The sequence below is a fragment of the Actinoplanes subglobosus genome (genome assembly GCF_042650585.1).
GTDB classification, from domain to species: Bacteria; Actinomycetota; Actinomycetes; order Mycobacteriales; family Micromonosporaceae; genus Actinoplanes; species Actinoplanes subglobosus.
Genome location: NZ_JBHSBL010000013.1, coordinates 137,019 through 177,516, shown reverse-complemented (window position 1 = coordinate 177,516; position 40,498 = coordinate 137,019). Strand labels below are relative to the sequence as shown.

Below are 40,498 nucleotides of genomic sequence, written 5' to 3'. Positions count from 1 at the left end.
GCCAGCGCGGCGGACAGATGCCGGGCCAGGCGGACACCGTCGCCGCCGCCGGCCGTCTCGTACCAGTGCAGGGCGTCCCGGACCCGGTCCGCCGCCTCAGCGAGGGCCCGCTCGGCGAGAGCACCGCCGGCGAGAGTCCCCTCGGCCCGCAGCACCCGGGCCAGCCGCACCTGCGACAGCGCCACGATCCGCAGGTCACCGGCCGCAAGGGCGTCGTCGGCGGCGCGGGCCAGCGTCACCGTGGCCGCCGCCGTGTCCCCGAGTTGATGCTGTGTCCGCCCGAGGTTGGACCGGTGCAGGGCACCCGCCGCCGCGAACCCGAGGACCCGCGCTGCCTCGGCCGCCCGTGACAGGTGCGCCACCGCGTCGGTGAACCGGTGCTCGGCCTGCGCGAGACCACCGAGCAGGGCCTCGGCGTGGCTGAGCGCCCACGCGTCCCCGGCCGGTTCCAGCAGCCGGACCGCCTCGTCGCAGGCCCGCCGCCCACCCGCAACGTCACCGAGCGCAACCGACGCCCAGGCCGTGAGCAGCCACGACGCCCCACGTTCCCAAGAATCGGCCGCGACCGGCCCGGAGGCCGCGACCGGCCCGGAGGAGACCGGGGTGGCTGCGGCCGCGCCGGAGGAGACCGGGGTGGCCGTGATCGGGCGGGAGGAGACCGGGGTAGCTGCGGCCGGGCCGGAGGAGACCGCGCCGGGCGGGTCGCGGTAGGCGGCGAGCGCGGCCAGCGCATCCGAAGCCCGCCCCTGCTGGCTGTGCACGAACGCCAGGAACAGCTGGGCCCGAGCGCGCAGCCCCGGAGAATCGGCCAGGGCCAGAGCGGCACGGATCCCGGCCTCGGCCCGCACCAGATCCCCGCCGGACGCCTCGAACCACGCCGTGAACAGCATTCCGTCGACCCGGTCCGCCACCGGCGCACCGGGGGCGGCGTCGAGGGCGGCCCGATGCCGTACGGCCGCGTCCCGCCCACCGCCGAGGAACACCCACGCCCACCCGAACCCGTTCGCGATCCGCAACCCGAGTGGCGGATCGTGCTCGGCCGCCCACCCGAGCGCGGCCTCGATGTTGGCCCGCTCGGCCCGCCCGAACGCGACGTGAACCCCCTGGTCACGACCACGCAACCCGGTGGCGGCGCGATCAGCGGCGGCCCCGAACCACGACGCATGGGCTCGCCCGACCACCTCGGGCGACGGCACCTGCCCCAGGCCGAACGCCCGCACACTGTCCAGCAGCCGGTACCGCACCCCGCCGTCCGGCACGTCGTCGACGATCACCAGCGACCGGTCCACCAGCCGGGTGATCACGTCCACCGCCACCGTGCCGGGTACGTCCAACGCCGCCAGCACGTGCTCGGCCGCCTCCAGGCTCGCCCCGCCGGCGAACCAGGCGAGCGCCCACAGTCCGCGCCGATCGTCCGGGAACAGCAGGTCGTAGCTCCAGGCCAGCGCCGCGTGCAGGGTCCGCTGCCGGGCCGGCCGCCTGCTGGTCGGGTCGTTGAGCAGCGCGAACCGGTCGTCCAGCCGGCGGGCGATCTCCGGTGCCGACAGCGCCTTGGCCCGGGCGGCGGCCAGTTCGATGGCCAGCGGCAGCCCGTCCAGCGCCCGGCACAGCGCCTCGACGACGGCGTCGTCGGCCTGGAACGTCCGCCGCTGCCGGACGGCCCGCTCCCGGAACAGGGTCATCGAGTCGGGCAGCGGCAACGGCCGCAGCACGTGCACGGTCTCGCCGGCCGTACCGAGCGGAACCTGGCTGGTGGCGAGGATCCGCAGGCCGGGCACCGACTCCAGGATCCGGTCGGTCACCGGCGGCAGGTCGTCGGCCAGGTGCTCGCCGTTGTCCAGCACCAGCAGCGACCCGAGACCGCGCAGCCGGCCCAGCACCATCTCGGCGGTCGCCTCACTGAGCCCCAGCGCCTCGCCCGTGGTCTGCCAGATCGTGCCGGGCAGCGCGTTCTCCAGGCGGACCAGCCAGCCGCCGCCCGCCTGCCGGGCCACTTCGACGGCGAGCCGGGTCTTGCCGACACCGGCCGGCCCGGCCACCGTGACCAGCCGTTCCGTCGCCAGCAGCTCGGACACCGCGAGGAGATCGTCGTGCCGGCCGATGAGCTCGCCGCCGGTGACCGGCAGGTTCCCGGCGGGCGGCCGCAGCGTGGTGTCGTGCCGCAGGATCCGGCTCTCCAGGTCGCGCAGCGCCGGCCCGGGGTCGAGCCCCAGTTCGTCGGCGAGCAGCGCCCGTACCCGGGCGTGGGCGGCCAGCGCGTCGGCCTGCCGGCCGGCCCGGTACAGCGCCGTGACGAGCAGTTCCCACAACCGTTCCCGGTACGGATGACCGGCCACCAGCTCCTGCAGCTCCGCCACCACGCCCGGCACGTCCAGCCGCCCCGCCAGGTGTTCCTCGGTCAGCCGCAGCCGTGCCTCCGACAGGCGCACCCGCCACGGCTCGGCCCACTGGCCCGCCGCGGGCAGCGGCTCACCGCGGAACAGCGCCAGCGCGGCCGCCGGATCCGTCACCTCGCCGAGCACGGCCAGCGCGTCCACCCGTGCCGGATCGACGTGCAGCGTGTAGGCCCGCCCGTCCGACCCGACCAGCCCCGGATCGCCGAGCACCCGGCGCAGCTTCGAAACCTTCGCCTGCAGCGAGTTGGGGGAGACCCCGACCTCGCCCGGCCACAGTTCGTCGATGAGGGTGCCGGCCCGCACCGGCTGCCCGGCCTCCAGCGCCAGCCGGACGAGCACCTCGGTCGTCCGGCCCGCCGGCACGGCCAGCAGTTCGCCGTCGCGGCGCACCTCGACCGGCCCGAGGATCGCCACGGTCAGCACGCCCGCGAGCATAAGGCCGTCGCAGCCGCGCGTCAGCGTCGCGTCAGCCTCCTTCGCCACGCTGATCGCATGACCGACGACAGCGGGGACACGATCCGGCGGCTCATCGCGGGCGACCCCTCCGCGGTGCTGGCCGGCGCCACCGGCTCTGGCGACCCGGCCGTGCTGGCGGCGGCCGCGGTGGTGCTCCTCGGCCGGGCCCGTGCCCGGGCGGCGACGACCCGTGACCGGCAGCTCGTCGCGATCACCGCCGCCCATCTGGGCGGACAGGACGACCTGGTCGACGCGCTCGCCCGTGAGCATCTCGCCGACCACCCGGACAGCCTCTTCGTGGCGTGGCTGGCCGGCTTCACCCGTACCCCCGGAAAGGTCTTGGAATGAACCGCAAGCTCACCGCGGCCCTGTTGATCGCGGCCGCCGTCCTCACCAATGTGGCCTTCACCGTACTCGGCACGGTCTTCGACTATCCGGACGTGCTCAAGAAGCCGACCGATGAGATCCTCACCGCGTTCCGGGCCGGACAGGGGCCGATCGCCGGCTGGTTCACCGTCCTGGCGCTGTCCGCGGCGCTGTTCGCACCGATCGCCGTCGGGGTCGGCCGGTTGTCGCGGTCGGCCGCGATGCGCGCCGCCGTGCCGGTCGGGATCGCCGCCGCGGTCGTGCAGGTCGCCGGCCTGTCCCGCTGGCCGCTGCTGGTGCCCGGCTTCGCCGCTGACGCGGCGGACACCGACCCGTCCGTGGCGTCCGCCGGGCGCGAGCATTTCGAGACGGCTCACCAGGTCCTCGGCACGCTGATCGGAGAGACCTTGGGGTACGCCCTGACGGCCGCCTGGACCATCCTGGTGATCGTCGCCCTCGGCCGTACGCTGGCCGGGCGCTGGTTCACGGTCCTCGGCGGGGTGTCCGCCGCCCTGATCGCGGCCGGTGTGGTGTCGCCGCTGCACGTGCCGGGCGTCGATTTCGCCAACTTCATCGGCTACGTGCTGTGGAGCGGCTGGCTGCTGGCGTTCGCCGTGGTCCTGCTGCGTTCCCCGGCCGACCGGCCGGTCCTCGCCGGGTCGCCCCGATGAGGACCGCCGGTCTCAGGAGCCCAGGCGGACGTTGAACATCGGGTCGGCGGCCACCGCACGGAACGCCGCCAGCCCGTCAGTGGTCGTGTCGACGGCGATGTTGCGGTCGCCCTGGTCGTCCTTGGCGGTGTCGAAGTAGACGACAGCCTTGATCTGGGGGCGTTTGCGCAGCTCCGGTAGCACGGTTCGGAAGGCGGCGGCCTTGCTGGTCACCTTGGCGACCCGGTGGTACATGCCCCACTCGGCGACCATGATCGGCTTGGTGGGGTGGTTCTTCACCGACCAGTCGTAGAAGCCGGTCCCGCCGCCGGTCGGCTTGCGGTCCAGCAGGTCGCCGAACCCGCCGAAGTGGTAGTAGCCGGGTTCCACGCTCACATAGGAGTCCAGGCCGATCCAGTCGACGACGTCGTCGCCCGGGTAGAGGTCCTTCCACCAGGACTGGGCCAGCCACTTCTCGTTGCCCATGTAGGCGAGCACGTTGACCACATTGGTGACACCCTTGGCGCGCAGCCGCTGGATGACGTGCCGGTACATGGCGGCGTAGTCCTTGGCGGTCATCCCCGACGAGGCCGCGGCCTGCACGTCGTTCTCCGGCTCGTGATGCAGGGCCAGGAAGAACTTCTGGGTGCCGTACTCGGCCTTCACGTGGTCGGCCCAGGCGTCGATGCGGGCGTTCTTCTCCCCGGCGGCGACCTTGGCCCAGGTGGAACCGTACGCGACCTTCCAGTTGAGCAGCAGCACCCGCGGCCGCTGCGGATCGCGGGTCATCGCGATCTCCGACTTCGTCGGAAACTTCTCGTCACCCTTGTGGTACGCGTGGAAGATGGTCGCCGTACGCCCGGTCAGTGTCTCCCACTGCTTGAGCGCGGTGTCCCGCGGCGTGCTGGTGAAGCCGCCGGCCGCCGCGCCCCACAGCACCCCGCACGACGGGATCAGCAGCGCCCCGGTGGTGCATCCGCCGCTGGTGCCGGCCGTCGGCGGCAGATAGGTGACGACCAGGCGCGGGCCCGCGGTCTTCTGGTCACCGGACTCCGCCGAGTGGATCCGGGTCACGGCGGTGGCCGACGCCGACCGTAGCTCGAACGAGTAGGTGCCGGCCCCGGTGACCGTCTTGGTCAGGTCGATCGTGGCGGTCGTGTCGGTCACCTGGGGAACGGTGGACCCGACGGCGGTGGAACCGGCGGCGGGCCGGTTGCCGCCGGTGATCGTCGCCTCGCTCCAGGCTCCGCTGACCGGGTGGGCGGTGAGCGCGGCGGCGACCGGCCGGCCGTCGAACGGCACGATCAGGCGAGCCCCGGTGATGGTGGCGCCGGCCGGGAAGGTCCCGGTGCGGAACGTCAGGTACGACGTACGGGTCTCGCCGGCGGCTGTGCCCACGACGAGCTTCTCGGCCGTCCCGAAGTTGGTGCCGGTGCGGGTGCTGGACACATAGGCGTCGTCGGCCGCGAACACCGTCCGGATCGCCGGCACGGCGGTCGCCGCGTGTGCCGCGCCGGGGACGGCGGTGCCGCCGCTCACCACCGCCGCGATCGCCGTTGCCCCGATGACTGCACGCCTCGCCCGCACGTCGATGCCTCCCTGGATCGTTGATCAAAGAATTCCCATCAACGATCCGAACCGGCGGGTGCGGACCCGGTCACCGCCGGGGTGCGGGCGGGGAGCCGGGCGTGGCCTCCGGAGATCCTCCGGCGACCGGGTCCGCCTGATCGTCCGGCCCTGATTCAGCCGGCCGGGTTCCAGCCGTCGGTTCCGGCCAGGTATTTCTGCGGCGTGTAGTCGGCGGCCTGAGCGTCGGTCAGCTGTGCCCGGTTACTGTTGACGGTCGCACCGGCGCCGGTGTTCTTGTATTCGTAGAAGCGGGCGTTCTTCCACGAGTTGCCGGACATGTCGGTCCAGGGCTGGGCGACCCGGATCGTCGCGCTCAGGTTGGACTCACGGACGGTGACCTGCCCGGCGGCGCCCCACGGCCGGCCGAGGTAGGTGACGTTGTTCGTCGCTCCGGTGATCGTCGACTTGTAGATCAGGAAGCCGTACTTCTGGGTCGCCGGCGTGTTGGCCGCGGTGAGGTAGCCGCCGGTGCTGCGCTTCTCGTAGATCTGGCAGGCGTAGAACACCGCGCTGCCGTTGCCGTAGATGAAGTCGACGGTGCCCTCGATGTAGGAGCTCCAGATGTACGCCCGTGCGCTGTTGTAGATCAGCAGGGTGTCCTGGTCGGCGATCACCCGGACGTTGCCCAGCCGGGCTCGGTCTCCGTAGAGCGCCAGGGCCAGCGCCTGCGACGATCCGTTGGCGGCCTCGTCGTAGTCGTTGCTGAACGTCAGGTTCTTGCCGTAGAACTCCTTGGCCTGCACGTAGACCGTGGCCGACCCGGTGGTGCCGGCGGTCGAGGCGGGCTTGTTGTTGACGATCACCGTGGCTGAGGCGCTCGATCCGAGGCCCTCCAGGGTGACGTAGGGCTTGTTGGACGGGATGACCACGCTCTCCCGGTAGGTGCCCGCTTTGATGGTGATCGTGACGCGGCTCGTGTTGCCGGCCGGGACCGCGTTGACGGCGGCCTGCACGGTCCGGTAGGTCGCCGACCCGTCCGCCGCGACGGTCAGCGTGGTGGCCGCCTCCGACGCGGTGGGGGAGACGCCGGCCAGCACGGCCGGCGTCATGATCAGGACGGCGAGTCCCTGCGAGATTCTTCGCAACATGCTCGACACCACTCCTTAGTTGCCGAAACGAGGACGAGCAACCCAAGTTAATAGATGTCAATCGATATAGCTGCGTACCGGGAGTCTCTTTCGCACTGCGGAAATCTCCCGCAGAATCGGTGATCCCGCCGTGGTACGGGCATCGTGCCCCGTCAGCCGGTCAGGGTGACTCCGTGGTAGCCGTCGGCGGTGGCCACCACCGCGTAGCCGTTCACGACGGCGCCGATCGCCTGGGACGCGCCCGGTGACGGGCGGCCCGAGTCAGCCGGACCGCCGTCGGCGGTGCAGACGGTGGCCAGGTTGTCGCCGGTGCGGTCGAAACGTTCGGGGCCGTCTCCGGCGGTGTAGCCCTCGTGGAAGTCGAACCGGGCCCGGGACAGGCACCAGTATCTCGCGTCGGCGGCCGGCTCGGTGACCGTACCGTCGCGCAGGTCGATCTCGCGGTCTCCGGCGGGTAGCCCGGCGACGATCGTGTGCTCACCGGCGACCGCGGCCGGCTGGGAGAAACTGACGAGTGCCTCGGCGGCCCCGGCCGGGAGAGTCCAGCGGGTCGCCCCGGTGCGCGGGTCGAAGCCCTCCAGCACCACGTCCAGATCGGTGAACGACTCGCTCGGCGGCGACACCACGAAATGCGCGGTGCCGCGCACCCGGCAGCGGACCGCCTCGTCGCGCAGCGCGATGCTGTACGCGCAACTGGTCATGCTGCCGGCGTCGCGCCAGAGGACGGCCCCGGTCTGCTCGTCGAGTCCCGCGCTGGCGGTCTGCGTGTGCAGTTCGAGGTCGACGGTGTTCGCCGTCCGGCGGGCGGGACCGAAGACCGAGCCCGCGTAGACGCCGGCCTGTTCGGCGTACCACCAGGTCCAGCCGTTGTCGGTGCTGAATCCGGTGGGGAACGCGTCGGCGACCGGGCGCTGCCATCGGACCGCGCCGTCGCGGATCAGGGCGATCCGCTCGTTCGGGCGGTCACCGAGGTCGGTCAGCCCGGCCTCGCCGATGGACCGGGCGCGAGGCACCTCGGCCCCGTGCGGGGTGAAGGCGCCGGTCGCCAGGTCGAGCCGGTACTCGCGGCGCGTCCCGCCCTGGTGTGGCACCGACATGGCGCACGCGGAACTGTCGTCGTGACAGCCGTACGCCGTGGTCCGGAAGATCGCCGGCGGGCTGCTGCGCACCACCCGCCCGGTGGCGGCCTCGACGACGGTCAGGCTCGCCCAGTTCGGGCCGCTGTCCGGGCGCGGCTCCAGGAGGGCGACGCCGTCGCCGACACGGGCGGGCACGATCGCCATGCCGGCCGTCTGCCGGCTGGGGGTGATCTCGCGTTCCCAGATCGTCGTGCCGTCCGCGGGCCGCATGGCGCGGGCGTACAGACGCCGGTCTCGGGTCAGGTAGCCGACCGCGACCCCGCCGACGGCGATCGGCTGCCCGATCGGCCGTACCCCGGTGACGTGCCAGTCCGGTGGGGACGCGGTGGCCGGGGCACCGGACGCGCCGACGGTGAGGGCAACGGTGAGCAGGGCGGTCGCCGGGACGCGCATGGGGATTCCTTCGGATCAGGCGTGCAGTTCCTGATCACTAACGGCCGTCCGCGGCATCCGGATGTCGTCGGCGGTGATCGTGCCGCCGAGCCGGGTGACGATCCGTTCGCGGATCACCGCCCGGCTCGGCGGATCGCCGGACCTACTGACCGAACAGCGCGCTTCCCCAGAAGTCGTCGGTGCCGGTGATGCCGGGTGGACAGGCGAAGATGCCGGTGGAGACGTGTCGGACGTATTCGTTCATCTCGTCGTTGGCGGCGAGGCTGCGCTGGACGGGGATGAACGCCTTGCGCGGATCGCGTTGGTAGGCGATGAAGAACAGTCCGGCGTTCAGCCGGCCGAGTCCGTCGGAGCCGTCGACGTAGTTGTAGCCGCGTCGCAGCATGCGGGCGTTGTTGTTGGTGTGGGGGTGCGCGAGGCGGACGTGGGAGGTGGTGGCGAGCAGCGGCTGGCCGTCGGCGCCGACGGAGTCGAAATCGACCTCGTCGAACTCGCCGGTCATGCCCATGGGGGCGCCGGTGCCTTTGGTCCGCCCGATGATCATTTCCTGCTCGGCCAGTGGTGACCGGTCCCAGGTTTCGATGAGCATCCGGATCTTGCGGGTGACCAGGTAGGAGCCGCCGGTCAGCCAGTCGGGGCCGTCGCCGGCCTGGACCCACAGGTGCTCGCGCAGCAGGTCGGTCTCTTCGGCTTTGAGGTTGCGGGTGCCGTCCTTGAATCCGAACAGGTTCCGCGGTGTCGCCTGCCCGGTGGTCGTCGAGGAGGTGCGGCCGAATCCGAGCTGGGACCAGCGGACGCTGACGGCGCCCATCCCGATGCGCGCCAGGTTGCGGATCGCGTGTACCGCCACCTGCGGGTCGTTGGCGCAGGCCTGGATGGCGATGTCCCCACCGGAGATGGTGTCGTCGATGGTGTCGCCGGTGAACTTCGGCAACGGCTCCAACGCCTGCGGCAGGTGTGCGGCCAGCCCGAACCGGTCTTTGCCGGCCGCGTCGCGGAACAGGGTCGGCCCGAACCCGACGGTGATGGTCAACCCTGACGGTGGTAGCCCGATGGCCTCGCCGGTGTCGTCGGGTGGTGCTTCGGGGATGCCGTTGACGGCGCCGATCGTGCCGGCGTCCCTACCGGCGGTCATCCGGGCGGCGGCCGCCGTCCAGTCCCTGAGGAGTTTGATCAGCCGCTCGCGGTCCTTGGTGATGACGTCGAACGCGACGAAGTGCAGCCGGTCCTGGGCGGGCGTGACGATCCCGGCCTGGTTGGCGCCGGTGAACGCGACAGCGTCGGTGGCCGCGGCGGCCGCGGTGAGTTCCGGTTCGTTGTCGACCTGGGTGAGTGCGGCGGCGCCGGCCAGGCCGGCGGCCCCCACCCCGGCGAGGGTGAGGGCACGCCGCCGCGAGACCCGGCTCATGCCTTCTTGGCGACCACGGCCGCCACCTGGCTGATCGGTTCGGCGAGGGCGTTGATCGCGTCGGAGAGTTCCTTGAGGTCGGCCTGGCTGAGGTCGGTGTGCAGTTTCCAGCCGTCACCCGAGCGGTGCTTGGCCAGAGCGGCGTCGACGTTGGCGAACTCGGTGTCCAGCGTCTTCACCAGAGCGGCGTCGCGCTCCTCCAGGACCGGCCGCAGCGACGCGATGGCGGCTTTGGAGCCGTCGACGTTGGCGTTGAAGTCCCAGAGATCGGTGTGCGAGTAGCGGTCCTCCTCGCCGGTGATCTTCCCGGCGGCGACCTCGTCCAGCAGCGCCTTCGCACCGTTGGCCAGTTGCAGCGGGGACAGTTTCTCGGCGTTGGCCTTGGTGACGATCTCCTTGACGTCGGTCAGGAGCTGGTCGGCGACCGGCCCGGACTGGGAGATGTCGTTCTTCTGCCACAGATCCTGCTCGATCTTGTGGAAGCCGCCGAACTTCAGGCCTTCTTCGGTGACCTCTTCGCGGCCGTCGATGCGCGGGTCGAGGTCGCCGAAGATCTCCGCGACGGGTTCGATGCGTTCCCAGTAGGTGCGGGCGATCGGGAACATCGCCTTCGCCCCGGCGACGTCGCCGTTCTTGACCAGGGTGACGAACTCGGTCGTCTTCTCCAGCAGCGCCGCGGTCTGGCTCTTGACGTAGCGGGAGTAGCTGTCGGTCGCGGCCAGCAGCGCGGCGTCGTCGGTCAGCGGCGCCGCCGACCCCGACACCGTCAACTGGCCGCGGATGCCCTTGCCGATCATGCCCGGCTTGCAGGCCGTCTCATATGTGCCGGCGGGCAGTTCGACGTGCAAGTTCCGCGACAGGCCGGGGGCGATGTTCTCGACCTCGGCCATCACCCGGTCGCCGGGGGCGTACACGTAGAACTCGGTGACCTTCTGCCCGCCGTTGGTGATGGCGAAGACACTCGTCCCGGCGGCGACCTCGGTCCTGGTGACCTCGCAGGCGGTGTCGCTGGCCTTGACCGCGATCGGCCCACCAGCGGCAGCGGTGGTGTCCGTAGCGGCGTCGCTGCCGCCACACGCGGTGAGGGTGAGGCCGAGTGACCCGGCGGTCAGGGCGGCGAGGATATGCGAAGGGCGCACGGTTTCTCCTACTTATTGCGGTGCGGGAACGACAGCCGGCTCGCGGCGGGTGGGGCGCAGGAAGAGGACCAGCACGGGTACGGCGTAGGCGATCCAGACGATCGACTCGACGACGGTGGCGGTGGGCGTGATGTTGAACATGCCGGTCAGCAGGGCCGTGTACCAGGCGGACGGGTCCAGGGTGGTGCTCATGTCGTAGGCGAGGGTGTTCAGTCCCGGCAGGACGCCGGACTCCTGCAGGTCGTGGACGCCGTACTTGCCGATCCCGGCGGCGACCAGGATCAGCAGCACCCCGGTGACGGTGAAGAACACCGTGAGATTGATCCGGACGGCCGTCGCATACATCAGCACGCCGATCACGACGGCCGTGGCGATGCCGCCGAGCAGCGCGAACAACGGCCCGCCGTTGACGTCGGCGCCCTGCACCGCCGAGTAGAAGATCAACGACGTCTCCAGGCCCTCGCGGACCACGGACAGGAAGGCCATCACGGCGACGGCGATCGAGCCGAGTTGCAGGGCGTCGGCGAGTCTGCCGCGCAGGTCACCGGCGATGGTGCGGGCGGCGCGGCGCATCCAGAAGATCATCCAGGTGACGAACACGACGGCGAGGATCGAGGTGATCGCCTCGAACAGTTCCCGCTGGTCGTAGTCGCGTAGCAGGGTGGTGGAGGTGTAGGACAGCAGTGCTCCGAAGCCGACGGACAGGGCGACGGCCAGTGCGACGCCGGCCCAGACCTGGGGGAGGCGGTCCTTGCGGCCGGCTTTGACGAGGAAGGCGATCAGGATGCTGACCACCAGGGTGGCCTCGAGTCCTTCGCGTAGGCCGATGAGGTACGTGGCGAGCATGGTTCCCTCTCAGCGCAGGCTTGCCTAACCTTTGTCCTACAGACTGTAGATTAGGGTTGCCTAGCCTCACTGTCCAGGGTCATCGGCCCTGCGCGAGGGTGCTGTCAGTCCTCGTCGAGCAGCCGGCGCAGCAACTGCTCGTCACCGGGCTGCAACCCGGCGACGAACCGCCGCAGCACACTGGCCCGGTCCTTGCCGGCACCGAGAGCCGCGGTCATCCGCTGCGCCGCCACCGACGCCTCATCGGTCAACGGCGCATACCGGAACGAGCGTCCGTCCCGATACCGGGCGGCCATGCCCTTGTCGTGCATCCGGGTCAGGATCGTCACGACCGTGCTGTACGACAACGGCAGCCGCAACCGATCGAGGACATCACGAGGCGTGAGCGGCTCGGACGCCCCCACGAGCACCCGCAACACATCACTCTCGAGCGCACCGGCCGGCCGGCGCGCCGGATTCTCCTCGTCCTGCGGCACACCGCGGAGCATAACCGCCCCCTCGACAGCGCCCGCGCGCTCAGGCCCCGCTCGTGACGCGGGCGGCCAGGAACCTCGGCGCCATCTCGCAGTAGCTGTCGGTGATCAGCTCGTCGATCTCGTCCCAGTCGGTGTGGGCGCCGAGGACCACGGCGGCGACGTTGGTGCCCCACGGTGCCCGGAAGAACGGGAAACCTGCGGAGACGAGACCGAGAAGATCCTCCAGCGGTACGCGGAACGTCATCACCGTCGGCGCCTCACCCTCGACGAGGTGCTGTGCGTAGACCGGGAAGCGCTCCGGGTCCGGCGTGTAGACGTGCGCGACGGTCCGGGCCCGGATCCGCCAGCGGACGCCGATCCAGGCCGGCTCCTCGTGGATCTCGGGCAGTCGCCGGCAGATCGGCCGCAGCCGGTCCAGGATCTCGGGTGGCACGTCGCCGGGACCGGACATAAGGCAGAACCCTACCGTTCACCGGGAAGAAGTGCTGACCCTCCGTCGGAGGATCCGGTCCGACCGGCCGGGCCCCGGAGCGGGTAGGTTGTGACGCTGTCCGAGGGGAGCAACTTGGTGAGTACCTCAGAGAAAGCGCCGGACCCGACCGTCGCGCCCGAGGCGGAGTCGTGGCGGATCGGGTCGCTGGAGCTGCTGGCCGTGGTGCTGGTGCTGCTGCTCGTGGTGCGCAACCGGCTCGCCGGGTGGCTGTCCGGGCCGGGGCTGCAGACCTGGACGACGGTGTTCGTGTCGGTGATGGTGCAGGCCGTGCCGTTCCTGGTGTTCGGTGTGCTGCTGTCGGCCGTGATCGCGGTGTTCGTGCCCCGCAGCTTCTGGGCCCGCGCCCTGCCCAGCCATCCGGCCCTGGCCGTCCCGGCCGCGGGTATGGCCGGTGTCATCCTTCCGGGTTGTGAGTGCGGCAGCGTCCCGATCGCCGGCTCCCTGATCCGGCGCGGTGTGACCCCGGCCGCCGCCCTGGCGTTCCTGCTGGCCGCTCCGGCGATCAACCCGATCGTGCTGACCGCCACCGTGATCGCGTTTCCCGGGCAGCCGGAGATGGCGGTCGCCCGTGGCCTGGCCAGCCTGGTCGTCGCGGTGGCGATGGGCTGGTTGTGGCTGCGGCTGGGCAAGACCGAGTGGATCCGGCTGCCGCACCGGCCCGACCTCGACGACACCTCCAAGGCCCGCGCGTTCTGGGCCGCCTGCCGTCACGACGTCATGCATGCCGGCGGCTTCCTGGTCATCGGCGCGGCCGCGGCGGCCACCATCAACGTCGTGGTCCCGGGCGCCTGGCTGCAGAAACTCGCGGACGACCCGATCGTCTCCATCCTGGTGCTGGCGACTCTGGCCGTACTCCTGTCGATCTGCTCGGAGGCCGACGCCTTCGTCGCCGCCTCGCTGACCCAGTTCTCGCTGACGTCGCGCCTGGTCTTCCTGGTCGTCGGGCCGATGGTCGACCTGAAGCTGATCTCCATGCAGGCCGGCGTCTTCGGCCGCCGGTTCATGGTGCGGTTCGCCCCGGCGACGTTCGTCGCGGCGATCGCGGTCGGCAGCGCATTCGGGGCGGTGATGTTGTGAGCCGCATCACCCAAGCCGTGATCATGCTGCTGTTCGGCGGCGCGATCATCAAGTCCACGCTCACCGACACGTTCCTGCGCTACGTCAAAGAAGGCCTCCGGCCCTTCCTGCTCGGCGCCGGCATCGTTCTGGTCGCCGCCGCGATCATGACCATCTGGTACGACCTGCGCGCCTCGAAGAAGCAGCAGGCCGAGCACGACCACGACCACGGCGACGGTCACGACGACGGGCACGGGCACGGCAGTCACGAGCCGCGGGTCGGCTGGCTGATCCTGCTGCCGGTGCTGGCCCTGCTGCTGATCTCCCCGCCGGCGCTCGGCTCGTTCGCGGCGGGCCAGTCGGGCAGTGTCGGCCCGGCCGCCGCCTCCGACTACGCGCCGCTTCCGGCCGGCGACCCGGTCGAGGTGGGCCTGCTCGACTACGCCGGCCGGGCGGTCTTCGACGGCGGCAAGAGCCTGACCGGCCGTACCGTGAAGCTCACCGGTTTCATCACTCCCGGTGCGGACGGCAGGCCGATGCTGGCGCGGATGGTGCTCGCCTGCTGCGCCGCCGACGGCCGCCCCATCAAGATCGGTCTGTCCGGCGCCCCGATCGACGCGCCACCGGACGCGTGGGTCGAGGTGGTCGGCGTCTACAGCCCGGAGATCGGCACCGACCCGGTCAACAAGGCGCAGCTCGCGTTCGTCGAGGTGCGCACCTGGCAGGAGATCGAGCAGCCGAAACAGCCCTACGCCTGATCAGACCGTCCGCAGATCGAGCGAGTTGCGGACGTAGGAGTTGCGGTCACCGGTCGACCACCACAGGACGCCGCCCCGGTACGAGATGTCGGCGGCGTCCGGGCTGACCAGAACCGTGCTGCGGTCGGTCAGGTCGTAGACGAGCAGCTCCTGGTTGCCGCTGAGCTCCGACTGCGGCCCGGTTCGCCCGAACACCGCGAACCGGTCGAGCACCACGACGTCACCGATCACCGTCCCCACCGGGCCCTCGGCGGCCACCCGCCGGGCCGACCCGTCCGGGTGGGACAACTCGATGCGGGTGTCGCCCTCCTCGTTCAGGGAGACCAGCTCGCACCAGGCGGGACTGCACGCGGTGACCGCCCGCCGCGCCGTCGGCACCGCGACGTCCTGCCCGGTGGACAGGTTGCGCAGGGTGCTCGTACCGGTGGCCGAGGTCTGCCCGTCGACCGCCCACGGCCACGCCGACAGCCCCCAGTTACCGGCGACCCGCTGCACGGTGACCGGCCCACCGGTGACCGCGACCGACCGGAACTCGGTGCCGTCACCCTCGGCCGCCGCCCAGCGCACGATGCCGCCGGCGACGGTCACGTCGAACTGCGAGTCGTAGAGCCGCAGCCCGCCGACGTCCGCGGTCAGCATCCGCGCCGACCCGTCCGAGCGCAGATCGGCCGTCCACAGTTGCGGTTTCGACTTCACCGTCTCCACCCAGACCAGGGTGTCGCCGGAACTGGTCAGGGCGCTGAACGGGCCCCGGTCGGTGGACGGCACCCGCCGCAGCTGCCGCTCGCTGCCCTCGGGGCCGATGACGAGCAGCCGCAGGGTCTTGTTGTCGGCCGATCGGGCCGTCCCGATCGAGGTCCGCGCGTCGAGGAACAGCCCTGGGGCGTAGGTGCTGCCGTCGGCCAGGTGCGACGGGACACTGCCCCGCTCGGCGCCGGGCCAGGCCGCCCCGACCGACAGCGGCTGCGGCGGGCCGGACCGGGCGGGCGCCCCGAACAGCAGCGCGGCCCCGGCGGCCAGCGTCACGGCGAGGGCGACCAGGGTGCGCATCAGCGGGGGACGCTCGGGCATCCGGCGATGGTACTCGGCCACCGCGGTGGCCCGGTGACGTTCGCCGACGGCCGCGAAACATCGGCGTGTACGTCCCGGTCTTCGCCACCGCCGGCCCCGGCGGCACCGCCGTCGCCCTCGGCCTGCTGATCCTCACCGGCTGACCGGCTGCCACTACGATGCTCCGGGTGTTCTTCGACGCGAAGCCCCACCCGGCCTGGACCATCGTGCCTCTGGACGACGTCCGGGACCGCTACGACCTCGGCGAGATCAGCCAGGACAGCGTCTACCTCGAGGACCTCTACGGCGAGGAGCCCGAGCACTTCTTCGTCCACCACGGTGACGTCGCCGTCGACGGCCCGCTCGTCGCCGAGGACGATTCCGGCGACGAGATCAGCACCCTCTACGTCATCGACGGTGATCTGACCGTCGACGGGCCGGCCGTCTTCCGTAACGGCGACAGCAACACCGCCCTGTACGTCACCGGTTCGGTCACCGTGCGGAGTCTGGTCTGCCTGAACCACGGCCAGTTCTTCGTCGGCGGTTCCCTGATCGTCGAGGACCTGCTGTTCACCGGCCTCGACGACGCCGGGCACCTCGTCGTGCATGGACCTGTCACCGCCGGAGCCTGGATCGAGGCGGCCGGCCGGGGCGCGATCTACTTCCCGGCACCGCCGGCGGCACGCCTGGTCGGCGACCCCGGCAACCCCTACTTCGACGGGGGTACGGAGCGCGAGCGCTTCGAGGACGCGATGCACCCCGACCTCGTCGACGCCGACGGACGGCCCCGCCGGCGCACGGTCGTGCAGGCTGTCCTCGGCGGCCGTCCGGTCCTGCGCTGACCGGCCGCGAAATCGGGTTGTCCGGTTCCGGCGTGTGCGGCAGCCTTCCGGCATGATCACGACATTCGTACTGGACCCGGAAGACTGGCAGATCTGGCGCGAGTTGCGGCTCGCCGCACTGACCGAGGCGCCCTACGCCTTCGGCTCCCAGCTGGCCGACTGGCAGGGCGAGGGGGACCGGCCGGACCGGTGGCGGGCACGGCTCGCCATCCCCGGCTCGCGCAACCTGGTGGCGACCCTTGACGGGCGACCGGTCGGGATGGCGAGCGGGGTCCCGGCCGATCAGGACCGGGTCGCCGAGCTGATCTCGATGTACGTGGCCCCGGCCGGCCGCCGTCGCGGTGTCGGTGAGCTGCTGGTCCGGACGGTCGAGGAGTGGGCCCGCCAGTCCGGCGCGCACACGCTGCGCCTGGCCGTGGCCGAGGGCAACGAGGGCGCGCTGGCCCTCTACCGCCGGACCGGTTTCCAGGAGACCGGCGAACAGGGCGACCTCATGCCCGACGGGATCCGCCGCGAACTGGTCCTGGCCAAGAGTCTCTGACCAGCCCCTCGACGGTGTCGGCCAGCTCGGCCACCGGGCGCCGGCCGTCGAGTTCGACGGTGGCGCCGCGCCGTAGCAGGGGCTCGACGGTCCGCACGTAGCCCGCGATCTCGGCGCGCTGCTCGGGCGTCCGCCCGTAGGGGTTGGCCCGGCGGCCGACCCGCTCCAGCAGCACCTCCAGCGGAGCGCTGAGCAGCACGACATGATGGAAACGGTGGTAGAAGCGGCCCTGGTTGTCGACCGTCCCGGACACCACCAGGTCGTCACAGGAGGCCAGCAGCGCGTCCATCCGCGGTTCGTCCCAGGTGCCGCCCGGCTGCGCCCAGCCGTCGTAGTCGGTGTCGACGGTACGCAGCCCTCGGCGGCGCAGCTCGTCGAGGACGGTGGTCTTGCCGGTGCCCGACATCCCCGTCACCAGGACCCGTGCCATGCGATCAGGGCGCCGGCGGGTTGTACGGCGGAGGCGGCGGCGGATTCCCACCACCGTACGGCGGAGGGGGCGGCGGGTTCCCGCCACCGTAAGGCGGCGGGGGCGTCTCCCCGTAGGGCGGCGGATAGGACCCGGGCGGCGGCTGCTGCCCGTACGGCGGCGGGTACTGATCCTGCTGCCCGTGGGGCGGCGGATATTGACCCTGCTGCCCGTAGGGCGGCGGGTACTGGCCCTGCTGCCCGTAGGGCGGCGGGTACTGGCCCTGCTGCCCGTAGGGCGGCGGCGGATAGCCGGGCTGCGGATACTGCGGATAGTTCTTGGCCGCCGAGCGGGCGCGCACCGACCGCACGGCCGCCACGATCGCCCACACGATGCCGCCGATGATGAGGAAGCAGCAGAGCAGCCTGCCCACCAAATAGCCGATGCCGTACGACACGTCACTGCTGGACGCCGCCACGACGGCGGACTGCCATTTCACCGCGATGCCTCCCCGTTCTCACCGTCAGGCCGCTCAGCCTACCCAGCCCGGATCGACGGACGTCAGCCGATCCGGCCGATCACGGTGGCGCCGAAGTTGCGGCCGGTGCCGAAGACCGGCTGGCTGCTGAGCAAGCTTCCGACCCCGCTGAGGACCCCGCCGAGCAGTCCGGTGCAGCCGGTCACGACGAACGGTGCGAAACCGACGATCCGGTACTGCGCGGTCGCCCACGGGCTGGTGTCACCGGCGGGCTGAGGGCCGGGAACCATGTCGGCTCCCGGCCCTCGCCGGCTGCTACAGGTCGGCCGCGCCCGCGGCGGCCGCCTCCTCGACGGCGTCCGAGCGACGCTCACCGGCCCGATCCCCGGCCGAGTCGTCGCGGACCGCACCCGCGGCCGCGGCCCGCCGCTGGGCGAGACCGGCCGTGGCCTGCTCACCGATCACCCCGCCGCGGATGCGGTTGTTCGCAGCGATCCGGGCGGCGGGACTGTTGCTGTTCACGGTGAGCGCGCCGTCGATGATGGTGTCGTCGACGTTCACCCCGCCGGTGGTGTTGGTGATGCTGACGTCGCGCCCGAAGTAGCCGCCGGAGGCGCAACCGTCGAGCCCGCCGTTCGGGCCGAGCTGCACACCGCCGAGGTTGCCGGCGAACGTCGACCGGCCCCGGACCGCGCTGCCGCACACCACGCTGCCGGTCGAGCTGTTGAGTACCGACAGGACACCGTCGACGAACGAGTCGTGCAGGTCGGTGTAGTGGGTGCCGTTGGTGCTGAGCCCGCCGCTCACCTCACTGCCCTTGTCCAGCCGCACCTCACCGGCCTGGGCGTTCACCGATCCGGTCACCGTGGTGTTCTCGGCGAACAGGAAACCGTCGATGGTCGCGGAACCCTTCGGGCGTACCGTGATGGATCCGGTCGAAGCGTCCTTGAGGTAGAGGCCGTAGCCGCCGGCGGCGAGGATCACCGCACCGCCGACCGTGCTGGCGGAGGCGTCCAGATAGCCGTCGGCGGCGACCCGGATCTCGCCGTCGACGCGGCCGCCGTCGATGACCAGGTTGGCGCCGGCGGCGACGCTGACGTTTCCGGTGATCACCGTTCCGGTCAGGTCGCAGGATTCCCCGGCCGGGACGAGCAGGTCATTGGGTACGGTCACCGCGCCGCCCGTGCCGATGCAGTGGGTGACCAGCGCCGCCCCGGCCGGAACGCCGGTGAGCGCGGTGGTCAGGACGATGGCGCTGAACGTGGCGGCGATGTGCCTCATGCTGGTTCTCCCTTGTCCGATGCCGCCGCGGCGCGGACGATCGTCCCCGCCTGCCGCTGGGTGAGCTTCCCGGCCGTGACCAGCCCGGTGGTGACGGTCTCCACGTGCCGGACGAAGGCGGCGTGGGTGGGGTAGACCGCTCGTTCGGCGATCAGGTCGTTGATGGTGCAGCCGTTGCCGGTGTCGATGTTGCGGATCCGGGTGTCGAAGCCGTCGATGACGACGGTGTCGCGGGTGTCGGAGTCCGGGCAGGCGTCCGAGCCCCGTTCGACGACGGTGAAGGCGACCTGCTTCTCCGCGGCCGTGTTGCCGGCGTTGTCCGTGGCCCGGTGACGCAGCACGTGTGCGCCCACGGTGTTGATCACGACCGGTGTGCTGTAGCCGGTCCAGGCGCCGTCGTCGAGCCGGTACTCGACCGTCTTCACCCCGGACCCGCCGGTGTCGGTGGCCGTGACGGTCGCGGTCGCCGTGCCGAGATAGTTGCCGCCGGCGTCCCGGTCGCCGGTGATCGTGGCCGTGACCTGCGGCGGTGTGGTGTCCACGACCGGCGGCGCGACGATCGTGAAGCTCGCCATCTGCTCGGCCGCGGTGTTGCCGGCGTTGTCGGTGGCCCGGTAGTGCAGCATGTGCGCGCCGAGCGAGCTGACCACGACCGGTGTGCTGTAGGCGGTCCAGGCGCCGCCGTCGAGCTGGTACTCGATCGTCTTCACCCCGGATCCGCCGGTGTCGGTGGCGGTCAGGGTCGTGGTGGCCGTGCCGACGTAGTTCCCGGTGCTGTCGCGGGTGCCGCTGACCTGCCCGGACACCACCGGGGGAGTGGTGTCCTGCGGCTGGCCGGCGACCACCCGGAACGCCACCGAGCCGGGCTGCGAGGTGTTGCCGGCGTTGTCGGTGGCCCGGAACTGGACGGAGTGGTCGCCGATCGTGGTGATCGGGACCGGTGCGGCGTACGGCTGCCAGCTCGTGTCGTTGATCTGGTATTCGACGCCGCGGACCCCGGAGCCCGCATCGTTCGCGGCGACGGTGACGGTCGCCGACCCGAGGTAGTCGCCCTGGGCGTTCCGGGAGCCGGCGACGGTGGCGGTGACGGTCGGCGCGGTGGTGTCCGGATCGGGGTCGCCGGAGGTGACGGTCAGTTCGCCGACCATGGTGCTGTGCCCCGGGATGGTGCAGAGGTACCGGTACTTTCCGGGCGTCAGGGTGACGGTGGCGGTGTGCCGGCCGTTGTTCACGTCGAACGGGCTGGCCAGGATGTTGAGGTTGACGTCGCTGTTGTAGCCGCCGTCGCCGCTGGTGTCGAAGGTCAGCGTGTGCGGCATGCCGGTGGTGTTTCCGGTGGCCGCGCTGTTCTCGAAGACGATCGTGGTCTGCCCGGCGACGGCGGTCGTCGGCACCGACCGGTAGGCGGTGATGTCGTCGCCGGCGGTCCAGGTCAGCGTCTGCGCGGCCGCTGCCGCTGGTGGGGTGGCGCCCGCGAGCACCGCCAGCAGCAGCGCGGCGATCAGCGCGGCCCCGGCTTGCAGGCGTGGGACGAGTCGATTCATGACACCTTTCCTGACTGCCTAGAGGGCCTGGACCCGGATGTTGCGGAACTCCATCAGGTCGGCGTCGCCGTGGTTCTGCAGCCCGATGTGCCCGCGCAGGAACTGCCGCAGGTCGGTGGCCGGATCGCCGGCTCGCGACGACTGCTTGCCGGGCGTGTTGTCGAACTCGTTGATGACCACGCCGTTGCGCAGGATCGTGTAGTGCTGCCCCACGACCCGGATCTCGTAGTCGTTCCACTGGTTCTTCGGGGTGACGCGGGCGTCGGCCAGGGTCACCGGGTCGAAGTTGTAGATCGATCCGGTCTTCTGCGGCTCACCGGTGTCACCGTCGTAGAGCTGGATCTCGTGCCCGCAGTAGATCGCTACCCAGGCTTGCGAGGTGCGGGCCGATCCGATCGTGCCGCAGCTGCCGGCCGGGCGGTCGGCGAGCGGGATCCGCGGGTCGGGGAAGCGGGTGAACACGCCGCTGTTGGCCCGGGTGGTGCCGGCGGCGACGTCCTTGAACTGGAGTTTCAGCGAGAAGTCGGCCAGTTCCCGGGTGTGCCAGAGCATGCCCAGGCCACCGGACGGGCGCAGCGAGCCGTCCGGCCGGATGGCGAACTGCCCACTCGGTGCCTGCTGCCAGCCGGCCAGCGACGACGCAGTGCCGTCGAAGAGCGGCTCGTACCCGGTGTGACCGGGCCGGCCGATCGGCGTGGCGGCCGCGGCCCTGGTCAGCACGCCGGACTGGCGTGCGTCGAAGTGGTCGCGCGCGATGCCGGTGACGTGCCGGACGAAACTGTCGTGGTCGGGCCAGGTGCTCTCGTCGTCGATGAGGTCGTTGACGGTGCAGCCGCCGCCGACGGTCCTGCTGGGCACCCCGGTGTCGGTGCCGGCCAGCCAGACGTTGGTGCGGGTGTCCGGCACCGCACAGCCCACGTCGACGCTGACCTGGGTGGTGACGGTCTCGCCGTCGGCGTAGGTGACGGTGTGCCGGGCCGTGTAGGTACCGACCTGGTCGTAGACGTGCCGCGGGTCGGCCTCGGTGGACGAGGTGCCGTCGCCGAACTCCCACCGGTGGCTCACCCCGCCGGACCTGGAGCCGGTGAAGGCGTACGTCAGCGGCTTGTTCTGCACGGCGACCGACGTGGCCTGCGGCGCCGGGGTGGCCGGACCGCCGGTGTAGACGACCCGCAGCAGTTTCTGCGCCGCGTGCAGGCTGAAGAACCCGCCGCCGTAGTCGAGCAGGTAGAGCGCGCCGTCCGGGCCGAACTTGGCGTCCATCCAGCTCATCAGCCGGTTGTCGGCGTTGCCGCCGGGCAGGATGGCGCGCAGCGTCTCCCCGAACAGTGGCGGCTTCTGCTGCGGCACCCCGGCCGGGTCGACGGTGATCGCGACCCGGTTCGCGGCGTTGGACTGGTCGCCGATGAACCACTTGTCGTCCCAGTAGACCGGCCACTTCACCGTGCTGGCCGGGTCGGCCAGGTCGTGGTGGTAGGTCGGGCCGGACATGATCGCCTGGCCGCCGCCGCGCAGGTATGGCTGGGTGTAGACGGCGTCGGCGGCGACATAGGTGGGTACGCCGCTGCCGTCGGCGCGGGGCGGGAAGACCGGTCCGCCGCCACCGGGGGCGTACCAGATCATGTTGTCGCGGGCCGGCGGGATGTCGACCAGGCCGGTGTTGCGTGGCGAGTCGTTCTTCAGGTTGTCGCAGTCGTACCAGCCGGTGAGCTTGGTGGCGTCGGTGGTGCTGCGGTCCCGGTACGGCTGCCGGTTGCCCATGCAGTACGGCCAGCCCTGGTTGCCGGCCGAGGTGATGATGGTGGCCGTCTCGTACTTGGCCGGGCCCAGTTCCGGGTTCGGGTTGGTGGCGTCCGGGCCGACCCAGCCGGCGGTCAGCCAGTTCGTCTCCGGGTCGATCTGCAGGCGGGCGATGTTGCGTACGCCCATCACGTAGATCTCCGGGCGGGTCTTGTCGGTGCCCGGCGGGAACAGGTTGCCCGCCGGGATCGTGTAGGTGCCGTCCGGCTCCGGGTGGATACGGATGATCTTCCCGGCCAGGTCGTTGGTGTTGCCCGAGGTACGCCGCGCGTCCTGGAAGGAGATCCCGGCGTACTCGGCGGTCCAGTTGTTGCCCGAGTAGCCCTGCGAGCCCTCGGACGAGTTGTTGTCACCGGAGCCGACGTAGAGGTTGCCCTGCTTGTCGAAGGCCATGCCGCCGCCGGCGTGGCAGCAGCTGTGGATCTGCACCGGGAACCGCAGCAGATCTTTGCGGGTGGCCTGGTCGATGGTCTGCGCCTGCGCGTCGTAGGTGAACCGGCTGACGGTCCGCTCCCCGGTGCGTTTGGTGCGGTCGATCGAGGCGTGCGGCATCCAGTAGACGTAGAGCCAGCCGTTCTCGGCGAACTTCGGGTCCGGCACGATGCCGAGCAGGCCCTCCTCGTTCTTCACCAGCTCGGTGCCGCTGCCCCGGTTGCCCATCACCGGCAGCGTGGTCAGCAGCTTCACCTGCCTGCTGCGCGGACTCCAGGAGTGGATGGTGCCGCAGCCCAGGCCGACCTTCGGGTCGTCCCAGCTGACGATCGGCCCGGTCGGGCAGGCGGCCTTGCCGACGTAGAAGACGGTGCCGTCGGCGGCGATCGTCAGACCGTGCGGCTCACCGACCTGGTCGAGCTGCCCGGTCTGGTTGGCCACGGTCAGCCGCTCGGTGCGGTAGTTGGCGGCGATGCTCGCCTGGCAGTCGCCGCGCACGATGCCGGAGGCCCACTTCAGCGCGCCGGTCAGGTGCCTGCGGAAGGCGTCCTCGTCGTAGCTGCCCGCGGTGTGGCCCATGCCGGTGTAGAAGGACCGGCCGCCGTCGTAGTCACGACACCAGGAGATCGGGTGGAACGGGCCGTTCGCGCTGGTGCCGGCGTTGTAGTGGCGTTCCTCGACCTGCGCGACGGTGTGCACGGTGCCGAGCGGGTTCGGGTCCCAGTTGTACCAGCGGTCCGACCGGGTGATGGTCCGCGGCAGTCCGGCGGTGGACGGGTGCCGGATGTCCAGGATGTCGATCACGGCCTGGTTGACGCCCGGCGGCGGGGGAGTGACAGCCTCGGCGGTGAACAGCCGCAGGTTCGCCAGCTGGATCAGCGGCTCGCCACTGTTGGCGGTGATGTCCAGCTTGAAGAACCGGAAGTTCCGCGGCGCGGACAGGTCGAAACGGCGGGTCTGGAGACGGTCCGGGAACGCCTGTCCGGTGCGTTTGTCGACCTCGGTCCAGGTCTGCCCGTCGGCCGAGGCCTGCAACGTCCAGTCCTTCGGGTCACGGCCGGGGAAGTCGTTGGCCGACGTCAGGGCGTAGCCGGTGATCGCCTTCGCGGCCGCCAGCTCGTAGGTCACCCAGCCGGTCGCGGTCCGGACCAGCCACTTCGTGGCGTTGTCGGCGTCGGCGAGCTTCTCCTTGGTCTCGTTCGGCGGGTTCTCGCCGCTCGCGGTGACCTTGGCGACCGGCTCCGAGGCGGGGATCGAGCCGGCCGGGCGGGTGCCGATCAGGCCGGTGAACCAGGTCGAGTCCAGTTGCGCCTTGGCCGCGTCGGCGATGCCGACGAAACCACCACCGCCTTTGATGTACGACTGGAGCGCGCTTTCCTGATCACGGGTGAGGTCGGCGCCGGCCGTGGACAGGAACACCACCGCCCGGTGGGCCGCCAGTCCGGCCGGCGTGAACACGGCCGGGTCGGTGGACTCGACGGCGGTGAGCCCGGCCGCGTCCGCGAGCGCGTCGATGGTCGCCGCGGCCTTGGCGACCGGGTCGTCCTGGTCGGCGGCGTCGCCGTGGAAGACGAGCACCGACTGCGGTGCCGCCGCCGTGGTGGGGGCGGCGGTCACCGGTGACGCGGTGACCTGTGCTGATCCGGTGAGGACGAGAAGTACCGCGGTGACGGCGGTCAGCGTTCGCCGTACCCCGGGGAAGGATTTTGATCTCATGCGCCGTGCCCCCCATGGTCGTCGCCTGTCGACGTGGTGTGCATGTGGCCCTGGAATCGGTGGATGGCGTCCTCGGCGCCCGGCGGCATGCTGCCGTCGGCGTTGCGGACCAGGAAGATCCCGGCCATGCCGCCGTCCGAGTGGTTCTGCACGTGGCAGTGGTACATCCAGGCGCCCGGCCCGACACCCTCCCCGGCCAGCACCTGGAAACCGAACGAACTGCCCGGGTTGAGGTCCTTGTTGTCGATCGTCGGGCTGGGGTCGCTGATGCTCTCCAACATGCCGGTACGGTTGTCGACCCACCGGTGCGCGTGCAGGTGGAAGGTGTGGAACAGGTTGCCGTGGCCGATCGCCAGCCACTCGACGCGCTGCCCCAGGTTCGCCTCGAACATCGGGGTGTTCGGCGCCGTCCGGTTGTTGATCGACATGTCGTGGAAGACCACGGTGAACTGCTTGTCCGGCAGGATGTCGCCGCGCCGCCGGACGATCAGCGCGCCGTAGAGGCCCTTGGCCACCCCGCCGGTGCCGTGGTCGGTGCCCATCGCGTGGTCGTGGTAGTGCCAGTAGCCGGCGCTGCCCGGCATGAACCGGCGCCCGGCCGCGGCGAACATCTCCCGCGAACGCCACACGTAGGTGCGGGTCTCACCCGGGTCGTTGAACGAGTCGTTGAACGGGCTGCCGTCGGACTCGGTGCTGTAGTCGACGCCGTGCGGATGGATGGACAGGCGCTGGTTGGTGGTGTTGACCAGCGTGATCTCCAGGGTGTCGCCCTCGTACATCTCCAGGATCGGGCCCGGCACCGTCGCCTTGCCAGGCTCCAGCCCGTAGCCGAACAGCCCACCCGGCAGGGCCTCGGCGTAGATGGTGACCCGCCTGGTCGCCCCGGCCCGCGCCGCGCTGCCGGTCAGCGCCACGGCCGCACCGACGGCCGGGACCGCGAGGCCGACCGCGCCGGTGACGATCAGGGAACGCCGGGAGAGAACAGCGTCGTCCATGCGTCTCCTTCCACTCGTTCTCCAGACGGCAGCACGACATCACGGAGTGTGTCGGGAGATCGCCCCGCGCGGCACGCCGTGGATAGGGTCGCGTTGACGCTCAGGAAATCCATAACTTTCGCTGGATGGCACCAAGCTATGCGCCGCGCGAACGAAAGTAAAGCTCCCTAATCGATAAGCATCTGTCGCTTGCCGGAGCGTATGCGCACTTCAATGCCCTTCCCCGACTTTCGCCGCCGGTGTGTCGGTGTGCGATCCGCGGCCGCCGTGTTGGTTTCGATGACGTTGCGTTCACGAGTCGGTTCGCGACCTGCCATCCATCAAGATCGATCGCAAGTATCCCGGCCAGCGCAGCGTTTCCATGGGAGCGATACCATGGAATATGACGCTGGGTAGCTGCCAGCGTGGGGAACGAACATCCAGCCCCTGTACCTTTGATCACGATCGTTTCCCTCAGTCCTGGCTCGGCAGGGCCGATGGCCTGGCGTGACACTGCTGCGTCTCTACGCCGCGCTGGCCGGCCTCGTGGTGGTGACATACCTGGCGTGGCCGGAGCAGCAGCAGGGTTGGCCGCTCATGCTGGTCACCCTCAGCCCGCTGCCCGCCCTCGTCGTGGGCCTGTTCCGGGCGCCCGCAGGCACCCGGCTCGCCCCGTGGCTGCTGCTGGGCGGAACCCTCGTCTACGACGTCGGCAACGCGGTCTGGTCGTGGCTGCTGGCCACCGACGGGCGGGCCGTGGCCGACGCCGACCCGATCGTCGGCGTGGCCATGACCGGCGGCGGCGCGCTGATCCTCGCCGCGTCGCTGGTCGTCGTGCTCCAGCGGGGCCGCGCCGACATCGGCGGGATCATCGACTCGGTGATCGTCGCCGTCGGGCTGGGCGGCGTCCTCTGGAACACCGTCCTGCTGCCCGCGATGACCGCCCACGACATGTCGACCGGCCAGCAGGTCAGCCGGTTCATCAACGTGCTGCTGCTGTCCGGCACCCTCGGCGCGCTGCTGCGGGTCGTGATCATCTCCGACCAGCGGATGATGTCGGTCCGCCTGCTCGGCGTGTCCGTCGGCTTCGCGCTGATGGAGAACGTGGCCGCCGCGGTGGGCGCCGACTGGGTCAACCTTCCCTACATGGCGGCGTTCGTAGCCGTCGGCTGTGCGGCACTGCACCCGTCGATGAGAGAGGTGACCGTTCCCGGTCAGGCACCCGTCGACCACCTCAACACCGGACGCCTCGTCTTCCTCGGCATCATGCTGGCCATCGCCCCGGTCATCGGCGGCATCCGGGCGATGATGGGACTACCCATCGACGGTGTGCTCCTGGCCGTCTCGTCGGCCGGCATGATCCCGCTGGTCATGGTCCGCATCGCCCGGCTCTCCAACGCCCGGCGCGAAGCGGAACGGGCCCTGCGCCGGATGGCCACCTCCGACCCGCTGACCGGCCTGCCGAACCGGGCCGCCTGCGTCGCCCGGATCGAAACCGAACTCGCCGCCGGGCCCGACGACCTCGCGGTGCTCTTCTGCGACCTGGACGGCTTCAAACCGGTCAACGACCGCCTCGGCCACGCCGCCGGAGACGCGCTCCTGATCGGGGTCGCCGACCACCTCCGCGGCGGACTGCGCGACGCCGACCTGGTGAGCCGCTTCGGCGGCGACGAGTTCGTGATCGTCTGCCGTGGCTCGGGCGCGGCCGACGCGATGGTCGACCGGATCCGCTGCCTGGTCGCCAAGGTGATCCCGGCCGGAGGTGAACAGGTCCGCATCGGCGTCAGCGTCGGCCTCGCCCACGCCCGTCCGGGCGACACCGTCGACGACATACTGACCCGCGCCGACCTGGCGATGTACGAGGCCAAGCAACGCAAACAGATCGGCGCCCTGAGCCTGGCCCACAGCGCCTGACCGCCGGTGACTCGGCGTGGACGTTCGCAACAAAGTGGTCACGCGGTCGTATTCTCAACACGCGCCGGAACGGGGCCGTTCATTCAGGTGCGCCGATGGGGGAGGCAGAGATGCGGATAACCGTTCTGGGGGCCGGCTCGTGGGGGACCACGGTCGCCTCGGTGCTCACCCGCCGCGACCACGAGTCGCTGATCTGGGCGCGTAACCCCTCCACCGCCGACGAGATCAACGCGAAGCACACCAACGACCGGTATCTGGAGGGGTTCCCGCTGCCGGCCCGGCTGCGGGCCACCGCTGACCTGTCCGAGGCCGCCGCCCACGCCGAGCTGCTGGTCGTCGGGGTGCCGACCGGGGCGTTCCGGGACACGCTGGAGCAGGTGCGGCCCGATCTGCATCCGTGGATCCCGGTGGTGAGTCTCAGCAAGGGCCTGGAGCGCGACTCGCTGCTGCGGATGACCGAGGTGATCAAGGAGGTGCTGCCGGGCCATCCGGCGGCCGCGCTGACCGGCCCCAACCTGGCCAAGGAGATCATGGCGGGGATGGCGGCGGCGACCGTCATCGCGACCGAGGACATCACCGTCGCCACCGAGATCCAGCGGGTGTTCCGGCGGGGGCTGCTGCGGGTCTACACCAACCATGACGTGATCGGCTGCGAGGTCGGCGGCGCGCTGAAGAACGTCGTCGCGATCGCCACCGGTATCGCCCAGGGGCTGGGGGTCGGTGACAACACGCGGGCCGGGGTGATCTCCCGTGGTCTGGCCGAGCTGACCACCCTGGCGGTGGCGATGGGCGGCGAGCCGAGCACGCTGGCCGGGCTGGCCGGCATGGGTGACCTGGTGGCGACGTGTATCAGCCCGCACAGCCGTAACCGGCACGTCGGTGAGCAACTCGGCCGGGGCCGCACCCTGGACGAGATCCTCACCGAGATGGGCCAGGTCGCCGAGGGTGTCAAGACGGTTCATGCGGCGGTGCAGCTGGCCGACCGGCACAATCTGGCGATGCCCATCACCCGGACGATCCATCGCGTCATCACCGGGGACATCACGGCGATCACCGCGTACGACGGCTTGTTGCGCAGTCACCCCGCCGGTCACGAGTCCGAGCCGGGCTGAGCCCGGCTCGGACGATCGTGGCCGCGAAGGGTCAGCAGGTGGCCGGTTCCTGCACGGTCTCCGGCAGGGCGCCGGTGGTGTCGGGGGCGGGATCATCGGTCCATCGGGTCCGAACGACGGCCTTGTAGTCGAAGAGGGCGCCGGCCGGCACCCACGACAGGTAGTCGACCGGGTTCAGGACGCGGGTCTCCCAGGCGAGCGGCTGCCCCGACTTCGGGTCGAAGATCAGTCGTACCTCCTGTGCGCCACCGGTGTCGGCCTGCCGTACCCCCGGGGTGTCGTCGTTGGTGACCAGGGTGACCGCATTGCCGGACCGGCCCTTGGGGTCGGTGACCGTGCCGAGGTCGCGCAGTCCGGGCAGGTCGGCGAGCACGCGGTAGGCGGCGGCCCGGACCTCGGGGGTGCTGGGCGCCTGGTAGAGCAGGTTGATGATGGAGTCGAAGACGCCTTTGGACAGTTCGGCGGCGGTCAGGCCGGGGCTGCCGACGCGGAGGCGGTCGATCAGCCATTCCTGCAGGCGGGCCGGTTCGGACGGCAGGTCGCCGACCTGTTCGGCGCTGATGTAGCCGCCGCCGATGAGGAAGGTGCTGGGTTCGGGTTCGCCGACGATCGTGCGGGTGGCGCCGGGTCCGGCGGTGTAGTTGCCGGAGGTGGGGCAGGCCTCGTCGATCAGCCAGGTCGACGGTTTGCCGGCGCGCTGCCAGGCGGCGCGGTCGGCGTCCGAGGCGGGTGCGGCGCCGGCCCACTGCTGGAGGTGGACGGCCCGGTCGTCGCGGCGGACCGTGTACCAGGTGGTCTCGTTGGTGCGGCCCATGATCGCGTACCGGTTGCCGGCCGGTCCGACCTGGATCAGCGTCCCGGATTCGATCTCGGACACCCAGTAGCGGCCGGTGGTGGCGGGGTCGGTGGCGGTGTGCTGGGCGGCGGCGAGCAGGAGGTTGCGCAGTTCCTGCGGTGGGCGTGGGCCGGCGTCGGCGATGTCGACGGTGCCGCGGTCCGGTTCGCCGGGGCGCACCCAGACGGAGGTGAGGACCATGAGCAGGGCGACGGCGGCGGCCATCGCCGGTACGGCCAGTCCCCACCCGAGCAGCCGGAAGCGGCGGCGGGGTGCGGCCGGGGCGGGCTTGGTGGCGTTCATCAGGTCGTACAGCCGGTCCCGGGCGGCGGCCGTGGTCTCGGCGGACGGAGGGGTGGCCGGCCGTGCGGTGGCCAGCAGGTCGAGCTCATCCATGGCGGGCTGTCCTCTCGTGCGTGAGGGTCGGGTCGACGCCGTCGAGTGCGGCGCGGATCTTGCGGCGGGCGCGGTGCAGGCGGGAGCCGACGGTGCCGGCCGGTACGCCGAGGGCGGCGGCGGTCTCCTCGTGGGACAGTTCGCCCCACACGACCAGCAGCAGCGCGTCCCGGTCGCCGGCGGACAGGTCGGTGAGCGCGGCGACGATGCGTTTGCGGGCGGCCTCGGCCGCGACCCGGTCGGTGGTCTGGTCCTCGTGCTGCGGACCGGCGTCGGGGTGGGCGGCGGCCCGTGCGTAGGCCAGGTAGCCCTGTGCCTCCTCGCGGCGTCGTGCCCGGATGAGGTTGGTGGCGATGCCGTAGAGCCATGCCCGGACCGTGCCGCGGTCCGGGTCGAACCGGTCGCGCTGTTTGAACGCGATCAGGAACGTCTCGGCAGCGACGTCGTCGCCGCCGGCTCCGTCGAGCCGGCGGGACGCGTAGCCGTGCAGTGCGGCGAAATATCGTTCGAAGAGTTCGGCGAAGCAGTCCGGCTCCGCCCGTGATCTCAGCAGTACGGCGGTGTCCGCCTCGCTGATCGTCTGTCCACCCATCGTTGCCTCTCGTAGCCCGGTGTCCCTCCTTGTTGGCGAACCCGGATGTTGATCTTCACGGAGAGGCGGGATCCGAGGCAGGCCGGCTTCGAGAAGCCGGAGCCGGGAAGGCCGGATCCGAGGGAGTCCGGCTCCGAGAAGCTGGAGCCGGAAGGCTGGATCCGAGGGAGGCCGGCTTCGATGGTGTCAGGCTGAGCCGCTGCACAGGGCCGAGGCGTACTTCCCGTCGGCCGTGGTGGTGGCCACGACCTTGCCGCCGACGGTGATCGTGCAGGTCACCGGCCCGTTGTCGCCGCCGCCTTTGCGCTGGGCGTCGAGCACGAGTGGCTTGCGCCGCTCGCCGACTCCGAACGTGGTCCGCCAGGGCAGGGGGATCCCGTTGCGGCGGATGATGTCGCCGTCCTCATCGGTGTAGGCGATGTTGCCGGTGTTGCCCGATCCGCTGGCCGTCACCTCGTAGACGACCATCGGGACGACCGGCGCGGCGGCGGCCGAGGTCGCGGAGGTGGTGGGGGCTGCGGCCGGTGCGGCCTGTGCGGAGGTCGCCTGTGTGGTGGTGGCCGGGGGAGAAGCAGGTCGGCCGGCGGTGGGGCTGGTGACGCGCGCCGGGCCCTTGGCGTTCGGCTCGTTGTCGGACCCGAACGGGTCGAGGGCGATCAGGCCGGCGATGAACACGGCGCCCACCGCCAGGACGGCGATCACCAGACGTCGCCGCTGGCGGCGGCTGCGGGGGTGGTAGGTCCGCGACTTGTCCGGCCACCCGATCGGCGCCGCACCGGGGAAGGGCGAGGAAGCGGCCGGCGCCGCACCGGGGAAGGGCGAGGAAGCGGCCGGCGTCGCGTCGGGGAAGGGCGAGGAAGCGGCCGGCGCTGCTGCGGGGAAAGGCGCGGTGGAGGCCGGCTCCGTGCCTGGGAAGGGTGTGGTCGCTGCCAGCGGTGGGGCGCTGGGGTCGCCGGTGAGGTCCCGGAGGGTGGCGGCGTCGCTGATGGCCGAGGTGGGAGCCTCGGTCAGCCAGGGGTCGGCGGGGGCGGATTGCCGTGCCGCGTCGTGGGTGGAACCGTCGTCATCGAGACTGGTCACAGCGCCGAGACTAGAGCCCATCCGCAACGGTTGATGTGGCGGGCCGGGCCTTCTGCGGGTGGGGTGTCTCGTGGCGGGCCAGCATCGCCACGAACTCGGCGATCTTGCGCTCCCGGGTCTCGGCTCGTTTCACCCCGTTGACGCGGACGATCAACGCGAACCGGTTGGCTTTGGTGAGCACGTCGAACATGGCCTGCGCGGCGGGGACGGCGGCGATCGCGGCGAGCAGGTCGGCCGGGACCTCGGCCTCCGACGGCGGTGCGTAGGCGGCCGCCCATCGACCGTCGGCTTTGGCCGCCTCGACCGCGGCGCGACCGGCCGGGAACATCAGCCCCTGCTCCTCGAGCCGGGCGACGTGGCCGACGTTGCGTTGTGACCAGGAGCTGCGGGCCCGGCGGGGGGTGAACCGGATCCACGAGGAGCCCTCGTCGCGTTTGCGGGCCTGCCCGTCGATCCAGCCGAAGCAGAGGGCCTCGTCGACGGCCTGCTGCCAGGTCAGGGTGGTGACGGTGCCGCCCTTTTTCGTCAGGGCGAGCCACACGCCGGGTGAGGTCTCGTGGTGGTCGACGAGCCATGCGCGCAGTGCCGCCGCGTCGGCGACGATCAGTTCCTCGAGCTCGGCAGTCCCCATGAGGGCAGGTTAGACGGGATCGCCGGGGTGGCCGTGCCCACCCCGGCCCGGTGCCTACTTGTCGAACTCGCCGTCGCGGACACCGCCGGTGAAGGCGGTCCACTCGGCGTCGGTGTAGGTGATCACCGCGGCGTCGGGCCGCTTGCTGTGCCGGACGGCGACGTGGCCGGGGGCGTGCGGCAGGTCGAGGGCGACCTCGACGCACTCGCCGCTGCCCGCGGACCGGGCCGACTTGCGCCACTGTGCGCCGGAGAGGTCAACGTTCATCATCGTTCAGCTCCTTCAATCGTCGGGAAATCAACGTCGCGGACTCGGCCCGATCGAGTGCTGCCTCGTCGAGCGAAGCCCAGATCTGCTGGTAGGTGTCGTACTCACGCGGTTTGTCGAGGTAGACCGCCCCGGTCTGGCTCTCGCAGTAGACCGTGCTCGGCGGTCGTGTCCCGTCCTCGGGGAGGAAGTCCAGAAGGACGAAACCGCCGGCGATGGACGCCCGGTGCAGCCCCGCGGAGAGCGGGAGCAGCCGCACCGAGACGTGTGTGAGGTCGCCGGTCACGAGAAGGTGCCTCAGTTGTGCCCGCATCACACCCGCGGGCATCTCGATCATGAGCACCGTTTCGGCAATGATCACCTCCAGTCGGGGTGGGTCGGGGATGGTGCGGGTCACCTGCTGTTGCCGTGATCTCCGTATCGCGGCACGGGCGGTGACCTCGTCCGGTGTCAGGTCCGGCTCGACGGCGGTGATCGCCGCGTCGATGTAGAGCGGGTGCTGCAGCAGCCCGGGGACGACCAGTGGGGCGAATTGGCGCAGATGGTCGGCGGTCTGCTCCAGCGCCACGTAGAGCTCGAACCAGGTGGGGACCACATAGCCGTAGGAGTGCCACCAGCCGCGGGCGCGGGTCTCGCCGGCGAGTCGCTCCAGGGCGGTGCGGACGTTGTCGGAGACGCCGTAGCGCTGGCACAGGAGGGTGACCTTTCCCTTCGGGGTGGAGACCGCACCGTGCTCGATGCGGCGCAGGCTCTGCACGGTCTGGCCGATGATCGTGGCAGCGTCGGTCATGGTGATCCCCGCCTCCTCGCGGGCCTTGCGCAGCGCTATCCCGAGGGTCCGCCGAGGGATGGTGGATCCGGCCATGCGAATGACTATAGCGCCCTGACAAGACGTCATGGGGCAAGCGAGGCGGGAATCATCCCTCCGGGCATCGATGTCCGTGGCGGCTGGACGCGACGACGCCGGGCCGGTAATTTGCAGGGGCCCGTGACCAGGCCCGAGGAGGTGAGACCCATGACCGTTGTCCCGCAGTGGGTGCTCCCCGTCGCCGTCACGGCCGGGCGATCGATGTAGTTCGTCGCCGGGAGCGCCCCGCCATCAGGCTCTCCCGAAAGGCAACACCGTGACTTCCCTCGACGTGATCATCGCCGGGTGCGGACCGGCCGGCGCGATGCTGGCCGCCGAGTTGTGCCTGCACGACGTGCGGGTCCTGGTCCTGGAGCAGGACACCGAGCCCCCCGCCTTCGCCCGCATCGTCGGCCTGCACATCCGCAGCCTCGAGATCCTCGCCATGCGCGGCCTGCTCGACCGGGTCCGCGACCGTGGCCGGCAGCGCCCGGCGGCCGGGTTCTTCGCCGCGATCGACAAACCCACCCCCAAAGATCTGGATTCGGCGTACGCCTACCTGCTCGGCATCCCACAGCCGGTGATCGTCGAGCTCCTCGAGGACCACGCCACCGCCCTCGGCGCACACATCCGGCACGGTCAGGCCGTGACCGGCGTGGAGCAGGACGACGACGGGGTGACCGTCGAGGTGGCCGGCGGGCAGCGGTGGCGGGCGCGCTACCTCGTCGGCTGTGACGGCGCGCGGAGCACCGTACGCCGCTGGGTGGGTATCGATTTTCCCGGCGAACCGGCCCGTAACGAAACACTGATGGGGGAGATGGAGGCCGGTGTCGCGAGGGAGGAGCTGATGGCCCGGCTGGCCGAGCTCCGCGCGACCGACCGGCGGGTCGCTCTGATGCCGTTCGGTGAGCGCCACTACCGGGTCATCGTCCCCACCACCGGTCTCAGCCACCGGTCGGAACCACCGGGCATCGACGAGTTCCGCCATCAGTTGCGGCTGGTCGCGGGCACCGATTTCGGGGTGCACTCGCCGCGCTGGACGTCGCGTTTCGGTGACGCGACCCGGCTGGCCGAGCGGTTGCGCGCCGGGCGGGTGCTGCTGGCCGGCGACGCCGCCCACATCCACCCGCCGATCGGCGGCCAGGGCCTCAACCTGGGGATCCAGGACGCCGTCAACCTCGGCTGGAAACTGGCCGCGCAGGTCCGCGGCTGGGCTCCGGACACCCTGCTCGACACCTATCACGCCGAGCGGCATCCGGTCGCCGCGGCCGTGCTCGACACCGTTCGCGCCCAGACCGAACTGCTGGCGCCCGGACCGGGCCCGCGGGCCCTCCGCCGGCTGTTCACCGAGCTGATGGACATCGACGAGGTGAACCGCCGGCTGATGGAGAAGATCACCGCGATCGACATCCGCTACGACTTCGGTCCCGGCCCCGACCTGCTCGGCCGCCGCCTGCCCGACACCGGTCTCGCGCAGGGCGACCTCTACAGCCGGATGCACCGGGGGAGGGGCCTGCTGCTGGACCGCACCGGGCGGCTCACCACCGGCGCCTGGTCGGACCGGGTCGACCACCTCGCCGACCCGGCCGCGGAACTCGACGTCCCGGCGGTGCTGCTGCGCCCCGACGGCCACGTCGCGTGGATCGGCGACGGCCAGCGGGACCTCGACGACCACCTGACCCGCTGGTTCGGTGCTCCGGGCGTATCCTTCGCGCGTGGGGCTGCGGTTCACGACACGACGCTCTGACTCGCCGTGGGTCGATGCCGTGTGGACCTGCGCGAGTGACCGGGTCACCACGATGACCTCGGTCGCCGGGGTGCGCTGGGGCCTGGTGTTCTGGGAGCAGGGCGGGCGCGCCTACGCGGGCGTGACCGGTCCGGAGACCCGGACCGGCACGGCACCGGTGCCCGAGGGCGCGCGGTTCACCGGTATCGACTTCGCCGTTGGCACGTCGCTGCGGCTGGTGCCCGCGGCGGCGCTGGTCGACGGCGGCATCGAGCTGCCCGACACCACCGGCCGCACGTTCCGTCTCGACGGCGCCCGCTGGGAGACCCCCGGCCCCGACGACGTCGAGGCCCTGGTCGGGCGGCTGGTGCGGACCGGGGCGGTGGTCCGTGACCCACTCGTGGCCGAGGTGCTGCGCGGCCACGAGCCGGACGTGTCGGGCCGCACGGTCGAGCGCCGGTTCCGGGCCGCGGCCGGGCTGACCCGCGGCGCGGTCCGGCAGATCGAGCGGGCCCGCGGCGCGGCGGAGCTGCTGGCCGCCGGCGAGACGGCCGCCGACGTCATCGCCAAGCTCGACTACTTCGACGAGCCGCACCTGGCCCGGGCGTTGCGCACCTACGTCGGGCGCACCGCCGGGCAGCTGCGTGACGGCACCGGCGGCGCGATCGCCCTCGACCTGGGTCAGCGCCTGACGTCGTAGACCAGTTTCAGGATCCCGTTGGGGTAGGACTCCGACTCCCGCAGCGTCAGCATGTGCTTGTCCCGGTCGGCCCGCCCGAACAGGCTCTTCCCGGCGCCGAGCAGCACCGGGAAGACGAGCAGGTTGTACTGGTCGATCAGTCCGGCGTCGGACAACCGCCGGGCCAGCTCGGCACTGCCGTGGATGAAGATCGCGCCGCCGTCGCCCTGCTTGAGCGCGGCGACGTCGGCGGTCGAGCGCAGGATCGTCGTCGGCCCCCACCCGTCGGTCAGGGCGTCCTCGGACAGCGTCTCCGACACCACATACTTGGGCAGGTCCTTGTAGGCGGCGTGGTCCTCCGACTCGCGCCACGTCGGCGCGAACGCCTCATAGCTGCGCCGGCCGAACATCAGCGCCGAGGTGTCGGCCAGTTCCTCGCCCTTGAGCGACCACGCCTCCGGCACGAACTCGAGGTCCTTGAACACCCAGCCGCCGCTGCGGTGCTCCTCGCCCGGCCCGCCGCCGGGCGAATCCACGACGCCGTCCAGCGACATGAAACCGGTGTAGACCAGGGAACGCATCGTTTCTCCTCCTGCTCGGGCGGGCTGCCGGATCCACCCTAGGACGCCGGCGTGGCGGCGTCTTGGACAGAAACGACACCGGTCAGCTCCTCGGCCGCCGCCCACAGCCGCCTCCCGACAGCCGGGTCGGCCGCCTCACGGCTCAGCCGGGCCTCGGCCACCGGGCCGCGCGTCTCCCACAGCCGGGCCGGCCCGAAGAACTGACCGCCTCGCACCTCGGTCCCGGTCGCGGCCCGCAGCTGCGGCAACGTGCCCTGCTCCACCGGCTGGGTGGCGATCAGGCCCAGCCGTGCGATCACCCGTCCGGCCCGGCCGCGATGCTCCCATGCACGCGGCGTCAGGTTGGTGCGGGTCACGCCCGGATGGGCCAGAACGGACATCACCGGGGAACCGGCGGCACGCAGCCGACGGTCCAGCTCTACCCCGAAGACGGTGGTGGCCAGCTTGGACCGGCCGTACGCGGTCGTCGCCCGGTAGCCGCGCTCGAACATCAGGTCGTCGAAATCCAGGTGCGCGTTACGGTGCGTGATCGAACTGAGGCTCACCACCCGGGCCGCCGGTGCCGCCGCCAAGGTGCCCAGCAGCAGGCCGGTCAACGCGAAATGCCCGAGCATGTTGGTGGCCAACTGCAATTCCAAACCGTCGGCGGAGGTACGGCGTGGGCCGAGCAACACCACACCGGCGTTGTTGACCAGCAGATCGATCGACGGAAGCTCGGCTGTCAGCGTCGCGGCGAACGACCGTACCGAATCCAGCGAAGCCAGATCCAGCTCGCGGACCGTGACGTGCCCGCCGATCCGGTGTGCCGCCTCCTCGCCGGCGGTGGTGTTGCGGACCGCGAGCACCACGTGCGCGCCGGCCCGGGCCAGCGCCGTGGCGGTGACCAGGCCGAGGCCCGAGTTCGCGCCGGTCACGACGGCGGTCCGGCCGTGCTGGTCGGGAATGCTGTCCATCTGCCGCTCCTGGATGTCGGGGTGAGTCGGCTGACGACGTTAGGGACGATGCGGGCCGGTCCGGTCGTACTCGCCTGCCTAGGTCCGCGCGACCTACCTTCGGCGCCCGGCGGGGCGGCACACTGGCGGGATGACCCATCCGTACGCGCGTGAGCTGGCCGATTTCCTGCGGGCCCGGCGCGGCCGGCTGCGTCCGCAGGACGTCGGCCTGGAGCCCGGCGGCCGTCGCAAGGTCACCGGTTTGCGACGGGAGGAGCTGGCCCTGCTGGCCGGGCTCAGCACCGACTACTACCAGCGGATGGAGCAGGGCCGGGAGGTACGCCCGTCCGACGATGTCCTCGACGCGATCGCCGGCGCGCTGTCCCTCGACGACGACGAACGCCGGCACCTGTTCACCCTCGCCCACGCCGCCCGCCGGCCGGTGCCCCGCCCCGACCGTGCTCCGGAACGGGTGCCGGACAGCACCCGCCGGCTCCTGCGGGTGATGGACACCCCGGCCGTGGTTCTCGGCCGGCACCTCGACCTGCTCGACTGGAACTCCCTGGCCGAGGCGCTGCTCGGCGACCCGGCAGGTCTGCCGGCCGAGCGGCTCAACATGCTGCTGCTGATGTTCGACGACACGATGACCGGCGAGCGGACCTGCCCCGACTGGGAACAACAGGCACTGGACTACATCGGCATGATGCGTGCCGCCGTCGCCACCGACCCGACCCATCCGCGGGCCACCGCGATCGTCGGCGAACTGAGCATCCGCAGCGCCGAGTTCCGCCGGTTGTGGGCCCGGCACGACGTGCGGGCGCAGGTCAGCGGGCGCAAGACGTTCCGGGTGCCGGAGGCCGGCGACATCGTCCTGGACTGGGACACCTATCCGCTGCCCGGCAGCCCCGGCCCGGTGATGCTGGTGTGGACCGCCGAACCGGGCAGCCCCGACGCCGACCGCCTCGCACTGCTGGCGTCACTGCACGCCTCACGTCCGGCCGTTGCCGGCGGCTGACATCCTGACCTGGTGGAACCGTACAGAATTTGGACGATCATTTGCGTGGTGTGCTGTGTGATCCTGGGGTTTTTCATCTCCGCGTTCGGTGACGCCATTCTGGACGTCAGGCTGCGGGTCGCCGGGGTCGAGTCGGTCGCCGCGGTCTCGGAGATCAGGTACGGCCCGCACGAGAATTCGCCGCCCACCTACCGTCTGGTGTTCCCGGTCGACGGTCGCACCCGTGTCGCCAGCACCGACCGGGTCTCCGGCAAGCCGAAGGTCGGCGACTCCGTGCCGGTCGTGGCCGTCCGGGACGATCCCGACGTGGTGGCGGAGAAGGATTGGATCGGCAACAACCTGGCAGGCGTCTTCGGCCAGACCGCGGTGGGACTGCTGCTCTCCTGGGGAGTCTTCTGGTATCTGCGGCGCAAGCTGCGCGAGGAACCCGAACCGGAACGGACGACCCGCCCGCGCAAGCCGAGATCACCGAGCAGCCGAACCCGGCGCCGGCACGTCAGACGCCGCTGACCCCCTCACGAATGACCCGTCGACGCGGTTGACCGCTCCGGCACGGGCGGTTGACCCGCTCGGGCATGATCACGGGATGCCCGTCTCCGCCCCGATGATCGTCCTCATCGACGACCTCCGTTCCTTCGTCGACGGCCGGCCGGCCGAGGTGGCCCGCACCAGCGCGGCCGGTGTCGAACTCCTCACCAGCCTCCGGGCCGGCCGCGTCGACGAGCTGTGGCTCGACCACGACCTCGGCGGCGACGACACCATCTGGCCGGTCGTCGAGGTCCTCGAACGCGCCGCCTTCGAGAATGATCCCGTCGACGTCGGCGTCATCATCGTCCACTCGGCGAACCCCACCGGAGCAGCCAGGATCGCCCAGGTCCTGCGCCGCTGGAACTACCCGGTCCGCCTCGCTCCCGGCCACCCCGCCGTCGCCTACGAAACCCCCGCCACCGACTGAACGATCCCGCTGCCGGTCCGCGGCGACGACGATCGCGCACGACTGGAAGGACCCCGGGTGCCAGAAGACGCCGAGGCAATCGCAGCCTTCGGATACGAACTCGGCCTTTTGAAACGCATCCGCCGAACCGGCTGGTGGCACGCCGGAGTCCGAGACCCCGAGTCGGTAGACGAGCACACGATGCGTACGGCCCAACTGGCAGCCCTCATTGCGCCGAAGAGGGCGCGGACCCCGCGTGTGCATCGTTTCTCGCCCTTCGGCACGACACCCAAGAGACTCGCACCGGCGACCTCGCGCATACCGCAGTGGCCTACCTGGCCAAGCCGGACCCGCGCCGAATCACCGCAGACCAGACCGGCCGGCTTCCCGAGCGCTCCCGCGAGACGGTCCGTGCCGCAGCCGACGAGTACGAGTCGCGTCAATCCCGTGAAGCGCTGTGCGCCAAGGATGCGGACAAGCTGGAGATGCTTCTACAAGCCATCGAGTATCGAGACGTCGGCGTGAGTCGGGTGGACGGCTGGATCGACTCGGCACGCAAGGACCTGCAAACCGAGACGAGCCGGCGAATCGCCGAGGCTGCGTTGACCCTGTCTCCTTTGGCGTGGCGCGATCGGTGAAGACCGCTCGATTTATTGATCTGCCGATGAGAGGGTGCCATCCATGAGGACAGAAGGTTCTCCTATAAGTTTTCCGAGCGTCCATAGCAGCGCTGGTACGAAATAGGCTGAGGCGGTGGAAAGTGGCTTACGGGTTCTCGTATCTAGCGGCGAGGCGGCGCTGCAGCTCAATGTGCCGGAATTGGTAGATCGGCCCCGCTTGACGTAACACCCCACGGCGCTGATGAGCCTCGCTTAAAAAAGGTAGCAGGCGCCACGGGAGACGACCTGTGATCGCCAGGTAATAGCGTGTCAACAAATAGACTCCCCAAGCCGAACGAGCGAGGCTTATCGTGAGGCCTATCCCTAGACCGGTTACCAATCCCACGTACGCCCAGCACGATGCGACGACCGGATCGACCGCGGGCGGTGTCTCTCTTACATGGATGAGATCAGGTCGGCCCGCATACTCCAGCCGGGGAACCTGCGCAACTACACCCATGATTAGGCCGAGCACGACGCCAAGAATGAGCCCTAACGCAGTGCCGAACAACAACGTGTTGACGACGAATGCTCCACGGTCCTCGCGAACCGAGGCACCCGGAGTGGGTGTGGCGCTGAGGTCAGCGGGTGCCAACTTCATCCCGATTATCAATGTGAAGAAGACACCGCTTAGCAGCCCGAGCGTGCCGAATATCAGGCCAGCGATCAGGCTGTTGGTCTGTACATAAGCCAGAGCCCCTAGGCCCGCCGACGCTTGAAGGCCTGCTGTCGACCCGAGGACGCCAGCCCGCACCGTAAGCTCTTTTGCCCAGCGCAGGCCGCGGGCGGGGCGTAGTGCAGACCGGACGAGAGATACGATAGCGGCGCCAGCGCCTAGCACGACGCTCACACCGACCAACGGCGTGGCGGGAACACCAACAAACACGCTAAGCGGCATCAGCAGCATAATGGCCAGACCCGTCAGAGCACCGAAAGCC

At 70.9% G+C, this 40,498-nt stretch carries 40 protein-coding genes (2 of these 40 only partly in view); 14 read left to right on the top strand and 26 right to left on the bottom strand.

Features of this window, described 5'->3' with window-relative positions:
• Window positions 1–2,831, bottom strand: partial view of a BTAD domain-containing putative transcriptional regulator gene (locus ACFO0C_RS13420; protein ID WP_449190932.1) — the 5' portion only. 79 nt of this gene lie to the left of the window's left edge; 2,831 of the gene's 2,910 nt are visible here — the first part of the coding sequence; the start codon lies at window positions 2,829–2,831; its stop codon lies beyond the left edge, outside the window.
• Window positions 2,832–2,888: 57 nt separating this feature from the next.
• Between ACFO0C_RS13420 and ACFO0C_RS13415 the strand changes: the two genes are divergently transcribed.
• Together ACFO0C_RS13415 and ACFO0C_RS13410 are read left to right on the top strand one after the other, a co-directional pair.
• The gene (locus ACFO0C_RS13415; protein ID WP_378066921.1) at window positions 2,889–3,200 is read left to right on the top strand and encodes a hypothetical protein; all 312 of its coding nucleotides are present in this window, start codon (window positions 2,889–2,891) and stop codon (window positions 3,198–3,200) included.
• Window positions 3,197–3,889, top strand: coding sequence for a hypothetical protein (locus ACFO0C_RS13410; RefSeq protein WP_378066920.1), 693 nt, complete (start codon window positions 3,197–3,199; stop codon window positions 3,887–3,889). Before ACFO0C_RS13415 ends, ACFO0C_RS13410 begins: the two co-directional genes overlap by 4 nt.
• Before the next feature lie 12 nt (window positions 3,890–3,901).
• On the opposite strand, the gene ACFO0C_RS13405 is transcribed toward ACFO0C_RS13410, so the two are convergent.
• The 8 genes from ACFO0C_RS13405 to ACFO0C_RS13370 form a co-directional block, all read right to left on the bottom strand.
• Window positions 3,902–5,455, bottom strand: a complete 1,554-nt coding sequence (locus ACFO0C_RS13405; protein ID WP_378066919.1) for a CBM96 family carbohydrate-binding protein — start codon at window positions 5,453–5,455, stop codon at window positions 3,902–3,904.
• 155 nt (window positions 5,456–5,610) lie between these two features.
• Window positions 5,611–6,585: a pectinesterase family protein gene (locus ACFO0C_RS13400; protein WP_378066918.1), complete on the bottom strand. Its 975-nt coding sequence runs from the start codon at window positions 6,583–6,585 to the stop codon at window positions 5,611–5,613.
• Window positions 6,586–6,737: 152 nt separating this feature from the next.
• Window positions 6,738–8,117, bottom strand: a complete 1,380-nt coding sequence (locus ACFO0C_RS13395) for a hypothetical protein (protein ID WP_378066917.1) — start codon at window positions 8,115–8,117, stop codon at window positions 6,738–6,740.
• A gap of 142 nt (window positions 8,118–8,259) precedes the next feature.
• Complete coding sequence (gene efeB / locus ACFO0C_RS13390; RefSeq protein WP_378066916.1) at window positions 8,260–9,525, bottom strand: iron uptake transporter deferrochelatase/peroxidase subunit; 1,266 nt, start codon at window positions 9,523–9,525, stop codon at window positions 8,260–8,262.
• Window positions 9,522–10,664, bottom strand: a complete 1,143-nt coding sequence (gene efeO / locus ACFO0C_RS13385; RefSeq protein WP_378066915.1) for an iron uptake system protein EfeO — start codon at window positions 10,662–10,664, stop codon at window positions 9,522–9,524. Before efeO ends, efeB begins: the two co-directional genes overlap by 4 nt.
• Window positions 10,665–10,676: 12 nt before the next feature.
• A complete protein-coding gene (gene efeU / locus ACFO0C_RS13380) occupies window positions 10,677–11,510 on the bottom strand; it encodes an iron uptake transporter permease EfeU (protein WP_378066914.1) in 834 nt (277 codons plus the stop codon).
• 104 nt (window positions 11,511–11,614) lie between these two features.
• Window positions 11,615–11,986 (bottom strand): BlaI/MecI/CopY family transcriptional regulator, encoded by a 372-nt coding sequence (locus ACFO0C_RS13375; protein ID WP_378066913.1) that lies wholly within the window; start codon window positions 11,984–11,986, stop codon window positions 11,615–11,617.
• Window positions 11,987–12,026: 40 nt separating this feature from the next.
• The gene (locus ACFO0C_RS13370) at window positions 12,027–12,437 is read right to left on the bottom strand and encodes an MmcQ/YjbR family DNA-binding protein (protein ID WP_378066912.1); all 411 of its coding nucleotides are present in this window, start codon (window positions 12,435–12,437) and stop codon (window positions 12,027–12,029) included.
• A gap of 117 nt (window positions 12,438–12,554) precedes the next feature.
• Here ACFO0C_RS13370 and ACFO0C_RS13365 point away from each other — a divergent pair, with 117 nt between their 5' ends.
• A complete protein-coding gene (locus tag ACFO0C_RS13365; protein WP_378066911.1) occupies window positions 12,555–13,556 on the top strand; it encodes a permease in 1,002 nt (333 codons plus the stop codon).
• Window positions 13,553–14,293 (top strand): TIGR03943 family putative permease subunit, encoded by a 741-nt coding sequence (locus ACFO0C_RS13360; protein WP_378066910.1) that lies wholly within the window; start codon window positions 13,553–13,555, stop codon window positions 14,291–14,293. The genes ACFO0C_RS13365 and ACFO0C_RS13360 overlap by 4 nt, the downstream gene beginning before the upstream one ends.
• On the opposite strand, the gene ACFO0C_RS13355 is transcribed toward ACFO0C_RS13360, so the two are convergent.
• Window positions 14,294–15,364, bottom strand: coding sequence for a hypothetical protein (locus ACFO0C_RS13355; protein WP_378066909.1), 1,071 nt, complete (start codon window positions 15,362–15,364; stop codon window positions 14,294–14,296). It lies immediately after the preceding gene.
• A 167-nt stretch (window positions 15,365–15,531) separates the two neighbouring features.
• Between ACFO0C_RS13355 and ACFO0C_RS13350 the strand changes: the two genes are divergently transcribed.
• Both ACFO0C_RS13350 and ACFO0C_RS13345 read left to right on the top strand, forming a co-directional pair.
• On the top strand, window positions 15,532–16,185 hold the full coding sequence (locus ACFO0C_RS13350) for a hypothetical protein (RefSeq protein WP_378066908.1): 654 nt from the start codon (window positions 15,532–15,534) through the stop codon (window positions 16,183–16,185).
• Window positions 16,186–16,237: 52 nt separating this feature from the next.
• Complete coding sequence (locus ACFO0C_RS13345) at window positions 16,238–16,726, top strand: GNAT family N-acetyltransferase (protein WP_378066907.1); 489 nt, start codon at window positions 16,238–16,240, stop codon at window positions 16,724–16,726.
• Here the strand turns inward: ACFO0C_RS13345 and ACFO0C_RS13340 are convergent.
• The 7 genes from ACFO0C_RS13340 to ACFO0C_RS13310 all read right to left on the bottom strand — a co-directional run bounded on the left by ACFO0C_RS13340 (window position 16,677) and on the right by ACFO0C_RS13310 (window position 25,381).
• Complete coding sequence (locus tag ACFO0C_RS13340; RefSeq protein WP_378066906.1) at window positions 16,677–17,156, bottom strand: AAA family ATPase; 480 nt, start codon at window positions 17,154–17,156, stop codon at window positions 16,677–16,679. The two genes, ACFO0C_RS13345 and ACFO0C_RS13340, sit on opposite strands and share 50 nt — an antisense overlap.
• 4 nt (window positions 17,157–17,160) lie before the next feature.
• Window positions 17,161–17,634 (bottom strand): hypothetical protein, encoded by a 474-nt coding sequence (locus tag ACFO0C_RS13335; protein ID WP_378066905.1) that lies wholly within the window; start codon window positions 17,632–17,634, stop codon window positions 17,161–17,163.
• A gap of 62 nt (window positions 17,635–17,696) precedes the next feature.
• On the bottom strand, window positions 17,697–17,903 hold the full coding sequence (locus ACFO0C_RS13330; RefSeq protein WP_378066904.1) for a hypothetical protein: 207 nt from the start codon (window positions 17,901–17,903) through the stop codon (window positions 17,697–17,699).
• Between the two features lie 25 nt (window positions 17,904–17,928).
• On the bottom strand, window positions 17,929–18,894 hold the full coding sequence (locus tag ACFO0C_RS13325; protein WP_378066903.1) for a hypothetical protein: 966 nt from the start codon (window positions 18,892–18,894) through the stop codon (window positions 17,929–17,931).
• On the bottom strand, window positions 18,891–20,438 hold the full coding sequence (locus tag ACFO0C_RS13320) for a cupredoxin domain-containing protein (protein WP_378066902.1): 1,548 nt from the start codon (window positions 20,436–20,438) through the stop codon (window positions 18,891–18,893). Before ACFO0C_RS13320 ends, ACFO0C_RS13325 begins: the two co-directional genes overlap by 4 nt.
• An 18-nt stretch (window positions 20,439–20,456) precedes the next feature.
• Window positions 20,457–24,386: a ThuA domain-containing protein gene (locus ACFO0C_RS13315; protein WP_378066901.1), complete on the bottom strand. Its 3,930-nt coding sequence runs from the start codon at window positions 24,384–24,386 to the stop codon at window positions 20,457–20,459.
• Entirely contained in the window at window positions 24,383–25,381 is a 999-nt protein-coding gene (locus tag ACFO0C_RS13310) for a multicopper oxidase domain-containing protein (protein ID WP_378066900.1), read from the bottom strand. Before ACFO0C_RS13310 ends, ACFO0C_RS13315 begins: the two co-directional genes overlap by 4 nt.
• A gap of 486 nt (window positions 25,382–25,867) precedes the next feature.
• Here ACFO0C_RS13310 and ACFO0C_RS13305 point away from each other — a divergent pair, with 486 nt between their 5' ends.
• Together ACFO0C_RS13305 and ACFO0C_RS13300 are read left to right on the top strand one after the other, a co-directional pair.
• Window positions 25,868–27,274, top strand: coding sequence for a GGDEF domain-containing protein (locus ACFO0C_RS13305; RefSeq protein ID WP_378066899.1), 1,407 nt, complete (start codon window positions 25,868–25,870; stop codon window positions 27,272–27,274).
• Between the two features lie 110 nt (window positions 27,275–27,384).
• Complete coding sequence (locus ACFO0C_RS13300) at window positions 27,385–28,386, top strand: NAD(P)H-dependent glycerol-3-phosphate dehydrogenase (protein WP_378066898.1); 1,002 nt, start codon at window positions 27,385–27,387, stop codon at window positions 28,384–28,386.
• Between the two features lie 31 nt (window positions 28,387–28,417).
• Here the strand turns inward: ACFO0C_RS13300 and ACFO0C_RS13295 are convergent, their stop codons facing one another.
• The 6 genes from ACFO0C_RS13295 to ACFO0C_RS13270 all read right to left on the bottom strand — a co-directional run bounded on the left by ACFO0C_RS13295 (window position 28,418) and on the right by ACFO0C_RS13270 (window position 33,052).
• The gene (locus tag ACFO0C_RS13295) at window positions 28,418–29,617 is read right to left on the bottom strand and encodes a CU044_5270 family protein (protein ID WP_378066897.1); all 1,200 of its coding nucleotides are present in this window, start codon (window positions 29,615–29,617) and stop codon (window positions 28,418–28,420) included.
• Window positions 29,610–30,209, bottom strand: a complete 600-nt coding sequence (locus tag ACFO0C_RS13290) for an RNA polymerase sigma factor (protein ID WP_378066896.1) — start codon at window positions 30,207–30,209, stop codon at window positions 29,610–29,612. The genes ACFO0C_RS13295 and ACFO0C_RS13290 overlap by 8 nt, the downstream gene beginning before the upstream one ends.
• A gap of 186 nt (window positions 30,210–30,395) precedes the next feature.
• On the bottom strand, window positions 30,396–31,289 hold the full coding sequence (locus tag ACFO0C_RS13285; protein WP_378066895.1) for an MmpS family transport accessory protein: 894 nt from the start codon (window positions 31,287–31,289) through the stop codon (window positions 30,396–30,398).
• Between the two features lie 10 nt (window positions 31,290–31,299).
• Window positions 31,300–31,920, bottom strand: coding sequence for a YdeI/OmpD-associated family protein (locus ACFO0C_RS13280; RefSeq protein ID WP_378066894.1), 621 nt, complete (start codon window positions 31,918–31,920; stop codon window positions 31,300–31,302).
• A 54-nt stretch (window positions 31,921–31,974) separates the two neighbouring features.
• Window positions 31,975–32,187: a DUF397 domain-containing protein gene (locus ACFO0C_RS13275; RefSeq protein ID WP_378066956.1), complete on the bottom strand. Its 213-nt coding sequence runs from the start codon at window positions 32,185–32,187 to the stop codon at window positions 31,975–31,977.
• The gene (locus ACFO0C_RS13270) at window positions 32,177–33,052 is read right to left on the bottom strand and encodes a helix-turn-helix domain-containing protein (RefSeq protein ID WP_378066893.1); all 876 of its coding nucleotides are present in this window, start codon (window positions 33,050–33,052) and stop codon (window positions 32,177–32,179) included. Before ACFO0C_RS13270 ends, ACFO0C_RS13275 begins: the two co-directional genes overlap by 11 nt.
• A 259-nt stretch (window positions 33,053–33,311) precedes the next feature.
• Between ACFO0C_RS13270 and ACFO0C_RS13265 the strand changes: the two genes are divergently transcribed.
• Window positions 33,312–34,781, top strand: a complete 1,470-nt coding sequence (locus ACFO0C_RS13265) for an FAD-dependent monooxygenase (RefSeq protein WP_378066892.1) — start codon at window positions 33,312–33,314, stop codon at window positions 34,779–34,781.
• Complete coding sequence (locus ACFO0C_RS13260; protein ID WP_378066891.1) at window positions 34,750–35,460, top strand: helix-turn-helix domain-containing protein; 711 nt, start codon at window positions 34,750–34,752, stop codon at window positions 35,458–35,460. Before ACFO0C_RS13265 ends, ACFO0C_RS13260 begins: the two co-directional genes overlap by 32 nt.
• Here ACFO0C_RS13260 and ACFO0C_RS13255 read toward each other — a convergent pair.
• Together ACFO0C_RS13255 and ACFO0C_RS13250 are read right to left on the bottom strand one after the other, a co-directional pair.
• Complete coding sequence (locus ACFO0C_RS13255) at window positions 35,442–36,020, bottom strand: dihydrofolate reductase family protein (RefSeq protein WP_378066890.1); 579 nt, start codon at window positions 36,018–36,020, stop codon at window positions 35,442–35,444. The genes ACFO0C_RS13260 and ACFO0C_RS13255 overlap by 19 nt on opposite strands.
• A gap of 38 nt (window positions 36,021–36,058) precedes the next feature.
• The gene (locus ACFO0C_RS13250) at window positions 36,059–36,973 is read right to left on the bottom strand and encodes an oxidoreductase (RefSeq protein ID WP_378066889.1); all 915 of its coding nucleotides are present in this window, start codon (window positions 36,971–36,973) and stop codon (window positions 36,059–36,061) included.
• Between the two features lie 130 nt (window positions 36,974–37,103).
• Here ACFO0C_RS13250 and ACFO0C_RS13245 point away from each other — a divergent pair, with 130 nt between their 5' ends.
• The 4 genes from ACFO0C_RS13245 to ACFO0C_RS13230 all read left to right on the top strand — a co-directional run bounded on the left by ACFO0C_RS13245 (window position 37,104) and on the right by ACFO0C_RS13230 (window position 39,539).
• Window positions 37,104–37,967: a helix-turn-helix transcriptional regulator gene (locus tag ACFO0C_RS13245; RefSeq protein WP_378066888.1), complete on the top strand. Its 864-nt coding sequence runs from the start codon at window positions 37,104–37,106 to the stop codon at window positions 37,965–37,967.
• Between the two features lie 57 nt (window positions 37,968–38,024).
• Window positions 38,025–38,477, top strand: a complete 453-nt coding sequence (locus ACFO0C_RS13240) for a hypothetical protein (RefSeq protein WP_378066887.1) — start codon at window positions 38,025–38,027, stop codon at window positions 38,475–38,477.
• A 76-nt stretch (window positions 38,478–38,553) separates the two neighbouring features.
• Complete coding sequence (locus ACFO0C_RS13235; RefSeq protein ID WP_378066886.1) at window positions 38,554–38,922, top strand: cyclic-phosphate processing receiver domain-containing protein; 369 nt, start codon at window positions 38,554–38,556, stop codon at window positions 38,920–38,922.
• Window positions 38,923–39,056: 134 nt separating this feature from the next.
• Window positions 39,057–39,539: an HD domain-containing protein gene (locus ACFO0C_RS13230; RefSeq protein WP_378066885.1), complete on the top strand. Its 483-nt coding sequence runs from the start codon at window positions 39,057–39,059 to the stop codon at window positions 39,537–39,539.
• Between the two features lie 127 nt (window positions 39,540–39,666).
• On the opposite strand, the gene ACFO0C_RS13225 is transcribed toward ACFO0C_RS13230, so the two are convergent.
• A protein-coding gene (locus tag ACFO0C_RS13225; RefSeq protein WP_378066884.1) for an NACHT domain-containing protein crosses the window boundary here: on the bottom strand, window positions 39,667–40,498 show its final stretch. The gene runs 1,322 nt beyond the window's last position; 832 of the gene's 2,154 nt are visible here — the last part of the coding sequence; its start codon lies beyond the right edge, outside the window; the stop codon is at window positions 39,667–39,669.

What these genes read in the sequence shown, in the direction of transcription:
- ACFO0C_RS13415 (WP_378066921.1), top strand. Translation starts at nt 2,889, where the DNA reads ATGACCGACGACAGCGGGGACACGATCCGGCGGCTCATCGCGGGCGAC.
- ACFO0C_RS13410 (WP_378066920.1), top strand. Translation starts at nt 3,197, where the DNA reads ATGAACCGCAAGCTCACCGCGGCCCTGTTGATCGCGGCCGCCGTCCTC.
- ACFO0C_RS13400 (WP_378066918.1), bottom strand. Translation starts at nt 6,585, where the DNA reads ATGTTGCGAAGAATCTCGCAGGGACTCGCCGTCCTGATCATGACGCCG.
- ACFO0C_RS13395 (WP_378066917.1), bottom strand. Translation starts at nt 8,117, where the DNA reads ATGCGCGTCCCGGCGACCGCCCTGCTCACCGTTGCCCTCACCGTCGGC.
- efeB (WP_378066916.1), bottom strand. Translation starts at nt 9,525, where the DNA reads ATGAGCCGGGTCTCGCGGCGGCGTGCCCTCACCCTCGCCGGGGTGGGG.
- efeU (WP_378066914.1), bottom strand. Translation starts at nt 11,510, where the DNA reads ATGCTCGCCACGTACCTCATCGGCCTACGCGAAGGACTCGAGGCCACC.
- ACFO0C_RS13370 (WP_378066912.1), bottom strand. Translation starts at nt 12,437, where the DNA reads ATGTCCGGTCCCGGCGACGTGCCACCCGAGATCCTGGACCGGCTGCGG.
- ACFO0C_RS13355 (WP_378066909.1), bottom strand. Translation starts at nt 15,364, where the DNA reads ATGCCCGAGCGTCCCCCGCTGATGCGCACCCTGGTCGCCCTCGCCGTG.
- ACFO0C_RS13345 (WP_378066907.1), top strand. Translation starts at nt 16,238, where the DNA reads ATGATCACGACATTCGTACTGGACCCGGAAGACTGGCAGATCTGGCGC.
- ACFO0C_RS13340 (WP_378066906.1), bottom strand. Translation starts at nt 17,156, where the DNA reads ATGGCACGGGTCCTGGTGACGGGGATGTCGGGCACCGGCAAGACCACC.
- ACFO0C_RS13330 (WP_378066904.1), bottom strand. Translation starts at nt 17,903, where the DNA reads ATGGTTCCCGGCCCTCAGCCCGCCGGTGACACCAGCCCGTGGGCGACC.
- ACFO0C_RS13325 (WP_378066903.1), bottom strand. Translation starts at nt 18,894, where the DNA reads ATGAGGCACATCGCCGCCACGTTCAGCGCCATCGTCCTGACCACCGCG.
- ACFO0C_RS13320 (WP_378066902.1), bottom strand. Translation starts at nt 20,438, where the DNA reads ATGAATCGACTCGTCCCACGCCTGCAAGCCGGGGCCGCGCTGATCGCC.
- ACFO0C_RS13315 (WP_378066901.1), bottom strand. Translation starts at nt 24,386, where the DNA reads ATGAGATCAAAATCCTTCCCCGGGGTACGGCGAACGCTGACCGCCGTC.
- ACFO0C_RS13310 (WP_378066900.1), bottom strand. Translation starts at nt 25,381, where the DNA reads ATGGACGACGCTGTTCTCTCCCGGCGTTCCCTGATCGTCACCGGCGCG.
- ACFO0C_RS13300 (WP_378066898.1), top strand. Translation starts at nt 27,385, where the DNA reads ATGCGGATAACCGTTCTGGGGGCCGGCTCGTGGGGGACCACGGTCGCC.
- ACFO0C_RS13295 (WP_378066897.1), bottom strand. Translation starts at nt 29,617, where the DNA reads ATGGATGAGCTCGACCTGCTGGCCACCGCACGGCCGGCCACCCCTCCG.
- ACFO0C_RS13290 (WP_378066896.1), bottom strand. Translation starts at nt 30,209, where the DNA reads ATGGGTGGACAGACGATCAGCGAGGCGGACACCGCCGTACTGCTGAGA.
- ACFO0C_RS13280 (WP_378066894.1), bottom strand. Translation starts at nt 31,920, where the DNA reads ATGGGGACTGCCGAGCTCGAGGAACTGATCGTCGCCGACGCGGCGGCA.
- ACFO0C_RS13275 (WP_378066956.1), bottom strand. Translation starts at nt 32,187, where the DNA reads ATGAACGTTGACCTCTCCGGCGCACAGTGGCGCAAGTCGGCCCGGTCC.
- ACFO0C_RS13270 (WP_378066893.1), bottom strand. Translation starts at nt 33,052, where the DNA reads ATGGCCGGATCCACCATCCCTCGGCGGACCCTCGGGATAGCGCTGCGC.
- ACFO0C_RS13255 (WP_378066890.1), bottom strand. Translation starts at nt 36,020, where the DNA reads ATGCGTTCCCTGGTCTACACCGGTTTCATGTCGCTGGACGGCGTCGTG.
- ACFO0C_RS13250 (WP_378066889.1), bottom strand. Translation starts at nt 36,973, where the DNA reads ATGGACAGCATTCCCGACCAGCACGGCCGGACCGCCGTCGTGACCGGC.
- ACFO0C_RS13245 (WP_378066888.1), top strand. Translation starts at nt 37,104, where the DNA reads ATGACCCATCCGTACGCGCGTGAGCTGGCCGATTTCCTGCGGGCCCGG.
- ACFO0C_RS13235 (WP_378066886.1), top strand. Translation starts at nt 38,554, where the DNA reads ATGCCCGTCTCCGCCCCGATGATCGTCCTCATCGACGACCTCCGTTCC.